The following is a 54,449-nucleotide window of genomic DNA, read 5'->3' as shown; positions in this document are numbered from 1 at the left end:
CGAAAACCTGGGCGCGGCCGCACTGCAACTGGCGCCGGAGGAACTGCAGCGCATCGCACAGGCGCTGGATGAAGTGTCGATCGTCGGCGAGCGCTACAACGCGCAGCGCGCCGCCCAGGCCAAGGGCTGATCACCCAGTGGGCGCGGACCATTGGTGATGGGTGCGGACCGTTGGTCCGCACTCCTCAACTCCCCATCGGCCCACGCAATGCATCAAGCACCGTGCGCATCGCCACGGTGACGTGGCGGCGAGACGGGTAATACGCGTAGTAGCCATCGAAATGCGGGCACCAGTCGTCCAGCACGGATTGCAGGCGGCCATCGTCCAGCATCGGCTGCACCTGGTCTTCCGGCAGCCAGGCCAGGCCGCTGCCGGCCAGCGCGGCGGCGCGCGTCATGCCCATGCTGTTGAAGATCCACTGACCACTCACGCGCACGCTCAGTTCGTTGCCGTCCTGGCCAAAGTCCCACGGCATCAGCCCGCCATGGGTGGGCAGGCGCAGGGTGATGCAGTTGTGCACGGCCAGGTCGTGCGGATGCCGCGGTACCACGTGCTGGCGGAAGTAGGCGGGCGCACCGACCACGCGCATGCGCAGCGGCGGGCTGATCGGCACCGCGACCATGTCGCGGGCCAGGCGCTCACCCAGGCGGATGCCGATGTCGTAGCGCTCGGCAACGATGTCGGCCAGCCCGTAGTCGGCGGCCAGTTCCACCTTCAGCTCCGGATACTGCTGCAGCAACGGTGCCAGCCGCGGCCAGGCGATGTACTCGGCGGCATGGCCGGTGGCGTTGATGCGGATGGTGCCGGCCGGTCGTTCGCGGTACTCGGCCAGTGCGGCCAGCCCGTCCTCGATCTCGGCCAGGCGTGGGGCCAGGGTTTCCAGCAGGCGGGCGCCGGCCTCGGTGGTGGACACGCTGCGGGTGGTGCGGGTCAGCAGGCGCACGCCAAGCCGCTGTTCCAGGCCGCGCATGGCATGGCTGAGCGCGGACTGGGACACGCCGAGCTGGGCGGCGGCCTTGGTGAAGCTGCCCGCGCGGGCGACGTGGACGAAGGCCTGCAGGTCGTTGAGGTTTTCACGGGGCATGAGGGGATGATACGGCCGGGCTGCGCCCGGCACCTGCCGAAACAACGGCAACGTCAACTTCAAAAGCGGGCTTCCTGCGGGAGGCAGGGTGGCTCAGGTTGCGGGGGACGGCGCAAGTACGTCCATGTAGCCTCGGTCGCGCCATCCATGGCCGCAACCTGAGCCACCCCGTCTTCGACAGTTTCCCGCGAGCCGTTGGAACCTGCTGTTGATGGTGGGTGCCGACCGTTGGTCGACACGGGGTCGGATATGTGGGGATGTCGATTTCCACGTCTGTGGTTCGTCGAATGAATGACTTTCAACAGGAGCAGCACATGAGCACTGACACCACGCCGAAAGGCCCGGCCTCGTATTTCCCCTCCATCGAGAAGACCTACGGCCAGCCGGTAGCGCACTGGTTCGGGCTGCTGGCGGCCAGGCAGGGCCTGAAGCACATGGAACTGGTCAGCTTCCTGAAGAGCGAGCACGGCCTCGGCCATGGCCACGCCAACGCGCTGGTGGCGCACCATCTGGCCGGCAAGGGCTGACCCGCCGCGGGTCGGGGGCAGGGTGGAGCGCCTTCAGCTGAACGATTTCATCTGCAACTGTCATGCAGATCGTGTCTAATACCGCTCCCCACCCGTTGTTCCCCCACCCGCATGTCCCTTGAATCCCATGGCCCCGCGCCGTGCGACGACGCTGACGGCCACCTGGTCACCGCCGGTCCGCTGACCCCACCGCCCGACAGTGCCGGTACCACCGCCGACGAAACTGCACTGCGGCACTCGATCGCCGAAGACGTGCAGGGCATGGTGCTGGCCACGATGGTGGCCTCGCTGGGCCTGGCCATCTTCGCCAAGAGTGGGCTGATGATCGGCGGCATGGCCGGCATGGCCTTCCTGCTGCACTACGCCCTGGACTGGAACTTCGGCGTGGTGTTCGTACTGGTCAATCTGCCCTTCTACTGGGTGGCGCTGCGACGCATGGGCTGGGAATTCACCCTGAAGACCTTTGCCGCGGTCACCGCCTGCGGCGTGCTGACCGACCTGCTGCCGCGCTGGATCGATTTCTCGCATATCCACCCGCTGTACTCGGCCATCGTCGGCGGCGCCTTGTCCGGCCTGGGCATCCTGTTCTTCATCCGCCACCGTGCCAGCCTCGGCGGCATCGGCATCCTGGCGGTGTACCTGCAGCGCACCCGCGGCTGGAGCGCAGGCAAGGTGCAGATGTCCTACGACGCCTGCCTGATGGTGGCCGCGTTCTTCGTGCTGTCGCCGTCGAAGGTGCTGTACTCGGCCATCGGCGCGGTGGTGCTCAGCCTGGTGCTGATGTTCAACCACCGTCCCGGCCGTTACATGGGCGTGTGACGATTCGACGGTAGTGCCGGCCGCTGGCCGGCAACACCTGTGGCCTCGCGAGGCTGCCGGCCAGCGGCCGGCACTACCGGGAGGCCTGCAACCACGGTGGCGACAGTTTCAGCAGCCGCGCATGCACCGGGCAGTCCGTGGCGTGCGCACCGGGCAGGTAGCCCAGGCTCATCAGGAACTCGCCGGTGATCTCGCCGCCGGTGAAGCGGAAGGTCTTCTTGAACAGCTTCACCCAGTCAGCCTTGCTGCGCGGGTGGTGAGCATCGAGCCAGGCTGCGAAGCTGCCATGGCTGGCGCGCAGCTGCTGGATCACCTGCGCGTTGTGGATCACCGCCAGTACCTTCAGCCGATTGCGGATGATGCCCGCATCCGACAGCAGCCGCTCGATGTCCTGCTCGGCATAGGCCGCCACGCGGTCCACGTCGAAGCCGTCATAGGCCGCGCGGAAGCCTTCGCGCTTCTTCAGGATGGTCTCCCAGCTCAGGCCGGCCTGGTTGATTTCCAGCACCAGCCGTTCGAACAGCTCGCGCTCGTCGCGCTGCGGGAAGCCGTACTCGTTGGCGTGGTAGTAGTCGTGCACCGGATGGCCCGGGGCGATGAGGCAGTAGCCGGACACGTTGAATTCCTGCGGTACGGGCTGGCCATTATGCGCGCCGTGACCGCCGGGTGGAGGCGCCCGGCGCGCCCAGCCGCTAGAATGGCGCCATGCCAGTAACGCCGACCTCCCTTGCCGATCACCTGCTCGTCGCGCTGCCGTCGCTGCTCGACGCGACCTTCGCCCGCAGCGTTGCGCTGATCTGCCAGCACGACGAGAACGGCGCGATGGGCGTGCTGGTCAACCAGCCGTCCGAATACACCCTGGGCGAGGTGCTCGCACAGATGGACATCACCACCGGCGATGGCGACCTGCAGGCGCGCATGGTGCTCAATGGCGGCCCGGTGCACCCCGAACGCGGCTTCGTCATCCACGATGACGCACGGGCGTGGGATTCCAGCCTGACCGTGGGCGAGGGCCTGTACCTGACCACCTCGCGCGACATCCTTGAAGCGATGGCGCGCGGTGAAGGCCCGGCCAACGCCGTGGTCACCCTCGGCTGCGCCGGCTGGGGCGCAGGGCAGCTGGAAAGCGAGCTGGCCGAGAACAGCTGGTTGACCGTGCCGGCCGATGCCGAGCTGGTGTTCCAGCTGCCGCTGGAGCAGCGCTGGCAAGGCGCGGCCTCGCGCATCGGCGTGGATCTGTACCGATTGACCGACTACAGCGGCCATGTCTGATCCAGCGGCCCCCGCACCGGTGTCTGCTGCCCCGGCCATCCGCCGCGACGGCACGGTTCTGGGTTTCGATGTCGGCTCGCGGCGTATCGGCGTGGCCATCGGCAGTGCCTTCGCCGCCCATGCACGCGCGGTGGCCGTGGTCGATGTGCACGGCAACGGGCCGGACTGGGCGGCAATCGAACGCCTGCTCAAGGAATGGAAGCCCGATGGCCTGGTGGTCGGCGACCCGCTGACCCTGGACGGCCAGGACCAGCCGAATCGCAAGCGCGCGCAGGGCTTTGCCCGCCAGCTGCGCGAACGCTTCAAGCTGCCGGTGGTGATGATCGACGAGCGTTCCAGCTCGGTCGAGGCCGCGCGCCGCTTCGCCGTCGAGCGCGCCGAAGGGCGCAAGCGCCGCCGCGATGCGGCCGCCCTCGACGCCGTGGCCGCGGCGGTGATCATCGATCGCTGGCTGTCGTCTCCCGACGACGCCACCCCCATTCCCTGACTGCACGACTCCCGCCATGACCGCCCAGCAAATCGATGCCTCCGGACGCCTGCGCCACCTGTTGACCCTTGAGGGGCTGCCGCGCGAAACCCTGCTGCAGCTGCTCGATCGCGCCGGGCAGATCCGCGACGCCGCGGTCGGCCGCGTCGGCAACAAGCGCCACGTGCTGGCCGGCTCGGCGGTGTGCACGCTGTTCTTCGAACCGTCCACCCGCACCCGCAGCTCGTTCCAGCTGGCCGCCCAGCGCCTGGGTGCCGACGTGCTGAATTTCGATGCCTCGACCTCTTCCACGCGCAAGGGCGAAACCGCCTGCGACACGCTGCGCAACCTGGAAGCGATGGGTGTGCGCGGCTTCGTCGTGCGCCACCCCGATGATGGCGCCGTCGCCGCACTGGCTGAAGCGGCGGGCGAGGGCACCGCGCTGATCAATGCCGGTGACGGCCGCAGCTCGCACCCGACCCAGGGCCTGCTGGACATGCTGACCCTGCGCCAGGCCAAGGGCCCGGACTTCTCGAAGCTGAAGGTGGTGATTGTCGGCGACGTGAAGCATTCGCGCGTGGCCCGCACCGACCTGCATGCGCTGCGTACGCTGGGCGTGGGCGAGATCCGCGTGTGCGGCCCGCAGTCGCTGCTGCCGGACGACGAGACCCTGAAGGGCTGCGTGGTGGGCGATGATTTCGATGCCATGCTGGAAGGCGTCGACGCGCTGATGATGCTGCGCCTGCAGCGCGAGCGCATGGAAGAAGGCCTGGTGCCGTCGCTGGAGCAGTACCACGCCGAGTACGGGCTGACCAACGAACGCCTGGCGCGCGCCGGCAAGGATGCTGCCGTGCTGCACCCGGGCCCGATCAACCGCGGCGTGGAAGTGACCGACGAGGTGGCCGACGGCCCGCAGTCGTGGGTACTGCGCCAGGTCGCCAACGGCGTCGCCGTGCGCATGGCCGTGCTGGAAACCCTGCTGGGCTGACCGCTCTGGTGGGTGCCAACCTTGGTTGGCACTCATTGTTCTGGTAGGTGCCAACCCTGGTTGGCACTGCTGGTGTGGTGGGTGCCAACCCTGGTTGGCACTGGCCTACCCGGGCGAAGGTGATTTCCCGATGTTCAGGGAACATGCGCCCGCCCATGCTCTTGTGCATGAACAGCACCCGCCTCCTGCTAGGCCGTCATTCCAGTCTCGGCCGGAGCTACATCCTGACGACGAACGTGCATGGCCGAGCGGCTCTGTTCGCCAATGACGCCGTTGCGATTACCGCCATGCAGCAGTTCCAGCGTCTGGATCTGGAAGGTCTGACCCATTCCATCGCCTACGTGGTCATGCCGGATCACGTCCATTGGTTGATGCAGCTGCGCGCGGCATCACTCGACGTAGTCATGAGGCGCTTCAAGTCGCGTACGGCGGTGTACGCAAACAGGGTACTGGGCAGGGTGGGGCGCTTCTGGCAGTCCTGCTATCACGATCACGCGATCCGCTCTGATGAATCGCTGTTCCGGCACGCAATGTATGTGATGGCGAATCCGATCAGGGCGGGGCTGGCCACGCAGCTCGGTGAGTACCCGCATGCGTGGTGTGAGTGGGAACTCGAAGGTTCCTGTGCCAAGGCGGAGTTCATGGGTGCGGACAGATAGTGCCAACCAAGGTTGGCACCCACCGAAAGCAGGTTCCGGCCTTGGTGGGTACCTACCCAAACCAGGCTCCAACCTTGGTCGGCAACCACCGGACGCTTCGGGTCAGCGCTTCTGCGCGAACAGCCAGGCCCACATCGCCGGGTCGGCGTAGGTGGCGTCCCAGGCGTTATGGTTGCCTTCCGGGTACTCGGTGTAGCGCACGTCGCGCGCGTTGGCGCCCTGGAAGGCACTGTGCAGCCTGCGGTCGTCGTCCGGTGGCACCACATCATCCAGTGCGCCGTGGAAGATCCAGATTGGTGCGTGCTGCAGGCGCTGGGCGATCACCGCGTAAGGATCGGCCTCATGCGCGACGTGTTCGACGAACAGGGTCGGGCGCTTCGCGCGCGGTGCCAGCACAGCGCCGCATACCGGCACGATCGCGGCAAAGCGGCGTGGATCGTCCAGGGCGATGTTCCAGCTGCCGTAGCCGCCCATCGACATGCCGGTCAGGTACTGGCGCGCAGGGTCGGCGCCAAACTCGGCGATTGTCGCGTCCAGCGCGGCCAGGGCCATGCGGTTGTTGTGGCCGCTCCATTCCGAGTGCTTTGCTGCCTGGGGGAAGACAACCAGGGCCGGGAAGTCGGGATGCTCGCGCAGATAGGGGCCAAGCCCCGCGCGCGTCTGCCTGATGCCGTCGCTGCCGCGCTCGCCCGAGCCATGCAGGAACAGGATGACCGGAACACTGGCGGACGCCGGGGCCTGCAGCCCGGCCGGAATGAACACCTGGTAGTAGGCGGTCTCGCCGTCCACTTTGACCGCGCGGGCTTCGAAGCGTCCACGCGCGCTGTCCGGCAGCGAGGCACATCCGGTCATCATCAGAAGGGCCAGCAGGGGCAGCCAGCGCGACATGGAACGGACCATGGGAATTCCTGGGGCGGCGGGAACGCCTCCATCGTAGTCCGCCGCCGTCCATGCGGCATCATGCGCCGCGTCACTGCGGGCGCGGGAAACTGGCGATGATCTCCAGTTGTTCCTGGGCCTCGGCATTGCCTTCGGCGGCGGCGGCCTGCACCTGCGCCATGTCCGGATGCAGCACCACCAGCAACGGGTTCTCGCAGACCGGGCAGTCGTACTCGGTTGCGTCCTCGTCCAGTTCCATCTCCATGCCGCGCGAGCTGCCCTTCCATTCGCAGGCCGGGCACGTGTGCTGCTGGTCGCGCCAGCCGGGCTGGAAGTAGTTTTCGATCGTCGTTGCCATCGGTGTTCCAGTGGGAAGGGGGGCAGAGCCCCGCATGGCGGGGCTCCATCCCTTGATACGGTCAGTGCAGCAGCACCAGGGTGGCCAGGCCGAGGAAGGTGAAGAAGCCCATCGAGTCGGTCACCGCGGTCAGGAAGATGCCGCTGGCCAGCGCCGGGTCGAAGCCGAAGCGTTTGAGCGTCAGTGGCACCAGTACGCCGGCCAGTGCGGCGAACAGCAGGTTGCAGGTCAGCGCGATGGCGATCACCGCCGACAGCCCGGGCGAGTGGAACCAGGCCAGCACGATCAGCCCCAGCACCGAACCCAGCATCACGCCATTCAACAAGGCGACCCGCACTTCCTTCCACAGCAGCGTGCGCGCATTGGATGCGCCCACCTGGCCCAGCGCCAGGCCGCGCACCATCAGCGCCAGCACCTGGGTACCGGCATTGCCACCCAGGCCGGCCACGATCGGCATCAGCACCGCCAACGCCACCAGCTTGTCGATGGTGCCTTCGAAGTGGCCGACCACGCTGGAAGCCAGGAAAGCGGTGCACAGGTTTACCGACAGCCACATCAGGCGCCGGCGCATGGCGCGCCAGACCGGGCTGAACAGATCCTCGTCCTCGTCCAGGCCGGCGGCGCCCAGCGCCTGGTGCTCGGCCTGGCCGCGGATGATGTCGACCACGTCATCGATGGTGATGCGGCCGATCAGGATGTTGTTGTCGTCCACCACCGGCGCCGAGATCCAGTCATGGTCGGAGAACTGCCGTGCCACTTCCTGGTCGCTCTCGCCGACGTCGATGGCCGGCTGCTCGTCGTCGATCAGGCGGTTGATCGGCGTGGTGTCCTCGTGGGTCACCAGCGCGGCCAGCGAGACCCGCCCGAGGTACTGGTGCCGCCGGCTGACCACGAACAGGTGGTCGGTGTGATCGGGCAGTTCGCCGCGCAGGCGCAGGTAGCGCAGCACCACGTCGACGTTGACGTCGGCGCGCACGGTCACCACGTCCGGGTTCATCAGGCGGCCGGCGCTGTCCTCGGGGTAGGACAGAACCTGTTCCAGGCGCTCGCGGTTTTCGCGGTCCATCGACTTGAGGACTTCGTCGATGACCGTGTCCGGCAGGTCTTCGACCAAGTCGGCCAGGTCGTCGATGTCCAGGTCTTCGACCGCGGCGATGATCTCGTCCGGGTCCATGTCCGCGAGCAGGCTTTCGCGCACGTCGTCGCCGACGTGGACCAGCACCTCGCCGTCATCTTCCGGGTCGACCAGGCCCCACACCACCTCGCGCTTGCCCGGCGGCAGCGATTCGAGCAGGTTGCCGATCTCGGCCGGGGCCAGGGTGTTGACCAGCCGACGCACCGGACCCAGCCGGCCGCTGTCCAGTGCATCGGACAGCATCCGCAGTTGGCGCGCAGTCTTGTCGTGGCGTACAGCTTCAGCCATCGCAGCTCCCGCGGGATAAGAAAAGCCGCGATCCCGGCAAGGATGCGGCAACAGGGGTGTTCAGCGCGTCATTATCGCAAGGGGATGTTTCAACGCATAGCCGCTGGGTGAGGGTAGTGCCGGCCGCTGGCCGGCAATCGTCCCCATCGAAGTCCATGAGGTTGCCGGCCAGCGGCCGGCACTACCGCCTGCGGTCAGGGCGTGTCCGCCACCAGTGCCAGCCAGCGCTCGATGCCGCGGCGGTCGCGCGCCGCCAGCAGCTTCGGCGCGCGGGCGCGCAAGGCGCCCAGGTCGGCCTCGCGGATCGCCCGGCGCACCTCCAGCAACGTACCGGGATGCAGGCTGAACTCGCTCAGGCCCAGCGCCAGCAGCAGTGGAGTCATCCGGGCATCGCCGGCCATCTCGCCGCAGACCGCCACCGGGATGCGATGGCGCGCACCAGTGTCGATCACCATCTGCAGCAGCCGCAGCACGGCCGGATGCAACGGCGAGTAGAGCTCGCCCAGCGCTTCGTTGTTGCGGTCGGCGGCGAGCAGGTACTGCACCAGGTCGTTGGTACCGATCGACAGGAAATCGACCAGATCGATGAAGCTCTCCAGCGCCAGTGCGGCCGCGGGTACTTCGATCATCGCGCCCAGCGGCACATGGTCGGACACCATGTGGCCCTCGCCGCGCAGCTGTTCGGTCAGCTTGAGCATGCGCCGGCGCACCGCAAGCAGCTCCTCGCGGGTACTGACCATCGGAACCAGCACGCGCAGCTTGCCGTAAGCCGAGGCACGCAGGATCGCGCGCAGCTGGGTGTCGGCCACCTTCGGCCGCGCCAGCGACAGGCGCACGCCGCGCAGGCCCAGTGCCGGATTCTCTTCGTTGCTCAGGGTCAGGCCGGTGCGATCGGCCTTGTCCGCGCCCAGGTCGAGCGTGCGGATGGTGACCGGACGCCCGCTCATGCCCAGCGCGGCATCGCGGTAGGTCTGGAACTGCTCTTCCTCGTCCGGCAGCTCGTTGCGCTGCAGGAACAGGAATTCGGTGCGGTACAGGCCCAGCCCCTGCGCGCCCAGCGCATGCGCCTGGGTCACGTCCTCCAGCGATTCGGCGTTGGCCAGCAGGGCGATGTCGACCTGGTCGCGGGTACGGCTGGGCTTGCTGCGCAGGCGGCCCAGCTCGCGCTGTTCACGCGCATGCTCTTTCAGTCGCGCGCGGTAGTCACGCAGGTTGTCGGCCTGCGGGTTGACCGTGATGCTGCCGTCGGCGCCGTCGATGATCAGCACGTCGCCGTCGGCGATGCGGCTGAGCAGCTGCGGTACGTTGACGATCAGCGGCAGGTGCAGGCTGCGTGCCAGGATCGCACTGTGCGACAGCGCGCTGCCGGCGGCGGTGACGATGCCGACCACCCCTTGCGCCTGCAGCTGCGCCAGCTCGGACGGGGCAATGTTGTCGCAGACCAGGATCTCGCCGGCCAGGCCCTTCATCACCGGCGGCCGGTCCGGTTGCAGGAAGGCGTGGATGCGGCCGATCACATGGTCCAGATCGTCCATGCGGCTCTTCAGGTAGGCATCGTCCATGCCATCGAAGACCTTGGCCAGGCGGTCGCGTTGCAGGCGCAGCGCATAGCCGGCGCTGTACGGGCCGCTGCGGATCAGTTCGTCCAGGCCATACAGCAGCTCGGGGTCGTCCAGCAGCAGCGCGTGCAGGTCGAGGAACTCGCCCACTTCCTGGTTCAGTGCCCCATGCAGGCGCTGGCGCAGCTCGTGCATTTCCGTGCGCGCCGCATCCACCGCATGGTGCAGGCGCGCGAGCTCGGCCTCGACCTGGTGGGCGGCGACACGCTGTTCGGCCACCTCCAGGGCATGCGGCAGGCGCACGCGGGCGCGGCCCATGGCTGTGCCGCGCGCTGCGCCATGGCCGGCCAGCAGCTGCACCGGCCGCTGGCCGGAGGGGAGCTGGCCGGCGCGTGCGCGTGGCACGCTCAGCTGTCCTCGTCGAAACGGCGTTCGAACAGGCCCACCACCGCCTCCATCGCGGCGGCTTCGTCCTCGCCGTTGATGCGCACGGTGACCGGGGTGCCCTGGCCGGCAGCCAGCAGCATCACGCCCATGATGCTCTTGGCGTTGATCTCACGGCCCTTGGCGGCCATGGTCACGTTGCAGCGGAACGGCGCCAGGGTCTGCACCAGCTTGGCGGTGGCCCGGGCATGCAGGCCCAGGCGGTTGCTGACGGTGAGTTCTCGTTCAAGCATCGTCGACTATCGCTCCATTACGGGTACCCGCCGCGGCTGTGGCGGGCAGTTGATCCAGTCCCTGTTCCGGATAATTCATCACCCGCAGCAACATCGGCAGGCTCAGCGCCGACACCCGGCGAACCGGGGTCCCCAGCCGGGCCAGCTGCCCGGCAAGGTTGGCGGGGCTGGCGCCGTACAGGTCGGTCAGGATCAGCACGCCTTCCCCACCGTCAACCCGCCGCAGGGCGGCCGAGGCGAGCGGGAGCAGGGCGTCCAGGTCTGCGTCGAACGGTACTTCGAAAGCTTCGGTCTTCAGCGGCAATTGCCGCAGGAGCCGGGTCGCCACCTCAAGCAGGGCGGTCCCGACCCCGGGATGTGTTACGAGGAGAATGCCACAGGTCATTACTGCACGTTAACAGGTCAAGGTGAATCGGCGATAGCAGCAGGAGAGGGGCACTGTGTCCCGTATTCAGCGTTGCCCGGCTGGTATGCCCGTTTCGCCGAAAAAGCGATCCGACCCTGTCCGTCTTTCCGATGCCTGACAGAGGTTCATCCACGCATGGCGTGGATCCATCGTGTCGACCAAGGTCGACACCCACCAACAGCACACGGAATCTGTCAGAGGCGGGGTGGGTCCGGTTGCGGGGGTGTCCGCGGCATGGATGCCGCGGCCAAGCCCCCATGGATGGGTTTACGGCGTCCCCCGCAACCGGACCCGCACCGCCATCCCTCGGAATGCTGCATTAGCTGTTGAGGTTGCCGGCCAGCGGCCGGCACTACCGCGGGTGCCGGGTGCAGCCCGGCCGCCCCCTCAATCCTGTTCGCGGTGGTAGGTCGCCACGTCTTCCCAGCCCATCTCGCGTGCGTGGCGGGCCATGCGCTCGGCCAGGAACACCGATCGATGCTTGCCACCGGTACAGCCGAACGCCACGGTCACGTAGCTGCGGGTGCCGTCGCCCAGCTTCGGCAGCCAGGTATCGAGAAAGTCCGTCAGCTGGGCCAGGTAGCGCTGCACGTCGGGCTGCGCTTCCAGGTAGTCGCGCACGCCCGGCTCGCGGCCGCTCAGCGCGCGCAGCTCCGGGTCCCAGTGCGGGTTGGGCAGCACGCGCGCGTCGAACACGAAGTCCGCCTCGGCCGGCACGCCGCGCTTGTAGGCGAACGATTCGAACAGCAGCGACAGCCGGGTGGCGTGGTCCAGGGTGAACTCGGTGATGATCCGTCGCCGCAACTGGTGCACGTTGAGCGCGCTGGTGTCGATCACCGCATCGGCCTCGCGGCGCAGCGGGGCGGTCAGCACGCGCTCGCGCGCGATCGCTTCGGGCAGTGACAGGCCCAACTGGCTCAGCGGATGCCGGCGACGGGTGTCGGCATAGCGCTTGAGCACCGTTTCGTCGCTGGCCTCGAAGAACAGTACCTTCACCTCCACGCCGGCGTCGGTGGCCAGTCGCCGCCAGTCGCCCAGCTGGCCAAGATCGGCCTGGCCGCGCACGTCGATGCCCACCGCCAGCCGGCGCGGCGCGTGGCCATCGTGGTTGGCCAGCAGGCTGCGTACGAAATCCGGGAGCAGATTGATCGGCAGGTTGTCCGAGCAGTAGTAGTCCTGGTCCTCGAAGGTCTTCAGGGCCACGGATTTACCCGAGCCGGACAGGCCGCTGACGATGATCAGGGTCGGGGCGGTGGGGGCGGCGGTGCTCATGGACGGGCTCTTCGAAAGACAGGGGTCAGGGCGTTCGCCGTTCCAGCAGATTGCTGTGGCGGGCGATGAACATCGCCGCCGGATCGATGCCCTTGGTGCGCAGGATATGCAGGCGGGTGGCCGCCTCGGTCAGCACGGCCAGGTTGCGGCCAGGCATCACCGGCAGGGTGATCAGCGGGACGTCCAGGTCCAGCACATGGCGGGTACCCGAATCGCCGGTCAGGCGCTCGTAGCCATGTGGCGTGGGTTCGGTCATCGGTTTGGTCAGATGGACGATCAGCCGAAGGTACTTGTTCTTCTTTACAGCCGTGTCGCCGAACATCTCGCGCACGTTCAGCACGCCCAGCCCACGCACTTCCAGCAGGTCCTGCAGCAGTTCGGGGCAGGTACCGTCGAGCACGTCGGGGGCGATCTGGGTGAATTCGGGTGCATCGTCGGCCACCAGGCGATGGCCGCGGCTGAGCAGCTCCAGCGCCAGTTCGCTCTTGCCCGACCCGGCTTCACCGGTGATCAGCACGCCGATGGAGTAGATCTCCATGAACACGCCATGCAGGATCACGCGTGGTGCCAGCGTGCGCGCCAGATGGTAGGACAGGTGGTTGAGCAGTTCGTGGCCGCGCTTGGGGGACAGCCACAGCGGCGTACCGGACTCGTCCGCGGCCGCGCGCAGGTCTTCCGGGCAGGGCTGGTTGCGGGTCAGCACCAGCGCCAGCGGGTGCGACTGCATGATCTTCTCGATGGTCTCCCAGCGCTGGCGCGGTTCCAGCGCGTCCAGCCAGGACAGCTCCTCGGTGCCGAGAATCTGCACCTTGTTGGGGTAGATCGCATTGAGGTAGCCGGCCAGCGAGGGGCGCCGCGAGACCGTGTTGCCGGCTTCGAGTTCGCGTTTCTCGCCGGACTTGCCTGCAGCCCAGCGCAACCCCAGCCGCTCGCGCTGCTGTTCGAACAGTTCACGGGCGGTGATGCTGGTATTCATGCGGCGCTCGCAGGTGGCGTCAGCTCAAGGGCCTGGCGCAGGGCCCGGGCATCGCCGGCCGCGCGCAGCGCCTGGCGGATGTCGGGCGCGGAGAACAACTCGGCCAGCTCGGACAGCAGCATCAGGTGCTGGTGGGTGTAGTGGGCGGGGACGGCCATCGCGAACACCAGGTCCACCGGCTCGTCGCCACCGAAGTCGACCGGGGTGGCCAGCCTCAGCAGGGCGCCACGGGGGCGGTCCAGGGTCGGCGCGCGGCCGTGGGGAATGGCGATGCCATGGCCGATTGCGGTACTGCCCAGCGCTTCGCGCTGGCACAGGTTCAGGTAGATCTGTTCGGCATTGGCCTGGCGGCAGGCCAGCAGCCCGGCCGCGGCCTGCAGGACGCTGTCGCGGTCGGTGGCCGTGCAGAGCTGGGTCTGCACGGCCGCCAGGAGGTCAGTCAGGGGCATGTCTGCGGGGAACAGTGGCGATCAGCCACCATTGTCGCCCACCGGCAGCGGCGCGTGCTGCTGTTTTTTCTCCTTGTGCTTGATCACAAGGCGGTCAAGCTTGTCCGCAAGCAGGTCGATTGCGGCATACATGGTCTGGCCGCCGGCCTCGGCGTGCAGGGTCTGCCCCGGGATGTTGAGGCTGGCGTCGACGTGATGCTCGGTCTTCTGCAGCTTGAGGGTCACCCGCGCTTCGCAGTGCTGGTCGAAGTGTTTTCCGATCCGGGCCAGCTTTTCCTCTACATAGGACTGCAGGGCCGGGGTGACTTCGACATCTTTGCCAAACGTTTCGATGCGCATCGGGTTTCTCCTGTGTTCGGATGTGCCAATGAACCTCTCCGCCGGGCGCGGCGGCGCGTCAAGCGATTCTGACCCTTTCGTGCGAGGCGGAAATGTTCATGGCTTCACGATACTTCGCCACGGTGCGTCGCGCTACTGGAATTCCCGACGATTTGAGCAGGTCAGCCAGCTTGGCGTCAGAAAGCGGCTTGCGCGGGTTCTCGTCGTCGATCAGTCGCCGGATCATGGCCTGGATGGCCGTGCTGGACGCCTCGCCGCCGCCCTCGGTATCGATGCCCGACGCGAAGAAGGCGCGCAGCGGCAGGGTGCCGCGCGGCGTGCGCACATGCTTGCGCGCGATCGCGCGCGATACCGTGGATTCGTGCAGGCCGAGCTCGGTGGCGATCTCGCGCAGGGTCAGCGGGCGCAGCGCCTGTTCGCCGAATTCGAGGAATCCGGCCTGTTGCAGGATCAGGCTGCGCACCACCCGCAGCAGGGTCTCGCCGCGCTGCTGCAGCCCTTTCAGCAGCCAGCGCGCCTCCTGCAGCTGCGCGCGCAGATAGCCGGCATCGGCCTCGCCACAGCGGCGGATGAGCTGTTCGTAGCCGCGGTGGATCACCACCTTCGGCCCGGCATGGCCGGCCAGTGATGCGCGCCAGACGCCGTTCTGCCGCCACACCACCACGTCGGGCACCACGTAGGTGTCCTGCGAAAGCGGCGCAATCTGCGTGCCCGGGCGCGGGTCCAACGAGCGCAGCAGGGCGACGGCGGTCTCGACATCGGCAAGCGGTCGTTTCAGTTCGTGGGCGAGGCCGGCCACGCCACTGCGCGGCAAGCGTTCCAGCGGTCCTGCGGCAATCTGTCGCGCCAGGGCCAGTCCGGGCGTGTCCTCGCCCAGCACGTCCAGCTGCAGCTGCAGGCATTCACCGAGTGTGCGAGCGGCCACGCCGACCGGATCGAAACGCTGGATGCGATGCAGTACGGCGAGGATCTCGTCCTCGTCGGCATGGATCGTTGGCAGCAGTGTTTCAGCGATGGTCGCCAGCGGTTCCCGAAGGTAGCCATCGTCGTCCAGTGCATCGATCAGCGCGGCACCGATGCTGCGATCGGGTGCGGACAGATGTGACAGGTGCAGCTGCCACAGCAGGTGATCGGCCAGCGTCTCGCTTTCGGCCACGCGCTCGGCGGCGCTGCCGGTGTCGTCGTCATCGTCGAAGCTGCCACCGCTGCCGGCAGCGCTCCAGTCCAGTTCGGCAGGCGCCCAATCGTCGCCATCGTCGGCGCGTTCGCTGGGGGCTTCGCTGTCGTTGCCGTCACTGGCCTCGTTGGCGGCAGGGCCGTCGTTGCTGTCGGCCCAGTCCAGCAGGGGATTGCTTTCCACGGCCTGGGCGATTTCCAGCTCCAGCTCGGTGGTGGACATCTGCAGCAGCTTGATCGCCTGCTGCAGCTGGGGCGTGAGCACCAGCTGCTGTCCCAACGATGTCTGCAGCCGAGTCTTCATACCTGTGCCGAAAGGATGGAAAGTGCCCGGGTGCCCGCCGTCACAGCTTGAACGAATCCCCAAGGTAGACGCGGCGTACGTCGGCGTTGTCCAGGATCGCTTCCGGCGAGCCCTGGGCCAATACGGCGCCCTCGGCGAGAATATACGCGCGGTCGCAGATTCCCAAGGTCTCACGCACGTTGTGATCGGTGATCAGCACGCCGATGCCACGCTGCTTGAGGTGGGTGACGATGCGCTGGATCTCGCCGACCGAAATCGGATCGACGCCGGCGAATGGCTCGTCGAGCAGGATCAGGCGCGGCTGCGCGGCCAGCGCTCGGGCGATCTCGCACCGACGGCGTTCGCCACCGGACAGGCTGGCGCCGAGCTGGTCGGCAACGTGGCCCAGCTGCAGTTCGTCGAGCAGGCTGTTCAATTCGCGTTCGCGGCCGGCCGAATCCAGGTCCTCGCGCAGTTCCAGCACCAGGCGGATGTTGTCGGCCACGGTCAGCTTGCGGAACACAGAGGGTTCCTGCGGCAGATAGCCCACGCCCTGCTTGGCGCGGGTGTACATCGGGTCGCCGGTGATGTCGCGTCCGTCGAGCACGATGCTGCCCGCATCGGCTGCGACCAGGCCGACGATCATGTAGAAGCAGGTGGTCTTGCCGGCACCATTGGGGCCCAGCAGGCCGACCACTTCACCGGCATCGAGGGTCAGCCCGAAGTCCTTGACGACTTCACGCTGCTTGTAGCGTTTGCGCAGGCCCTTGGCGACAAGCATTACTTCTTGCTCCCGGCAGGCTTGGCCGGCTGTGCGGCCGGGTTCTTGTTCTTCGGCGGAATGACGGTGCGCACGCGGCTGCCGTCGCCACCGGAGTTCATCTCACCGCTGCGGGTGTTGTAGACCATGCGCTGGCCGGCGTTGGTGCCGCGCGCGCTGGTGACCTTGTAGTTGCCGGTCAGGGTGATGATCTCGCTCTTGATGTCATAGTCGATGCGATCGGCCACCGCGTCCATCCAGGTGCCATCGTCGAGCTGCTGCTTCATGGTGGCCTGCTTGCCGGTGAACACCGCACGCACGGCCTCGCCATCCTTCAGGTAGATCTCGGCTTCCGACGAGCGGATGTCCAGGGTTCCCTGGGTGATGTTCACGCCCTGCGAGAGCACGGTCTTGCCATCGCCGGTGAGCACGCCGGACTGGGCGCCGGAATCGATGTTCATGTTCTCGTTGCGGTCGGTGGACTTGGCGAAGGCGGCGCTGGGCACAACAAGTGCGAGCGCGAGTACGGCTGCAAAGGGAATCTTCATCGGGGTCCGTTCTACCGGTGGAGGGCTCCCGGAAACCGGGGGCGGGGAGGGGCTGCCGGCCGTGCGCCTGTCCGGGGACGTCGCAGGCTGGCGGCGGGATCAGTGCCGGGGCGTGTAGCGGCCCTTGGACTGGCTGAGGAAATGATACGTGTTGTTCTTCGAATCCACCTCGAAGCCGACGCCGGACTGTTCCATTCCGGGCCGGGTCATGGTCACCAGCGCATCGGTGCGGGCACGGCTTTCCTTCGGAAACACGTCCAGATGGTCGGTGCGGAAGGTGGTGGGCGGTACGCCCGGGTCGGCGGGACTGTCGCCTGCGACGTTGCCGCGCAGCTTCATTTCGTCGCCCTTGGCGCTGAGCCAGCCGGTCTCCGAACGCAGCGTCCAGTGCTTGCCGTCCTTGTCGGGCATTTCGAACAGCGGGGTCGCGATGCTGATGGTCTGGTCACCGCGCTGACGCTCCAGCAGCGGTGCGCGCAGGGTGGTCGATTCCTTGCCCTGTTCGTCGAGGGCCACGATGGTGAAGTCGTGCAGGATGTAGTCCACGCCAATCTCGTTGCCGCCGTTGGCCGGTCCCTTGTCACGGTTGCGCAGCGCGGCCCAGCTGCTGAGCAGCGCGGCCAGCAGCAGGCCGATGCCGAGTGCGGTGCGCCAGTTCAGGGTCGGCCGGTTCATGCGCCGAACCTCGCCAGGACCGCATCCACATGGCCCTGGGCGGCCAGCAGGACATCGCACAGCTCACGTGCAGCGCCACGCCCGCCGTCGGTGCGGGTCTGCCAGTGCACGCGCTCGGCGATCCACGGGTGCGCGTTGGCAGGCGCCACGGCCAGGCCCACCGCGCCCAGCGGCGCCAGGTCCGGCAGGTCGTCGCCCATGAAGGCCACCTGTTCCAGGCCGATGCCGTGCTGCGCGCACAGCGCCTGCACGCTGGCCAGCTTGTCGCCCACGGCGATCTGGGTGTCGATGCCGAGATCGGCGCCACGCCGGAGCGCGGACTGGCTGTTGCGCGCAGTGATCAGCACGGGATGGATGCCGTGCTGCTGCAGCAGTTTCAGGCCCAGGCCATCCTGCACGAAGTACGCCTTGCTCTCATTGCCGTCCTTGTCGTAGTACAGCCGACCGTCGGTGAGGGTGCCGTCCACGTCGAAGCACGCCAGGCGGACGCGGGCCGCAGCGGCATGCAGGTGGGCGGGGAAGGCGGGCAGGGGGGACCAGGGCATCAGGGCGGCAGGCTCGGTGTGGGCGGATGGACGATACAGACTGAATGGGGTCTACGGACTGTCGGTTAAACCACCCGCGCCCGCAACAGGTCATGAATGTTCAGGGCACCCACCGCGCGTCCCTGGCCATCGACCACGATCAGGCCGGTGATCTTGTGGGTCTCCATCAACCGCGCGGCTTCGACGGCCAGCTGGTCGGCGCCGATGGTACGTGGGTTGCGGGTCATCACATCGGCGATCTTCGCGGTACGCACGTCCAGCGCGCTGTCGAGCGCGCGGCGCAGGTCGCCGTCGGTGAACAGGCCGATCAGGACGCCATCGGCATCGACCACGGCGGTCATGCCCAGCCGCTTGCGGCTCATTTCCATCAGCGCTTCGCTGAGGCTGGCGCCGGCCTCGACCCGGGGCAGGTCGTCGCCGCTGTGCATGACATCGGTGATGTGCAGCAGCAGGCGGCGGCCGAGGCTGCCGGCCGGGTGTGAACGGGCGAAATCATCGGCGGTGAAACCGCGCGCATCCAGCAGGGCTACGGCCAGCGCATCGCCCATCGCCAGCGACGCGGTGGTGCTGGAGGTCGGGGCCAGGTCCAGCGGGCAGGCTTCGGCCGGCACGCTGACATCCAGATGAATGTCGGCGGCGGAGGCCAGGCTGGACTGCGGGCGTCCGGTCATGGAAATCAGCAGGTTGCCCTGGCGCTTGAGCACCGGCAGCAGCATCAGGACTTCGTCCGACTCGCCCGAATAGGACAGGGCCAGCACCACGTCGTCCTCGGTGATCATGCCCAGGTCACCATGGCCGGCCTCGCCCGGGTGCACGTAGAACGCCGGGGTGCCGGTCGATGCCAGGGTGGCGGCGATCTTGCGGGCGATGTGGCCGGACTTGCCCATGCCGGTGGCAACCACCCGCCCGCGGCTGGACAGGATCGCCTGGCAAGCCTGCTGGAAGGCATCGCCGAGGCGGGCAGCGACCGCATTCAGGGCTTGCTGCTCGATGTCGAAGACACGGCGGCCGCTGGCGACCAGGCTGGCCGGGTCGACGGAACGGGAGGGCAGGAGAGGCTCGGCCATGCGGACGCCACGCAGCGGAAGTAGAATGAGCGCTCATTTTATTAGGAAAGCCCGTTGGACGCCGACACCATCCGCAATCTGATCGAAACCGGCCTGCCCGGCGCCCGCGCCGACGTGCGTGGCGACGATGGCGTGCATTTCGAAGCGACCGTGGTCTGCGAGGCCTTTGCCGGCAGGATGCCGCTGGCCCGCCACCGGATGGTCTATGCCACCCTGGGCGACCTGATGGGCGGTGCGATCCACGCACTGGCGCTGAAAACCGTGACCCCGGCCGAAGCCGGCTGAACCGCAGAAGATCCCGAATACATGGCCAAGATCGTTGTGACCGGCGGCGCTGCGCTGCACGGTGAAGTAAGCATCTCCGGCGCCAAGAACGCCGTCCTCCCCATTCTCTGCGCGACCCTGCTGGCCGATGCGCCGGTCGAGATCACCAACGTGCCGCACCTGCACGACGTGGTCACCACGGTGAAGCTGCTGGGCGAGCTGGGCGCCAAGGTCACCATCGACCAGGGCACGCTGTCGCGCGGCAGCGCGATCGTGGTCGACCCGCGTCCGGTCAACCAGCACGTTGCGCCATACGAGCTGGTCAAGACCATGCGCGCCTCGATCCTGGTGCTGGGCCCGCTGTTGGCCCGCTTCGGCGCGGCCGAAGTGTCGCTGCCCGGCGGCTGCGCGATCGGTTCGCGCCCGGTCGACCAGCACATCAAGGGCCTGCAGGCGCTGGGCGCCGAGATCGTGGTCGAGAACGGCTTCATCAAGGCCTCGGCCAAGCGCCTGAAGGGTGGTCATTTCACCTTCGACATGGTCAGCGTCACCGGCACCGAGAATGTGCTGATGGGCGCGGTGCTGGCCGAAGGCACCACCATCCTCGACAACTGCGCGATGGAACCGGAAGTGACCGATCTGGCGCACTGCCTGATCGCGCTGGGCGCGAAGATCGAAGGCCTGGGCACCGCGCGCCTGGTCATCGAAGGCGTCGAGCGCCTGTCCGGTGGCCGCCACGAAGTGCTGCCCGACCGCATCGAGACCGGTACCTTCCTGGTGGCCGCGGCGATGACCGGTGGCAAGGTCACCGTGAACCGCGCGCGCCCGAACACCATGGACGCGGTGCTGTCCAAGCTGGTCGAGGCCGGTGCGAAGATCGAGACCACCGATGACAGCATCACCCTGGACATGCAGGGCAAGCGGCCGAAGGCGGTCAACCTGACCACCGCGCCGTACCCGGCGTTCCCGACCGACATGCAGGCGCAGTTCATGGCGCTCAACTGCGTGGCCGACGGCGTGGGCGTGATCAATGAAACGATCTTCGAGAACCGTTTCATGCACGTCAACGAACTGCTGCGGCTGGGCGCGGACATCCAGGTCGAAGGCCACACGGCCATTGCCCGTGGCCACGAACGCCTGAGCGGTGCGCCGGTGATGGCCACCGACCTGCGCGCGTCGGCATCGTTGATCCTGGCCGGCCTGATGGCCGACGGTGACACCACCATCGACCGCATCTACCACCTTGATCGTGGCTACGAGAACATCGAAGAGAAGCTGTCTTCGCTCGGTGCCACCATCCGGCGCGTGCCATGATCCTGCGCGGCAAGTTCAGCCCGCGTCGCAAGGCGCTGCTGGCGCTGGTGCTGATCGTGCTGGCGTGGCTGGGCTACGCCTGGTACGCCGACATCGCCATCACCCAGGGCATCGAGCAGAAGGACATGGACTGGAACGGCGATGGCACCGTCTCGCGTGACGAGATCATCGAGTCGTTCTACGCGGTTGCGGTGAACGACAGCCAGGACGGCAACCGCCATTGCCGCACCTTCGTCTGGCGCAGCACGGGCGAGCAGATCCGCGTGGACTGCCGCACCGAGTTCGCGCCAGCGGAAGCGAAGCCGGCTGAAGCGAAGAAGTAAGAAAACGCCCGCGAAAGCGGGCGTTTTCCTTTCGGTAGCACCGGCCGCTGGCCGGCAACCCCATGAACCTCGTGGAGCATCGCGAAAATGCCGGCCAGCGGCCGGCACTACCGGTTCGCGCGTCAGTTCATCGCCTTGATGGTCAGGTCCAGCGCATCGCGATCGTTTTCACGCTGCAGCATGCGCGCCGGGACCGGGAATTCGGGCACGATCCACGCGATCAGTTCCTTGTTGCCGTCGGCACGCGAGACCTTGGTGGCTTCGTAGCTCTTGCCACCCACGGTGATCGACTCCTTGCCGATCACGCGGTAGGTCATGTTCTTGATGCGCCCTTCGTCGACCATGCGATAGGTCAGCGGCTTGCCGGCGGCCAGGTCGCGGGCGATCGCCAGGTTGATCAGCAGCGCATCCATGTCACCGGACTTCAGTGCGATCGGGCCGGCGCGGTCCGGCTTGATGTCGCCGGTCCAGGTCGCCTGGTTGCTGGTCCAGTTGTAGTTGGCCTGCACGTTGCGCTTCTTCACCAGCAGGGCCGAACGGTCCTGGCTGCTGAGCGGGCGCAGCTGGCCACGCACTTCCTCGAACACGGTGCTCTGGCTCAGGTCGGCCAGCTGGTTCTTCACCTGCAGCGTGTAGCGCCACTTGTTGGCTCCCTCGCTGCTCAGGGTCATGCTGCCATTGGCCTGCATGCCCATGTAGCTGGCCAGGTAATCGGCCTTGAACGGCTGCAGGGCCATGGCCGGCAGGCTGGCCATCGACAGCGCGGCCGCGGCGATCCAGGTGAGGGGGCGGGTCAGGGTGCTCATGCTCAGACTCCTTGGTATTCGATCAGGCGGAGGTCGACGCGGTCTTCGCCGTCTTCGCGTTGCAGGATGCGCACCGGGGTGGGGACACCGTTGGCGATCCAGAGGATGGTTTCGTTGTTGCCGCCGTTGGTCCGGTAGACCCGCAGCGCGTTGTAGGACAGGTCGCCGACTTCGACGTTCTCGGTCTGCGGCGCGGCCTGGTAGTCATGCTGGCGGACCTTGCCCATGTCCACGTAGCGGTAGTGCATGGTGGCACCTGGGCGCGCATCTCGCATGATCGCCAGGTTGATCAGCAGCGCGCTCTGGTCGCCGGGCTGCAGCGGGATCGGCTGCGCACGTTCCTTCTTCACGTCACCGGTCCACTGCGCGGTACCGGCCTGCCAGTTGTAGGTGCCCACGGCCTTCTTGCCGAGGAACAGGCCCTTGCGCACCGTGCTCTGGCTCAGTGGCGCGTAGACACCGCCGCGTTCCTCGAACACCGTGCTCTGCTCGATGTTCAGGCCGAGCACGCTGGCAAAGCCGCGGCGGCCGACCACCTGCATGTCGACCCGCCACTGGCTGCCGCCGGTGTGGGTGACCTGCATGCTGGCGTCGCCGGCCTCCTTGCTCTTGTAGAACGCCTGGTAGGTGGCGCTGAACGGCTGCAGCGGCGGCGGTTCCCATGCCAGCGCAGGCAACACCGGCGCCGCCGGCTCGGCAGGTGGCTGCACGGCAGGCACCGGCGCCGGGGAGGGCGAGGCGGCAGGCGCTTGCGCCTGGCCCCAGCCCGCAGCGGGCAATACGGCCAGCGACAGCAGCAGCGACGTGGACAGCAGGGTCGTGGTCTTCATGAAGGACAGGGACCGCAGGGAGGGGCAGGATGCCAGCCCCGCAGTCAGCGGGACGTGTGCACGGGCGTTACCGGTTCAGGTTCCCGGCGGAATCTAGGGCCAACGGGCTAAACAGGGGGTGACCGTCCAGTTGGGGCTGTCCTTCCCGTTCAGCCAGGCGGCCTGCGCACAGCAGCTGCAGGGTGGCGATCAGCAACGGGTGCTCCACCGCCAGCACGCGCTCGGCCAGCGCCTGCGCATCGTCGCCGGGCTCCACCGGCACCCGTACCTGCGCCAGCACCGCCCCGGCATCCAGTTCCGGTACCACCAGGTGAACGCTGGCCCCGTGCTCGGCATCGCCGGCCTCCAAGGCCCGCGCATGGGTGTCCAGGCCCTTGTGCAGCGGCAGCAGCGAGGGGTGGATGTTGACCAGGCGGCCCTCGAAGCGCTGCACGAAGGCGGCCCCCAGGATGCGCATGTAGCCGGCACAGACGATCCAGTCCGGTGCCGATGCCTGCACGGCATCGCCCAGCGCCTGCTCATAGGCGGCGCGGTCGCCGAACTCCTTCGGCGCGTGTGCCCAGCGCAGGCCAGGCGCCACCCGCTGCAGCGCCGCGGCGCCTGGACGGTCGGAGAACACGCCGACCACGTCGGCCGGCAGGCGGCCACCACCGATCGCGTCGAGGATGGCCTGCAGATTGCTGCCACGGCCGGAGGCCAGTACCGCAATGCGAGCGGTCATGCGACTACCGCGCCGCCTGGTTCGGTGAAGCTGGCGGCGACATCCGCACGCAGCAGCACGATCAGGGCGTATACGCCCAGCGCGATGCCCAGCGCGCCGCCCAGGCAGGCGGCACCGCCTGCGACCAGGCACAACGTACGCTGGCGGCGCTGCCCCAGCCGGTTCGCAGCGGTCAGGCTGAGCATGCCCAGTGCACCGATGGCCAGCGCCGCGACGGCGAGGATCGCCGCCAGCAGCACGGGCGGCATGCCCGCCGTGGGGTTCCGGCTTTCGCTGATGTAGCCACCCAGCGCGGCCATCAGCAGGACAACGGACAGCGCCAGCTGGATGCCGCCGTAGACGCAGAACAGGATCCTGAGCGTGTGCAGGTGGCCGCCGATCTGGAGCGCGGTCCAGCCAGGCGGCACATTCAACGGGGGCGGGAGGGAAGCCATGGAAATCTCAGCTGCGGGAAGGAACGTTGGCTTCGAAGGCCGCCTTCACCTGCGGACGCAGCAGGATGATCAGGCTGAACACCCCCAGCACCGTGCCGAGCGGCGCGAACAGGCAGGCCAGGCCGGCCACGATCAGGCACAACAGGTAGCGGCGGCGGCCGGCCAGGCAGCGCCCGGCATAGGCGACGAACGCGCCGAGCGTCACGCCACCGAACACGATGACGCAGCCGATGATGGTGAACATCCAGCCGAACAGGCGCTGCTCGGCCGGCGACGTGGGCTGGCCACCGGAGTTCATCGGCAGGTGGCCGGTCAGTGCGCTGATGCCCAGCACGATGTGGAGGATGAAGATCAGCGAGAACAGCGCGATCAGGCCGCCAACCACGTAGTGCGCGATGGACAGCATGCGCAGGTGGTCGGCATCCTGCGCGCTGAACACCGGCGCCATCGCCAGAGGCGGCGGCAGCGGGGTGGGGGACAAGGGGGGCGTTGCGTCCATGCGGGCTCCTGGGCGTGCGATCAGCCGATGTGGACGCGCTCGGCGCCTTCGGCGGTGACCACCTGGCCGATGGTCCAGTGCTCCAGGCCCTGCGCCTTGACCGCCTCGGACACGGCAGCGACCTGGTCCGGTGCGACGATCAGCACGAAGCCGATGCCGCAGTTGAAGGTGCGCCACATCTCGCTGTCGGCTACCGCGCCTTCCTTCTGCAGCCACTGGAACACCGGCGGCAGGGTCCAGGACGACGCCTGGATGTCCAGGCCGAGGCCTTCGGGCACCACGCGGATGATGTTCTCGGTCAGGCCGCCACCGGTGATGTGGGCCATGCCGTGGATGGCGGCGCCGTGCGACTTCAGCAGCGACAGGATCGGCTTCACGTACAGGCGGGTCGGCGCCATCAGCGCATCGACCAGCTTCACGCCGCCTTCCAGCTCCAGATCGGCCGGCTGGCCGGCCCGGTCGTAGATGCGGCGCACCAGCGAATAGCCGTTGGAGTGCGGGCCGGACGAAGCGATGCCGATCAGCACGTCACCGGCGGCGACGCTGGCGCCATCCTTCAGTTCGCTCTTCTCGACCGCGGCGACGGTGAATCCGGCCAGGTCGTACTCGCCCGGGGCATACATGTCGGGCATTTCAGCGGTTTCGCCGCCGATCAGCGCGCAGCCGGCCTCGGTGCAGCCGTTGGCGATGCCGCCCACGACCGCCGCGGCGGTGTCGATGTCCAGCTTGCCGGTGGCGAAGTAGTCCAGGAAGAACAGCGGCTCGGCGCCCTGCACCAGCACGTCGTTCACGCACATGGCGACCAGGTCGATGCCGATCGTATCGTGGCGGTTCAGCTGGTGGGCCAGCTTCAGCTTGGTGCCCACGCCGTCGGTACCCGACACCAGCACCGGCTCGCGGTACTTGTTGGACAGGTCGAACAGGGCGCCGAAGCCACCCAGGCCGCCCATCACTTCCGGGCGGAAGCTGCGCTTGACCAGGGGCTTGATCCGCTCGACCAGCTCGTTGCCGGCGTCGATGTCGACACCCGCATCACGGTAGGTGAGGGGGGAGGGGGCGGAAGACGGGCTGTTGGTCACGGGCGTCGGCGCTGGCAGGGGTTGAACGGGCGATTTTAACAGGCCGCATTGGCGCAAAGTCCGTATTCGGGCAACAATTCCCCCCGGATACGTCGAGCCAATGGATGTCCTGATGCGCCGCAGCCTGATTCTGACCCTGCTCATTGCACTGAGCCTGCCGGTGGCCACGATGGCCCAGAGCGGCCTGCGCACCGAGGGCGATGTCGCCACCGCCACTGGCGCGTACGAGGCCGAAGTGCCCGTCAACAGCCAGGCCGAAGCCGATCGCAACGGCGCCCTGGCCCGCGCGCTGAGCGTGGTTCTGGGCAAGTTGTCCGGCGATCGCAGCGTGATGTCCCGCCCCGGCGTGGTGCAGGCACTACGCAATGCCAAGGATTACGTGGCCAGCTACGACTACAAGCAGGACCAGAGCGTGAGCGCCAGCGGCGCCCCCAGCTTCCGTACCCTGCTGGTGGCGCGCTTCCGCGAGGATGATGTGGATTCGCTGGTGTCGGCGCTGGGCCTGCCGTTGTGGCCGCAGCCGCGGCCGAAGCCGGTGTTGTGGCTGGCCGTCGATGACGGCAGCGGCCCGCGCCTGGTCAGCGTGCAGCAGGCCAATGCCGCCCGCCCGCTGCTGAACCGCGCCATCGAGCGTGGCTACAAGCTGGGCCTGCCCAGCGGGGGCGCCGCCGAACAGGCGCTGGCCGGGGCCATCTGGCGCCAGGACAGTGCCGCCGTGGCCCGCGCCTCCTCGCGCTATTCGCCGCCGATGCAGCTGATCGGCAAGCTGTACCGCGCCAATGGCGGCTGGCAGGCGGACTGGGTCTTCGTCGACAACGGCCGTGAACTGAACAAGTGGACCAGCAAGGACGCCAACGCCATGCGCGCGATGGCCGCCGGCGCCGACGGTGCCGCCGATGCGCTGGTCAAGCGCTACGCCAAGGCCGGCGTGGCGGTCGGCCAGGCCGGGACCTACCGCGTGGTGGTGACCGGCATCAACAGCGCCGACGACTACCTGCGCCTGGCCGCTGGCCTGCGCGAGGTGCCGGTGGTGCGCAACGTCACTCCGCTGCACGCCTCGGCAAGCCAGCTGGAGCTGAGCCTGGAGATGACCACCGGCCTGGCCGGCTTCAACCGCATGCTGGGTGACAACGGCGTGCTGGTGCCGAGCGCGCCGCTGCCGGCACTGCCGACCCCGATCGATGACACCACCGGTACTCCGGTCGCCGCGCCGGTCAGCAACGAGTACCGCCTGCGATGACTCTGACCCCTGAAGCGGAAATCGCGCAGTTCCTGCGCCGGCTGAAGTACATCCTGTTCGCCGGCCTGGTCGGCTGGGTGGTGTGGCTGCTGGCGCCGATCCTGACCCCGTTCGTGCTGGCGCTGGCGCTGGCCTGGCTGGGCGACCCGCTGGTCGACCGCATCGAGGCCACCGGCCGCTCGCGCATGACCGGCGTGGTGCTGGTGTTCGCGGCGATGGTGCTGGTGATCGTGGCCCTGCTGCTGGTGCTGGTGCCGATGATCGAGCGCCAGATCACCACCCTGATCGCGGTCGCTCCGCAGGCACAGGCGTGGCTGATGGAGAAGGGGATTCCCTGGTTCGAGCAGAAGACCGGCCTGGAAGTGATGCAGTGGCTGGATCCTGACCGCCTGATCGAATGGGTGCGCAGCCACTGGCAGCAGGCCGGAGGCTTCGCCACCACCTTCATGGGCTACGTCTCGCGCTCGGGTTTCGCGATGGTGACCTGGGTGGTCAACATCCTGCTGCTGCCGATCCTGGCGTTCTACTTCCTGCGCGACTGGGACAAGCTGGTCGAGCGCGTGGCGTCGGTGATCCCGCGCAACCACATCGGCACCATCAGCGCGCTGGCGCGTGAATCCAACGAGGTGCTGGGCGCGTTCATCCGCGGCCAGTTCCTGGTGATGCTGGCGCTGGGCGTCATCTACGCCGGTGGCCTGTCGCTGGTCGGCCTCAAGCTGGGCCTGCTGATCGGCCTGATTGCCGGGCTGATCAGCTTCATCCCGTACCTGGGCGCGACCACCGGCATCCTGATGGCGGTGGTGGCCGCGCTGGTGCAGGCACAGGGCTTCGACCTGAAGCTGCTGATCCTGGTCGGCGTGGTGTTCACCGTCGGCCAGCTGCTGGAAAGCTACGTGCTGACTCCGCGCATCGTTGGCGACAAGATCGGCCTGCACCCGGTGGCGGTGATCTTCGCGGTGATGGCCGGTGGCCAGCTGTTCGGCTTCCTCGGCATGCTGCTGGCGCTGCCGGTGGCGGCGGTGACCAACGTGCTGCTGCGCTATGCCCACCAGCGCTACCGCCAGAGCGAGCTGTACGTGGGTGAGAAACCGGCGATCGTGCTTGATGGCGTGGTCGACCAGCCTCATATCATTCTTCCGGATGACAAGGGCCCCGACCTGAAGTGATGGGTGTGCCGCAACTGCCGCTGGCCCTGCATTACCCGCGGGACCAGCGCCTGGAGACCTTCATCGGCGCGCCGGATGGCGCGCTGGCGCAGCTGCGTGCGATCGCGGTCGGCGCCAGCCACGATTGGGTCTACCTGGAAGGCGCGGCGGGTACGGGCAAGACCCATCAGGCGCTGGCGATGTGTTCCAGTGCCGAGCAGGCCGGCCGCCTGCCGACCTACGTACCGCTGGCCAGCGCTGCCGGCCGTGTGCGCGCGGCGCTGGATGGGCTGGAGTCGCGCGAGCTGGTGGCGCTGGATGGTCTGGATGAAGTGTCCGGCAACCGCGAGGACGAGATCGCGCTGTTTGATTTCCACAACCGCGCACGCGCTGCCGGTGTGACCGTGCTGTACACGGCGCAGAAGGCGCCGGGCGAACTGGGCCTGCTGCTGCCGGACCTGCGTTCGCGTCTGGGCCAGTGCGTGCGCGTGCTGCTGCAGCCACTGGATGAGGAAGGCCGCGCGGCGGTGCTGCGCGAGCGCGCGCTGCGCCGGGGCCTGGCGATTGACGAGGCGGCCATCGAGTGGCTGCTGTCGCACACCGGGCGCGAGCTGGGTGGGTTGATCACGCTGCTGGATTGGCTGGACCGCGAGTCGCTGGCGGCGAAGCGGCGGATCACCGTGCCGTTCCTGCGCCAGGTGCTGGAAGAAGGCCGGCCGCGCTACTGAGGGTGGGGTTTGTTTGCAGGGCTGCCGCCCTGCACCCGCCGAAGCAGCGTCAACGTCAACGTCAACGTCAACGTCAAAAGCTGGCTATCCGCGGGATGGCGGGGTGGGTCCGGTTGCGGGGGACGCTGCAAGTACGTCCATGTAAGCTCGGTCGCCGCATCCATGCGGCTCACGCCCCCGCAACCGGACCCACCCCGCCTTCGACAGGTTTCCGCGGCTGTTGGTGGGTGCCGACCTTGGTCGACACATGCGAGCGAGCGCAGCGATGCGACCCGCTTTTGCTTTTCTTTTTCTTTTCCGTGGCTGGACGCCCACGGAAACTGTCAGGGGCCGGGCGGGGTGGGGTCGCGGGGGTGTCCGCGGCATGGATGCCGCGGCCAAGCCCCCATGGATGGGTTCACGGCGTCCCCCGCGACCCCACCCCGCCCGGCCAAGCAAGGCTTCTGCTCTGAAAGCGACCAGCCACGAGGGGCTCAGCCGTTCGCCGCCAACTCAACATCCAGCGCGCGCAGGCGATCCACGGTGCCGACATCGGTCCAGCGCCCACGATGGTGCTGCCCGGTCATCAACCCCTGCGCCATGAAATGCTTCTGCAGCGGCACCACCGAGAACTTCGGCGGCAGCCGCTCGCTGCCCGGGGCATCACCGATCACCGCGCGCCAATCGGCCACGATGGAAGGGCGGTATACACCGATACCGGCATAGGTCAGGCACGGGCCTTCGCGGTCGTGATGCAACACGCCCTGCGCATCGAGCCGGTAGTCACCGTGCGGATGCTGCGCCGGATTGTCGACCAGCACCAGATGCGCCTGGCCCTGCGGCTCGCGGGGCAGCGTGGCGAAATCGAAATCGGTCCAGATATCGCCGTTCACCACCAGGAACGGCGCATCACCCAAGACCGGCAGTGCGTTGAGGATGCCGCCGCCGGTTTCCAGCGGGGTCTGTCCTTCGTACATGAAATGCAGGTGCAGGCCCCACTGGCTGCCATCACCCAGTGCTGCCGGAAACTGCTCGGCCAGCCATGAAGTGTTGACCACCACCTCGCGCACCCCGAGTGCGGCCAGGCGCTCAAGATGCCAGACGATCAGCGGCTTGCCGGCCACGTCCAGCAGTGGCTTGGGCGTATGCAGGGTCAGCGGACGCATGCGCTCGCCAAGGCCAGCGGCAAAGATCAGCGCCTTCATCGGGCCACGCGCATCGGTGCGGCCAGCTCGGCCAGCGCCGGCTTGATGCGGTCTTCCAGCAGCTGCTGCAGCGGCGCCAGCTCGCGGTAGCGTGGCAGCACTTCATCCAGGTAGCCGATGAAGCGCGGCGCGTCGTCCAGGTAGTGGCCCTTGTTGTCGCGATAGCGCAGGCGGCAGAACAGGCCGAGGATCTTCACGTGGCGCTGGATGCCCATCCAGTCGGCATCGCGCAGGAAGGTGGCGCGGTCGGGCACCGGCAGGCCGGCAGTGCGTGCGCGCGCGTGGTACTGCGCCAGCCATTCATCCACGCGCTGCAGCGGCCAGCTCAGGAACGCATCCTTGAACAGGCTCACCGCGTCGTAGGCGATCGGGCCGCGCACCAGGTCCTGGAAATCCAGCACGGCCGGGCCGTTGTCGACCGGCATCAGGTTGCGTGGCATGTAGTCACGGTGAGTCATCAGCTGGGCCTGGCCGAGCGCGTTGTCCATCAGCCGGCGGTGCACCAGCTGCAGGCCTTCGATCTCACCGCAGTCCAGTTCCAGGTGCAGGTGGCGCTGCAGGAACCATTCGTCGAACAGGCCGGCATCGCGCTGCAGCAGCGCTTCGCCGAACTGGCCGAAGTCGGCCGGCACCGGGATCGCCTGCAGGCGCAGCAGCTGTTCGATGGAGCGGCCGAACCACTCATCGGCATTGCGCTCGTCGAGGATCTTCGCCAGGGTCGGGCCGCCAAGGTCTTCCAGCAGCAGGAAACCGGCGTCCAGGTCCTGCGCCAGCAGTGCAGGCACGCGCAGGCCGTGGTCGTGCAGCAGGCCGCGCATGCGCAGCCATGGCCGCGGATCTTCCAGCCCCGGCGGTGCGTCCATCACGATGTGGCTGCCGCGCGCGCTGGTGGTGCGCCAATAGCTGCGCATGCCGGCATCGACCGAGGCGCGTTCGACCACGGCGTTGGCATCATCCAGCTGGATACGGGCCCACTGCAGGCGCTGCGCGCTGCGCTGGGGATCGGAGGCGGGTTCGGTCATGCAGGCATATCCGGGCGCGCCGGGCGCGCCAACGTCGGGAACAGAAGGGAAGGGGGAATCAGCGTCAGCGACGACCGCTGAACAGGCGCAGGATCGCCAGCACCACGATTGCGCCGAGCACGGCACCGAGGAAACCGGCCGGTTCACCGGGGGCGTACCAGCCCATGTACTGGCCGAACCAGCCGGCCAGCAGCGCGCCGAGAATGCCCAGCACGATGGTCAGCAGGCAGCCCATGCGGTTGTTGCCGGGCATGAAGAAGCGCCCCAGCAGGCCGACGAAGAAGCCGACCAGGATGATGTAGAGCCAGCTGCTGCTGCCGAACAGACCATTCATGTGCATGCGTTCCGCTAGGGGTGGACGCAGCCTAGCAAGGCCAGGCTGCGTCCGTCACGGGTGCTGGATCAGCAGCAGCCGTGGTCGCCGTGGCGGGTGCCGCTGTCGGCGGCCACCGGCGAACCGCTGGTCTCACCGCGCAGGCTGGCGGCGTAGTGCTCGCTGATCACCTTGGACACGCAGGCGGTGACCTTCTTGCCCATCGGGATGTGCAGGAACTCGTTCGGGCCATGCGCGTTGGAGTGCGGGCCGAGCACGCCGGTGATCATGAACTGGGCGCCCGGGAACTTCTCGCCCAGCATGCCCATGAACGGGATCGAGCCGCCTTCGCCCATGTACATGGCCGGCTTGCCGAAGAAGGCCTGGCTGGCGTCGTCGATGGCCTGGGTCAGCCACGGTGCCATGGCCGGAGCGTTCCAACCGGTGGAGGCCTTTTCCAGGTCCAGGGTGACCTGGGCGCCGTTCGGCGGATCGCGCAGCAGCGCTTCCTTCAGCAGTTCGCCGCAGGTCTTGCCGTCGGCGGTCGGCGGCAGGCGCAGCGACAGCTTCACCGAGGTCTGCGGGCGCAGCACGTTGCCGGCCGATTCCAGCGCCGGCATGCCGCCCACGCCGGTGACCGACAGGGCCGGGCGCCAGGTGCGGTTGAGCACCAGCTCGGTCAGGTCCTCGTTCATCGGGCGCAGGCCGTCGACCATCGGGAACTTCTCGAAGATCTCGGTATCGACCACTTCGGCGGCGCGCTTGGCCTGGGCCTGGCGCTCGGCCGGGATCTCCACGTTCATGCCGTCAATCAGGATGCGGCCGGTGTCCTGGTCCTCGATGCGCGACAGCAGCTGGCGCAGCAGGCGGAAGCTGGACGGGATCACGCCGGAGGCATCGCCGGAATGCACGCCCTCGTTGAGCACCTTCACGGTGAAGTTGCCGCCGGTCAGGCCGCGCAGCGAGGTGGTGCACCACAGCTGGTCGTAGTTGGCGCAGCCCGAATCCAGGCAGACCACCAGCGACGGCTTGCCGATGCGGTCGGCCAGGTGGTCGACGTAGGCCGGCAGGTCGTAGCTGCCGGACTCTTCACAGGCTTCGATCAGCACCACGCAGCGGGCGTGCGGCAGGCCCTGGGCCTGCAGCGCCAGCACCGCGGCCAGCGAGCCGAAGATGGCGTAGCCGTCGTCGGCGCCGCCACGGCCGTACAGCTTGTCGCCGCGCAGGACCGGGGTCCACGGGCCGAGGTCGTCGTCCCAGCCGGTCATTTCCGGCTGCTTGTCCAGATGGCCGTAGAGCAGAATGGTGTCGTCGCCGGTTTCGGCGCCGGTGGCCGGAATTTCCAGGAAGATCAGCGGGGTACGGCCTTCCAGGCGAACCACTTCAACCTTCAGGCCGGGCAGCTGCTGGGCCTTGGCCCAGTTCTCCATCAGGGTGACCGCCTGTTCCATGTAGCCGTTCTGCACCCAATTGGCGTCGAACATCGGCGACTTGTTGGGAATGCGGATGTAGTCGACCAATTGCGGGACGATCTCGCTGTCCCACTTGTCATTGACGAATTGGCCGAGCTTGGCGCTGTCCATCTGAAACTCCGGTTGCATGGGCTGATCCGCGCATTCTACGCCTGTGCCGGGGTAGGGTTTTTCCTACATCACGTCGGGTATTTGGCTGGCTTACGGAAATGCGGGAAACCGATAGGCTGTGCACATGTGGTGACGGACACTGTTTCGACCGACGGGAATGCCGGTCGGGGCAGCCAGAACCACAAGGAGATACACGTCGTGCCTTGGTTTGTCGTGTTGAGGGCACTGGTGCTGATGATGGGGATCGCGGGGGCACATGCCGCCGAACTGATCGATATCAACCGTGCCGATGCACAGGCGCTGCAGCAGGGATTGACGATGGTCGGAGCCACCAAGGCCGAGGCGATCGTCGAGCACCGGCGCAGACACGGCCCGTTTCACCGCGTCGAGGACCTGACGCAGGTGAAGGGGATAGGGAAAGCAATCGTCGAACGGAATCGACAGCGGATCACCGTAGGCAACAGGCTGTTGCCAGCGGATCCGGTACCCGGATCGGTACCGGTGCGGACCGTACCCAGGCGCTGACAGCAGGAATCGTCGGAACCGGCAGGAGGCTGGTTCACCGGACACGGACAGGATGGCCGTGACCACCGACCGCCGCAGGACGCGGCACCAATCACCAGGATGGTGGCATCACAGACCTGTGGAAGGGGCTGAGATACAAGCAGGACAGACGCGGCCGCGTGCAGGACGCAACGCTACCCCCACAGCGCAGGATGCGAGGGGGCGGCAGCAGGCCGACAAGGACGTAACGATTGCCCGGTACGACACATGGCTGTGTCGCCGGGCAGTTTCATTTCCGGCGCCTGGTTTTGCCGCGGCCACCACGGGCCGATGGTGTACGGTGGCCGCTTCGGATGGAAAGGACACCGCTGGATGCTTCCGCGCCGCCCCACGACCCTGATGCTCGCCCTTGCGCTGGCCCTGCCGCTGCTGGCCCACGCCGCTGCGCCGACGGCGGCTGCCAAAACGACCGCTGCTGCCGCCAGCACCACGGACGTGCGCGGGCCGACCGACCTCAAGCCGGGCGAGTTCCTGTGGCATCCGGAAATCTCGCCGACCGGCCCGATCGTGCTGGTGGTCAGCCTGGATGAGCAGCGGGCCTACGTGTACCGCAACGGCATCGCCATCGGCCTGACCACGATCAGTTCGGGCAAGGCCGGGCACGAGACGCCGACCGGTGTGTTCACCATCCTGCAGAAAGACAAGGACCACAGGTCCAACCTCTACAACAGCGCGCCGATGCCGTACATGCAGCGGCTGACCTGGGATGGCATCGCCCTGCATGGCGGCAGCCTGCCTGGCCACCCGGCCTCGCACGGCTGCGTGCGCCTGCCGCAGGCCTTTGCGCAGAAGCTGTTCAGCGAAACCCAGCGCGGCGATACCGTGGTCGTGGCCGATGCCAAGAGCTCGCCGATGACCCTGGCCTATCCCTCGGTGCTGGCGCCGGTGAATGCGCGCGGGCAGGCGCTGCCGGAAACCGAGGGCGGCAGTGCCGCACAGGCCTGGTGGAACGACAGCGCGGCCCCGGCCGGCCAGGTCGGCATCCTGGTCAGCCTGCACGACCAGCGCCTGTACGTGCTGCGCGATGGCGTGATGATCGGCGAGTCGCCGTTGAAGGCCGACGCCCTGCCGGCGTTCCAGGGCACCACCCTGTTCGTGATGGGGCAGGGCTACAGCGATACCCCCAGCCCGCTGGATGTGAACCAGCGCCTGCACCAGTGGACGGCCTACCCGCTGCTGGGCCAGGACCGCGCCCAGGCCACCCCGGACCTGCTGGCCACGCCCTCCCTGCCGATGGCGCTGCCGGCCGATTTCGCCCGCCAGCTGTACCAGGTGCTGGTGCCGGGCACGACCCTGCTGGTTACCTCGCTGCCGGCGGTCCGCCCAAGCCCGGCTGAATCCGGAATGCAGCCGGTCTTGGAATCCGAGCCGCCAGGGTCCACCCTGAAGGGTAATTGAGCCTCCCCGTTGTGCCCATGACTGCATCCCGCCTGTGCCGGCTGGCCGCGTTCGGCCTGCTGGCGACCTCCGCCAGCGCCCCGGCGCTGGCACAGACGCCCGCCCTTGCCACCAGTGCCGATGACCTGGCCGCCTTGCTGTCGCGCAGTGCGCCCAAGGCCGACCGCCACGTGTTGCAGCTGGCGGCGCACGCAATGCGCTGTGCGTTGCAGCGGCCCGAGCTGGGCATCAATGGTGATCGCCTCAGCGTGATCGACTACTCGCGGCCGTCCACCGAGCCGCGCCTGTGGGTGTTCGACCTCGCTCACCAGCGCCTGCTGTTCGAGGAATGGGTGGCGCACGGACGCAACAGCGGCGACAACCGTACCGAGCATTTCTCCAACCGCGATGGCAGTTTCATGTCCAGCCTCGGCGCGTTCACCGCGCAGGAGACCTACATGGGCGGCAACGGCTACTCGCTGCGCCTGGCCGGGTTGGAACCGGGCTTCAACGACCGTGCGCGCGAACGCGCGATCGTCATCCACGGTGCGCCCTACGTGAACCCGGCCACCGCGCAGCTGCAGGGGCGGCTTGGCCGCAGCCTGGGCTGCCCGGCGGTGCGCCTGTCGGTGGCCAGGCCGCTGATCGATGCGTTGCGTGGGGGCACGATGGTGTTCGCCTACTACCCCGACCAGGACTGGCTGAAGCATTCGCAGCTGCTGAGCGGCGAGTGTGGTGGCCAGGGCACGCTCGCCATGCGGTGATGCACGACGGCGCGCGGCGTGATGCAATGCCCCGATGAACATCGACTCCCTGCTGCACACTCCGAGCCAGGTGATTTCCAGCCTGGACTATCGCCGCGAACGCTGGCGGAATGGACTTGGCTGGACCCGCGAGATCCTGCGCCTGCCGGCACAAGGCGATGACTGGGCATTGCGCCTGTCGGTGGCCGAGATCGAACAGGATGCGGCGTTCTCTGCCTTCCCCGGTGTGGAGCGCGAACTGGTGTTGCTGCAGGGCCATGGCGTGCGCCTGCGTTTCGAAGATGGCCGCGTGGCCGAAGTGCTGCCACCGCATGGCCGCGTGCGGTTTGCCGGTGAGGAAGCGCTGCATGGCGAACTGGTCGATGGCACCACCCACGACTTCAACCTGATGTGGAAGCGCGACCTGCTGCAGGCCGAGCTGTTGCACCGGCCGCTGGTGGGGTCGATGTTCTTCTTCTGCGAACCGGGCGTGGCCTGGGCGCTGCACCTGTTGGCCGGTCAGGCGGAGTTTGGTGCCGACAGTGGCTTGCCGCCGTTGCAGGCCGGAGATACGGCGTGGTTGTCGGCCGGAGAGCGCCAGCGGCATGCGCTGCAGGGCGGTGGCGAACTGCTGGCGATACGGGTGAGTCCGGCGATGATGGAATGACCGGGTAGAGCCACGCCATGCGTGGACGCGGCCGCCGATACTGCGTCACCGTGCGAACCAAGGTTCGCACCCACCAGGAGGCGGTTCGCACCCACCAGGAGGCGGTTCGCACCCACCAGAAGGCGGTTCGCACCCACCAGGATGCGGCGGCCTCAATACACGTCGCGCCGGTAGCGGCCGGCCAGCAGCAGCGCTTCCTTGCCGGCAACACCCAGCACCTGCTCGATCACCGCATCCACTGCCGGTGCCATGCCCTGCAGGCTGCCGCAGACCAGGATCGTCGCGCCTTCGTTGATCCACTGCCGCAGTGTTGCCGCTTCGGCCAGCAGCCGATCCTGTACATAACGGTGCGTGCCGCCGTCACGGCTGAACACCGTATCCAGCCGCGCCAGCGTGCCATCGGCCTGCATCGCATGCAGCTCTTCCCTGAAGTGGAAGTCGTGCGCGGCGCTGCGCTCGCCGAACAGCAGCCAGGTGCGACGTGCGCCGCTGCGCGCGCGTTCGTGAAGATGCGCGCGCAGGCCGGCGATGCCGGTGCCGTTGCCGATCAGCAGCAGCGGCACATCGGCGGCGACACCATGGAAATTGTCGTTCCGGCGCAGACGCAGCTGCACCGGTTCGCCGATGGCCGCGTGGTCGCACAGCCAGCCGCTGCCGATGCCTGGTGTGCCATCGGCGCGCAGCTGGCGACGCAGCAGTAGTTCCACCGCGCCATCGGACATGACCGAGGCGATCGAGTACTCGCGATGTGGCAGTGGCTGCAGGGTTGCCAGCAACGCAGGCAGATCCCCGGCAGGGACCAGCGAGGGCAGGTGCGAGCGTTCGACGCGGGCCAGCAGGGTCTGACCGTCATCCAGCACGGTGTCCGCATTGAAGCCCTGTGCCCCCAGCCAGGCGCGCGCGCTGTGGCGAGCGTGCTGCGGACCGATCTCGGCGATGTCGCCGGCCTGCCACTGCACAGCGACGCCAGCGGGTGGCTGCAGGCGCAGCCAGTACACCGGACCACCGGGGCTGCCCGGATTCAGATGCTCGCGCTGCAGCAGCGCCCACGGCTGGTACTCGGCCGGGCTCCAGTCAGGCAGTTCACTGGCGCCTCCACCGAGCTGCCCGAGCAGTTGCTGCCAATGACGCAGCGCCGCCGGATCGGCGTTGTCGACTTCGATCGCATCGAACAGCGGATGCGCACCGTGCTGGCGCAGCCACTGGTCCAGTTGATGGCCGAATCCACAGAAGTGGCCATAGCTGCGATCGCCCAACGCGAGCACGCCGTAGTGCAGGTGCTGCATCGGCGGTGGCGTGGTCATTACCCCGCGCAGGAACGGCAACGCATGGTCGGGCGGGTCGCCCTCACCGGTGGTGCTGGCGATGAACAACGCGCGCTGGCTGGCCGTCAGCAGTGCGGCGTCCACCTCATGCAGTCCGCGCACACGCACCGGCACGCCGCCACTACGCAGGGCCTCGGCACTGCGTTCGGCCAGTTCGCGGGCGAAACCGGTCTGGCTGGCCCAGACCAGCAGGATCGGCGCGGTATCGCCCGATGGGGCGTCGTCACGCGGGCGGCCACGCCACCACAACGCGGCACAGGCCAGCGCATACAGCGCCGTAGCGATCAGCGCGGCCTGCGATTGCCGTGCCGGCGGCGCACCCTGCCACCAGGCCTCGCCCAGGTGCAGGCGCAGCAGCGCCCATCCGACCAGCGCCAGCAGAAGCAGGACCAGAGCGTTGCCGAGCCACGCGCGCGACGGACGTGCGCTCATGCATCCTGCTCGTCGAGCAGGCGCTGGAAGGCGCTGCTGAGGAATTCGCGGGGGCCTTCTGCTGTGCGTTGCAGGTAGCGTGCGGCCAGCCCTTCGCGTTCGGCCAGTGCCATGCCGTGCTCGCGGCCGAGCACGGTCAGCGCGGTGGCCCAGGCATCGGCATGCATCGCGTCGTCGGCAACCACGGTCACTGCCGCTGCAACCTGGCGCACCGGCATGCCGGTACGCGGGTCGAGGCTGTGGCTGTAGGCCTGGCCATCGGCCTGGTACTGGTGCCAGCGATCACCTGAAGTGGCCACCGCAAGCCCGTCCAGCGCGAGTACCCGTGGCGGGGTCCCGGTGTGCGCGTCTTCTTCCGGTGCCGATTCCACCAGCACGCGCCATGGCTGGCCGTCGGGCTTGCGGCCATAGCCGGCCAGCTCGCCGCCGACTTCGATCAGCGCCGCCGCGATGCCTTGCGCGCGCAGCCAGGCGGCGACGTGATCGACGCCGAAGCCCTTGGCGATCGCAGAGAGATCCAGTTCCAGCCCACCCGGCTGCAGCAGCGCATCGTCCTGCCACTGCAGGCGCTGCCAACCACAGCGTGCGCGCGTGGCCTGCAGGGTGGCGGCATCGGGTTGTCGGCGTTCACCGGCATGCGCACCGAAACCCCACAGTGCAACCAACGGGCCAAGGGTGGGGTCGAAGGCGCCGTCACTGGCAGCCGCGATGGCCTGTGCGCAGGCCAGCACCTGGCGCGTTTCGGCCGGCAGCGTGCACCACTGGCCGGCCTCGGCGCGGTTGTAGCGGCTGAGGTCCGAGCCGGATTCCCAGGTGCTCATCTGCGCGACCACCTCGTCCAGCCGCGCCTGGATGCCGGCATGCAGTGGGTGCAGGTCGCGCTGGCGCGACGCGACCAGCGACACACTCCAGGTGGTGCCCATGGTGGTGCCACCGAGGCGGGCGATATCGAGCGGGGTATCGGTCATGGTGGTGCGCAGGCGCGATGCCGGGGCTGGCCCGGCATCGCGATCTGCATCATTACTGCGGCAGCACTTCCAGCGTGGCGACGTAGCTCAGGCGGCGCTTGGCGGCCTGCTTTACCGAGGTCTTCTTGTCTTCGGTGCCGGTTTCCAGCCAGTACATGCCGGCTTCCGGCCAGGTCACCTTGATCTCGCCCTTGGCGTCGCTGGTCAGCTTCAGCTCGTCCTGCGCATTGCGGTAGCGGGTGGCACCGCGCACGATCTCGAACTCCAGGCCGGCGGTCGGCTGGCCATCGACCAGCACGCGGAAGGTGGCTTCCTCACCGGCGAACAGGTCGTTCGGGTGGCCGACGGCAACCAGCTCGATGCCACGGTTGGTCGGCTTCAGCGCGGTGTCGTTCGGCGCGCCGTTGGTGACGAAGGTTTCCACGCGGCCGATCGACTGGCTCACTTCCAGCTTCTTCGCGTCCTTCGGCAGTTCGCCGAAGGTGGCCACGCTGCCGCGCCAGCGCTTGCGCTCGCCGTTCTGCTCGTAGGTGGCGAACAGGCCGTCATTGACCGAGGCGATGCGGTAGGTGCCCGGCTGCTTCAGTTCGATGTCGAACACGCTGCGGTACTTGCCGGTGGAGGCGTTCTGCGGTTGCACGGTGCTGCCATCCGGGGCGGTGATCACCAGCGATTCCAGGCGCAGCGGCACGTGGTTGAAGTAGAACAGGTCGTTGGAGACCGCACCGTCGACGGTGATCCAGGGCGCGTTGCCGGCGATCACGGTCTGCGAGGGCAGCAGCCAGGCCTTGTGGGCCAGGGCGGAGAAGGGAAGGGCAGCGGCCAGGGCGGCGGCGAGGACGAGCGTGCGCTTCATGCGGAAGACTCCAGTGGATGCGGGGTGGTGCGACAAGGGCGAGGGGATTACGACTTAATCCCCTCCGTCCCCTTTTCAGGGTTTGACGGCGAGGGTGACCTGGCCCAGTTCGGTGGCGCCCTGCGCCTTGCCGTTCTGCGCGGCGGTGGCCGGCCAGGTGAAGGGGATCTTCAGCAGTTCACGACCGCCGACTTCACGCACCGCTTCGACCACCAGGGTGTAGTTGCCCGGTGCCAGCTGCTTCAGCGCCGGCTGCTTGTCGGTGAACGACAGCGCGTGCTTGCCGGCCGGGCGGGTCGGGCCGGTCACACCGTCCACCGGCACCTGCAGGGTGCGGCCGCTCTTGCGCCACCACTGGCGCAGGTCGGGCAGCCACTTGGTGCCATGGCCCTCGCTGTTGCTGGTCTGCTGGTACCAGACCGACAGGTTGGCCGCGACCTTCTGGTCGGCGCCTTCCAGCCACACCGCCACGTACGGGCGGTGGTATTCGGCCACGTTGAGCTTGGGCACTTCGACGTTGATGTCGAGGGTGGCGGCGTAGGCCGGCGAGGTGGCCAGCAGGCCGCTGAGGGCGATGGTCAGGGTGACGCGCATGGAGCGGCTCCGGGAACGAGGGAAAAGTCAGTGGATCAGCAGCAGGGCGATCAGCAGCGGAATCATCAGGCCCAGGCCGACCAGCGGCCAGGTCATGCGACGCTGCCGCGCATGCAGGTGCAGCAGGAACAGGCCGGTGATGCAGAACACCAGGCAGGCCACGGCGAACAGGTCCAGGAACCAGCCCCATGCCGGGCCCGCGTTGCGGCCCTTGTGCAGGTCGTTGAGGTAGGACACCACGCCGCGCGAGGTTGATTCGTACTCCACCGCGCCGGTTTCGCGATCGATGCTCAGCCAGGCGTCGCCACCGGGGCGCGGCAGCGACAGGTAGATCTCCTCGGCCGACCACTCGGCCGGGCGCCCGCCAATGGCGATGCCCAGCTGGGTGTCCAGCCATTGTCGGGCCGGGCGCGGGATCGGCGCGTTGCCGTCCTCGCGCGTGCCCAGCTGGCCCAGCAGCTCGGCCGGCAGTTCCAGGTGCTGGTTCTGCACCTGGGGCTTGGCCTCGATCTTCGCCGCGTGGTTGAGGGTCAGCCCGGTCACCGCGAACAGAAGCATGCCGATCAGGCACACCGCCGAGCTGATCCAGTGCCACTGGTGCAGCGTGCGCAGCCAGAAGCCACGGCTCTGTTGCTGCTGCACGGTGGAAGAAGCAGGACGGCTCACGGCACGGTTCGGGGCGGATGGGGACTGCTCATTACATCATTGATGAGAATAGCTCGCAATTGCGTGTCGTTCTGTATCCCTGGCCGGCACTACCGCAGATTGGTAGATCCACGCCATGCGTGGATGAAGCGGTGCCGACCAAGGTCGGCACCCACCGGGCCAAGGCGATGCCGGCCCGCGGCCGGCACTACCCAGGGCGCGGTCAGAACTTCGCGTTCAACGAGATCCAGTAACTGCGGCGCTGGTCCTTGGTCGCGTAGTCGTCCACGCAGTTGAACTCGCTCTGGCTGATCAGCAGGCACGACTGCGAGACGAAGTTCTTGTCGAACAGGTTGTTGACCCGTGCGTTCACCGTCAGCCACGGCGTGGCCTGCCAGCTGCCACCGAGGTGGAAGATGGTGTAGTCCTCGTAGTAGCGGGTTTGGCTGACGCCATTGGCGTCGAGCAGGGTGTCGCGGTAGCGGTCGTAGCGGCCCTCGCCGATCAACGACAGGCTGATGGCCTCGTTGATCTGCCAGTTGAGGCTGGCGTTGGCCATGTGCTTTGCCGGGGTGGTGCCGGTGATCGGCAGCCCCTTCTGCGGGCCACTGGTCTGCTCGCTCTTGGTCCAGGTGTAGTTGCCGCGCAGCTGCAGGGTGTCGAGCAGGTCGATGTGACCGGCCAGTTCCGCGCCGCGGGTTTCGGCCTTGTCGATGTTCACGCTCTGGGTGAACGCGCTGTAGCCCAGTGACGCCCAGCCCGGGCCGATGTCCACGCAGTAGCCGCTGCCGGCCAGCGCCACTTCGCAGTTCGGGAAGGTGCCGCCGCTGGCGATCTTGTCCTCGAACTTGTTGATGAAGCCGGTGACGTTGAAGCCCCAGCGCTGGCCTTCGTAGTACGCGGCCAGCTCGTAGTTGGTGCTGGTTTCCGGCTTCAGGTTGGGCGAGCCCACCAGCGGCAGCACGCCTTGGCCACCAAACCCGGTGATGCCCGGGAACAGCTGGTCCGGACGCGGGGTCTTGTAGCCGGTGCTGACGCCACCCTTGAAGGTCCAGGCATCGCTGGCATTCCATACCAGGTAACCGCGCGGGCTGACATGGCTGCCGAACACGTTGTGGTCGTCGTAGCGCAGGCCGAAGGTGGCGGTCAGGGTGTCGGTCAGCGCCCAGTTGTCCTCGGCGAACAGCGCCCACATGCGGTGCTTCTGCTTCGTGTTGCTACGGTAGCCGGCACCGTCCATGCCGAACACGCCGTCGATCATGTCGGTGTCGTTGTACTGGCCGCCGACGGTCAGCTTGTGCGCGCCGAAGTCGAGGTCGAGCATGGTGTCGAGCACGTAGCCTTCCAGTTCCATGGTGCGCAGCGGACGCGGCAGGAACGCCTGCAGGCGTGCCATTTCGCTCGGGTTGAGGGCGGTCAGTGCGTTGCCACGCCCGGCCGCGCAGTTGTTGGCCGCGCCGGTGCGACGGCAGACGTCATTCCACAGCGTCTGCAGGTTGGCGCGTTCGTCCAGGGTCAGCGGCAGCGAGCGGCCCAGGTTGCTGCTCTTGCTGTGGGTCAGCGAGGTCTGCCAGGTGCCGAAGCTGTAACGGCCCTGGTGGGTCAGCGACAGCTGGTCGCGCTCGTAGCGCTGGTAGGCGGTGTAGCCCACGCGCGGCTGCACCACGCGGCGGGTGACCGTGCCGCTGCCGTTCGGGTTGGGAATGACCGCGTTGCCGACGCGCCACAGGCTGGCCAGGCTGTCCAGCGTGCCGGTCTGGCCTTCGCTGTTGTCGTACTTCTGCCGCGAGACGTCGTAGTCCAGCCACAGTTCGTGGTCATCGTTGACACGGAAGTCCAGGCGAACGCCGGTGTTCCAGTTGGTGTTGGCCACCGACTTGCCACCGCCACCGAAGCCGATGCTGCGCTCCCACAGCGTGCCATCGGGCAGGGTCAGCGCCTCCCACTCCGGGCTCGATGCCTTGGCGTCGTAGTAGCTGCCACGTACCGCCAGGCTGAGGCGATCCTTGATCAGCGGGCCGCTGAGGTAAACGTCGGTGGTGCGTGCATCGCCGAACTGGTCGTCCTGCTGCACGGTGAAGCCCTGGGTGATGGCGCCGTGCCAGCTGTCCTGGTTGCGGCGGGTGATGATGTTGATGACGCCGCCCATCGCATCCGAGCCGTACAGCGTGGACATCGGGCCGCGCACCACTTCAATACGCTCGATGGCATCCAGCGGGGGCAGGTAGGCGAACTGGCCGCCGCCGAAGTTGTTCGGGTACAGCTGGCCGACGTTGCTCTGGCGGCGGCCGTCGATCAGCACCAGGGTGTACTCGGAGGGCAGGCCGCGCATCGAGATGGTGGCGCGGCCGTTCTTGTCGGTCGCTTCCAGGCCGACGTCGATGCCTTCGACGTCGCGCAATGCATCGACCAGGTTGGTGTACGGGCGCTTGCTCAGCTCCTCGCGGCTGACCACGCTGATGCTGGCCGGTGCATCGATCACCTTCTGTTCGAAGCCGGACGCGGTGACCACCACCTTGTCCAGCGTCTGCGGTGCACCGGAGGCGTCACCGTGGGCGAAGGCGGGGGCGGAAAGGGCCACCAGCACGGCGCTGGTCAGCAGGGGGCGGGACAGGGACGAACGGACACGATGGCGCTGGGCCATGGCAGTTACCTCGAAGGATGCAGGGTGGTGCATTGCCATGCGCGAAGGGCGCGGCAGGCACGGAAGGCCCGGTCAGGGGCAGCAGGGATGGAGCAGACGGGAATGAAGCAGGCAGCGGCGCGCGCAGGCGACCGCGCACGCGGTCACCCCGGGCCGTGGATCAGGCGAGCGGCGGCGCCTGGCCGCGTTGCTGGCGGCGCCCGGGCGCATCGGCCCAGGGCGTATCCGGAGCGGCCAGTGGCCAGTCCGGGCGCACGCCGGGCATGGCCGGCGTGGCGGGAACGAGTTCGAGTTCAGTGCGCAGCCACTGGCTGGCCAGCAGCAACGGCGGCGGTGACTTCTCGGCCGCTTTCACCGGGGCAGCGGCACAGCGGCGCAGCTTGGCCGGTGCTTCTTCCTGCAGCGGGCCTTCGCCGCCGCGCTCTTCCAGCGGCACCTGCACGGTCATCGGCGCCGGCGCATGCGGCAGCAGCGGCAGCGTGCCCAGCAGCAACGCCAGCATCGCCACCCACGCCAACAGGCTGGCCAGCGCAGGACGCTGGCCGCGCATGGCGGTGCCCATCTTGCGATGGATGAGTGGGCGAGGGCGAAGCGGGCGCAGCAAGCAGGAATCCCCGGACGTCTGCCGGCAGGGGCCGGCATCAACGGGGCGAGATTGTAATGAGAGCGGTTAGCGGTTGCAAATGAGAATGATTGCCGAGATGTCGCAGGCCCGGCCGTGTGCGGCTCAGACTTCGCTCCAGCGCCGCAGCAGGTTGTGGTACACGCCGGTCAGCTGCAGCACCGCCTCGGCGTCGCCGCCGGTCTGCCGCAGGCGTTCGATCGAGCCGTCCATTTCCCACAGCAGGCGGCGCTGCACGTCGTCTCGGACCATGCTCTGCACCCAGAAGAACGAGGCCACGCGCGCACCGCGGGTGACCGGATTGACCTTGTGCAGGCTGCTGGACGGGTACACGATCAGGTCGCCGGCCGGCAGCTTCACCTCGTGCTCGCCGTAGGTATCGCTGATGATCAGCTCGCCGCCCTCGTACTCTTCGGGCGCGGACAGGAACAGGGTGCAGGAGATGTCCGAGCGCAGCTGCTCGCCGTTGGCCAGGTTCATCACCGCGCCATCGACGTGGAAGCCATAGGTGCCACCACCGCTGTAGCGGTTGAAGCGGGGTGGCAGGACCTTCAGCGGCAGAGCGGCAGCGAAGAACAACGGGCTGCGACCCAGTGCGGCGAGTATGCGCTGTCCGAGTTCTGCCTTCAGCGGCGAGGCATCGGGCAGTTGCTGGTTGTGCTTGACCTGCGCACCCTGCGCGCCGACGGTCTCGCGACCGTCGGCCCAATCGGCCGGATCCAGCCGCTGGCGCATCTGTGCCACCTCTTCCGGGGCGAGCACGTTGGGTATGTGCAGCAGCATGGTGGTTCCTCTGTGATGCGCGGGGGAGACGGGCTCCCCCGCGTCTTGCCATCAGAAGCGGATGTCCGCGCTGAGCAGGAAAGTGCGCGGTGCGCCCGGGGTGTAACGGTAGCCGCTCTTGTTGATGCTGGCCACATACTGCTTGTCGAACAGGTTGTAGCCGTTCAAGCGCAGCGACACGTGATCGTTCACCGCCCACGAGACCATGGCGTCGTACACCGTGTAGGACTTGGTGAATGCCGGCGTGCCGACGGCGCCGTCGGTACCGCGGTGCATGCCGGCGGCATAGCGCACGCCGCCGCCCAGGGTAATGCCATGCGGCAGCACGTAGCTGGTCCAGCCGGTGAAGGTATCGTCCGGGGTATAGACCAGGTTGTTGGTGCCATCGGCGGCCACCTTGGCACCATCCTTCACATCGGTGTTCAAGTGGCTGTAGCCTGCGCTGATCGACCAGTTCTCGGACACGCGGCCCACGGCAGACAGCTCAACACCCTTCACCCGTTTGCTGCCGGTCTGGGTGGGGTTGCCGGCGTCGTCCAGCACGGTGGTATTGATTTCGTTTTCCACATCGGTCTGGAACAGCGCCAGGTTCACCGCCAGCGCATCCTCCATGAAGGCCCACTTGCTGCCCACCTCGAAGGTCTTGGCCTTCTGCGGGTCCAGCTTGGGGTTGTCGGCGCTGCTGGCCGAGCTGCTCAGCTGGAAGTTGGCACCGCCTGGCGGTTGCTGGGAAAGCGCGTAGTTCGCGTACACGCTGACCGTTTCACCCACCTTGTACAGCGCGCCCAGCTTCCAGTTCAGCAGGGTATCGGACGCGTCCAGCGTCGGGTTGCGCAGCACGGTGCCGGTGGGGTTGCTGCCACACACTGGGCCGCCGCGGCCGCCACAGACCGAGGCGCTGGCGTACTCGGTCTTGTAATGATCGGCACGCACGCCTGCGGTCAGCAGGAAGCTCTCGCCGAAGGACAGCGTGTCGAACAGGTAGATCGCCGAGGTGGTGGTCTTGCCGTGGGCATCGGCGCCGTTGTGCGCCCAGTTCAGGCCAGTGACGTTCCAGTTGGGGTCGTACAGGTTGGCAGCCGGCCAGCTGCTGCCACCGGTGGCGGCCTGGCCGTAGCTGTCCAGTTCTTCGCGGGTGAATTCCAGGCCGGCACTCAGTGCATGGCCTACCGCGCCGGTGGAGAAGTCCGCGCGCAGGTTCAACTGATCGGTGAGGATGGTGTTGCGCTGATCCTTGAAGGTCGGCAGGCTGCGCGCAATGGTGTAGGTTGCAAGGTCTGCCGGGTTGATATAAGTGATGTTGCCGGTCGGACGCCCATTCGCACCACGCACACCGGTGCCCATGAAGGCGGTGAGCAGATAGTCCTGTTCGGTGCGGCCCCAGCGTGCGGTATTGGTCAGGCGCACGCTGTCGTTGAAGTCGTGCTCGAAGCGGAACGTGGCCATCTGCGCGGTCACATCATCGTGGTCGGCATGGGTGCCGTAGAAGTTTTCCGGGTCTACCGGACGGCCGGCCAGCGCTTCCAGCGTCGGCTGCGGGGTCCAGCCAGGCAGGCCCAGGGTCGGCACACCGCCGTCGGGCACGTTGTCCTGCTTCACATAGAGCAGGTTGAGGTAGTAGCGGGTGGCGGTGCCCAGGCCGAAGGCCAGCGACGGCGCGATGCCCCAGCGCTTGTTCTGCACGTGGTCGCGACCGGGCTGGCCGCTGTCCTGCCACATGCCGTTGATGCGCAGCGCGCTGGTCGCACCCAGCGACTGGTTCCAGTCGGCGGTGGTACGGCGTTGCTGGTCGCTGCCCAGCGAAACGCTGGCCGAGGTAGCGTCCTGCAGGTTGGCCTGCTTGCTGACCAGGTTGATGGCACCGGTCGGTGCCGAGCGGCCGTTGTCGGTACCGGCCGGGCCCTTGGTCACCTCCACCTGTTCGATGTTGAACACATCGCGCGAGATCGAGCCCAGGTCGCGCACACCGTCCACATACAGACTGTTGGAGGTGTCAAAGCCACGCATGAACAGCGCGTCGCCGGTGGTGGTGTTGCCGTTCTCACCAGCATAGAAGGTGCCCACGCCGGGGCTGTTGCGCAGCGCTTCGGTCAGCGTGGTGGCGCCCTGCTGGTTGAACAGGTCGCTGGTGATCACCTGGATGGTCTGCGGGGTGTCCTGCAGACGCTGGGTGAACTTCGGCGAGGCCACCTTGTCGGCCTTGTAGCCGCGGGTGGCGTGCACATCGATCTTGTCCAGGGTGCGCGCGTTGTCGCCGGCCTCGGCGTGGGCCAGCGCGGGAAGGGCCGCCAGGCCGAGGCCGGCGGCAAGACTGGCGGTGGCCAACGGCAGGGTACGAAGCGGAGAAGCGTGCTTGCGGCTCTTGATCGGTTTCATGGGCGTCTGCAGAGAGGGAACAGGAAGGGGCGGCCGACGCAGGCGGCGCGGCAGCAGGGCATGGAGCGAAAGGGGGACGTGCGGAAACGACTGCGCAGCGCGCAGCAGAGCGTCAGGCCAACAGCAGTGGCGGTGCCTGTGAGGGGGGCTGGCGTCGGTCCGGCGCGTGCACCGCAGAAGCCGGTGTCATCGTCGCCGGAGCGTCCGACGGGGCACGCTGTGGGTATTGCAGGCAGAGCCATCGCAGCACCGCTGGCTTGTCGCTGCGACTACCATCAGGTTCGGACTCAGCGCGGTGCATCGCCTGTTCGTGCGGCAGTGCATGTGGCGGAGACGCGGGCGCGGCACCCTGGGCGTGTACCGTGGGCATGGCGGCGGTTGCCGTACCACGCCCTTCGTGCAAGGCCGACCAACCCAGCACCAGCGTCAGCAGCGCGGCCACCAGCAGCGGCCACCCTTGGCGGGCGAGCTGGCACAGCATGGCGGCGGGCGCGGGCGAAGCCATGGCGCGGGGCGGAGTCGTTACGAAGATGTTACGTAGAATAACATCAACGATAATGATTCGCATGTGCGCGATGGGGCGGGCTGCCAGGATGGCCCTACGAGGCCCTGAACGGGCGCTCAGCCGCTTCCGGCAGCTTCACCCCTTGGGTTGGCTGCCCCGGGGGGGGGGGGGGGGGGGCGCCTCAGTCGCGGTCGTCGCGAGTCCAGATGGCGTCGTGTTCACGCTTCACCGGGAACTTGGGCACCGGGGTGTAGGCCGGGGCGCATAGGGCGCGGCCATCGCGCACGTCGAAGCGCGCGCCGTGCAGCACGCACTCCACGCTGCCCTCGGTGGTGTTGAACTCGCCGGAGGACAGCTCGAACTCTTCATGCGTGCACTGGTCCTCCAGCGCATACAGCTCGCCATCGAGGTTGAACACCACGATCGGGGTGCCGGTCACTTCGTCGAACACGCTCTTCATTTCACCCGGCAGCAGTTCGGCGCCGGCACAGACGAAGGTCCAGGCCTCGTTCACGCGGTGGCTCCGGCCAGCGGCTTTTCCAGGATCTCGAAGCGCAGGTCGTCGCGCTTGGGAATGCCGAAGCGTTCGTCGCCATACGGGAACGGCTTCTTGATGCCGGTGCGCTGGTAGCCACGACGCTCGTAGAAGGCGATCAGCTCGTCGCGAACGTCGATCACCGTCATCTGCATCACCGGCACGTTCCATTCGCGCGCGGCGTGCGCTTCGGCCGCATCCATCAGCTGCTTGCCGACGCCGCCGCCCTGCTGGGCCGGGTCGACCGAGAACATGCCGAAGTAGCCCTTGCCGTCGACATCGGCGACGTGGGCGCAGGCCACCAGCCGGCCCTCGCGTTCGGCCAGCAGGATGGTCGAGCGGGGGCGGTCGAGGTCGGCCTGGATGCCTTCGGCGTCGATGCGGGCGCCGTCCAGCAGGTCGGCTTCGGTGGTCCAGCCGGCACGGCTGGCGTCACCCCGGTAGGCCGAAGTGACGAGGGCGATCAGGGCGGGGATGTCGGCCGGCGTGGCGGCCCGGTAGGTCAGGGTGGTCATGCGGGCATTCTAGATGGGGCACGCCTTCTGCGGCGCAGGTCCTGAGGCTGGGCGCGGACCGGAGTGGAGGCTGTTCCCAGGCTGTTTGCCGATCCTGTCGTGAATGTCGCCTTGATGCGATCTTCATGTTTGATTCATAAATGGGTGTAGATCGCGCTGGCCAGGGGACAGGTCCTGCTGTCTGTGCGCGCATTCAAGGACGGACGATCCAAGGAGGATCCCCATGCGGTTCCGCATCACGCTCCGCTCGCGCCATGCCGGCCCGATCAGGTCTTCGCTGCTGCTGATGGTGACGGCCCTGTCGCTGGCGCCGGCACTGGCCTCTGCCCAGATCGTTCCCACCTGGCGCCAGGAATACGACAAGCGGCTGAAATACGGCGATCTGGTCGAGCCGCTGAAGGGGGACATCTTCGGCGAGAAGGTCAACCTGTATGACGGCTCTGTCAGTTTCAGTGCCACCGATATCTCCATTCCCGGCAACGGTGGCCTGGCGGTGTCGCTGGGCCGCAGCTATGGAGATATCGGCGGCAGCGCAAACGACAACGAGTACGGAAACTGGACGCTGGATATCCCGTCGCTTTCGGGCACCTACGGAGATCAGCCGGAAACGGCGGTGGCAGGTCATTGGACACCGAGCGCGCGCTGCTCGACCGTCTCCGCACCTCCGTCATTGGACGTCTGGAACTACAACCATACCCAGACGACCGTGTTCGCACCCCATACCTATTGGGAAGGAGTGCGGTTGTCACTGCCTGGCGGCAGCGGTGAAACGGTTCTTGCCGGCAGCGGAGATGCGCGCCAGCCCACCCCGCAACTCGGCATGCCCGCCCCGTGGAATACCAAGGGTGGATGGTTCTTCTCCTGCCTCAGTTCCCTCAAGAGCGGCCAGCCGGGCGAAGGCTTCCTGGGGCATGCGCCGGACGGAACCAAGTACTACTTCGACTGGATGGTGGCGCGCCACAACGACCCGGCTGTCATGCAGCCCTACGACACCATCACCCATTCGACGCTGCAGCGGAAGAAGGTCTTCCTCTATCCGTCGCAGGTCGTAGATCGATTCGGCAACTGGGTCCGCTATGAGTGGAGCGGCGGGCGCCTGGATCGCATCATCGCCAGCGACGGGCGCAGCATCAGCCTGACCTATGACTCGCAGGGGCGCATCGCAACGGCCCTGGCGGCGGGCCGTACCTGGACTTACGGCTATACGCCGGCGGGAACGCTGCAATCGGTCACGCTGCCCGATGGCACTGCCTGGAGTTATGACCTGCCTCCGGTCAATGTGACGAAGAAGTACCAGGAGTACACCGGGCAGGACGTCTGGGCCTACATGGAAGCGCCGGCGTTGTGCGCGAAGACGAACAAGATCGTGCAGACCGAAGTGGCGGCGTCCATCACCCATCCCTCTGGAGCCGTCGGAACCTTCGTGTTCCGACCCTTCCGGCATGGGCGCAAGAACGTGCCCTTCAATTGCCAGACGTCCGGCGACGACCAGCTGCTGGCCGATGGGTGGAACCTCACGCCCATCTACCGCGACGCGATGTCGCTGGTGGCAAAGCGGATCAGCGGTCCGGCGATGCCCACGGCGCAATGGAGTTATCAGTACACCAACCTGGGGTGGGAGTACGACAGGCGGGTTGACCAGGCCGGCTGGCCAGCGATCCCGGTCGGGCAGGCGGAACCGAAGATAACGATTGAAACCCTGCCCGATGGGGTCATCCGGACATACGAATTCGGCAAGGAAGTCGGCTACAACGACGGTCTGCTGCTGTCGACCAGTACCAGCGCTGGCGGCACTGTGGTCCGCACGGAGCGCAACAACTATTACCCGGATGCGCAGATTGCCAATGCACCGTTTCCGCGTGAGGCGGGACGGAATCTCAAGTACGGGGCGACCGAACTTGGGGAACATCTGAATCGGCCGGTCCAGAGCACGGTCGTGAACCAGGACGGCGTGCAGTTCACCCGCACCGTACAGGCCTTTGATGCCTTCGTCCGCGAGGTCACGGTGGACGAAGGGAATTCCGCCGGCCAGAGCCGGACCCGGACGACCGGCTATTACGACAATGCCGCCCTGTGGGTGAATGGCCAGGTGGCGCGCAGCCTGCTCAACGGCATCGAGGAGTCGCGCACCGAGTTCGACCCGGCCAATGCGCTGCCGCTGCGCGCCTATGCATTCGGCCGCCTGGCGCAGCAGGTGACCTATGCCGCCGACGGTACGGTGGCATCGGTGGCCGACGGCCGTGGCAATACCAGTCACCTGTCTGGATGGAAGCGCGGCATCCCGCAGCAGCTGCGCATGCCAGCCACACCCGAGGCGCCCAATGGCGCGGTGCGTACCGTTGCCGTCGATGACAATGGTTGGATCGCTTCACTGACCGATGAAGTCGGCGCAACCACCAGCTTCAGCTACGACAGCATGGGGCGGCTGCGCAGCCAGCAGTTCCCAGGTGGCGATGAAGTGAACTGGAACGGTGTGACCATGGACTTGCAGCGGCTGGGCGGCGCCCAGCTGGGTGTGCCGGCCGGCGCGTGGAAGCACTCCCGTACCCAGGGCGGACGCCGTACCGACACCTATCTGGACGCCATGTTCCGCCCGGTACTGGTCACCGAGAATGCCAACAACGCGCTCGACAGCGCGGTGGTGACCCGCTACGACAGCAGTGGCAAGACGGTGTTTGCGTCGTACCCCACGCGACAGCTCACCGACATCAATGCAGCAATGACGGGCACCACGACGCAGTACGACGCGTTGGGCCGGCCGGTGGTGGTCAGCCAATCGTCGGAACTGGGCGATCTGGTAACGCGCACCGAGTATGTGGGCAACGTGTCGGTGAAGGTGACCAACCCGCGCGGGCAGGCCACCACCACGCGGCATCTCGCCTACGATCAGCCCAGCTACGAGATGCCACTGACACTGCAGCATCCAGAAGGCGTGGTGACCGAGATCCAGCGTGACACGCTGGGCAAGCCGTTGGCGATCACCCGCCGCACGGCCGATGGCAGCCAGGCGTTGACCCGCCGCTACGTCTATGACGGTTACCAGCAGCTGTGCAAGACCATCGAGCCGGAAACCGGCGCGACGGTGCAGGACTATGATGCGGCCGGCAACGTGTTGTGGTCCGCAGCCGGGACCGGCCTGGGCAGCGCGGCCGACTGCAATCGCAGCGAGGCCTTTGCCAGCGGCCGTGTGGTGGCGCGCAGCTACGATGCCGCCAATCGACTGTCGACCCTGACGTTCCCGGATGGGCGCGGAAACCAGCGCTGGTCCTACACGCCGGATGCCTTGCCCGCGGAAATCAGTACGCAGAACGACCCGGCCCGGCCGATGGTCGTCAACCGCTATCAATACAATCGCCGGCGCCTGCTCAGCAGCGAGACGCTGCAGCATCCGGATCTGGGCAACCTGAGTCTGGCGTACGGCTACGATGCCAACGGCACGCTGGCCAGTAACACTTACCCGGGCGGGCGCGTCGTCAGCTATGCCCCGGATGCGCTGGGGCGGGCTACAGCGGTCGGCGGTTACGCAAACAGCGCCAGCTATTTTGCCAATGGTGCGCTGGCGCGATTCGTTTACGGCAACGGCATCGCACATACCCTGACCCAGAATGCCCGTGGCCTGCCGGAGCGCAGCCGCGACGCGACCGCTGCGGCCGCGGTGCTCGATGACAGCTACGATTACGATGCCGGTGGCAATGTGATGGCCATCTCCGACGGCCTGCCGGGCGCACCCGGCAACCGTGACATGACCTATGACGGCCTGGACCGATTGCGTACGGTGACCGCGCCGGGCTTCGGCAATGCACTGTACGAGTACGACGCACTGGACAACCTGCGCCGTGCCAGGGTCGGCAGTCGCGACCGTACGCACTACTTCGATCCGAGCAATCGCCTGGTCAACGTGATCGAAACCGGGACGGGGGCGACCGTGACGGGCCTGGGTTACGACGTGCAGGGCAACCTGTCGGTCCGCAACGGTCAGGCATTCTCGTTCGACTATGGCAATCGCCTGCGGGATGCGGGCGCGGCGGAGAGCTACGAGTACGACGCCCATGGTCGCCGGGTGAAGGCCAGCGCCAGTGGGAAGGGGGCGATCTACTCGTTCTACGACAACGGCGGCGTGCTGCGTTTCCAGCGCAATGAGCGCACCGGAAAGCAGACCGACTACCTGTACCTGTCCGGCAGCCTGGTGGCCCAGGTGCACGGCGCAGCAGCCCCCGCGGCGCCTGCGCTGAGCGCGCCCGGCTACATCACCGAAGGCAGCGTGAACCTGACCTGGAGCCCGGCCGGCGGGGCAAACCGCTATGAACTGCAGCGCGCGCTGGCCGGTGCCTGGAGCACCGTCTTCGACGGCGCGGCGCAATCGTTCACCAGCACCGGCCTGGCGACAGGTACCTACCAGTTCCGCGTGCGCGGTTGCCGCGCGGTATGTGGTGAGTGGAGCAACGTCGCTTCGGTTGCGGTGGCGCTGGCGCCGTCCACGGTGCCGGCCCTGAGCGTGCCGGCGACGGCCTTCAACGGAAGTTACGGCGTGAGCTGGTCTGTGGCGTCCGGTGCCGAGCGTTATGAGCTGGAGGAGAGCGCCAATGGTGGCGCCTGGGCCCAGGTGCACAATGCGGCGGGTCAATCCAGGGACTTCAGCGGCAAGGGCGCGGGCAGCTACGGCTATCGTGTCCGCGCCTGCAATCCGGTGGGATGCACCGCCTACAGCGCCAGTGCGGCGGTGACCGTGGTGTATCCGCCTGCAGGCGCGCCGGGCATTTCGGCGCCGGCACGTTCCGCACCGGGCAACATCGGCATTGGCTGGAACGGGGTGGCCGGCGCCACGCGCTACACGCTGCAGGAAAGCAGCAATGGTGGCGGATGGGTGACGCTGTTCGACGGTGATGCCGGCTCCTACGCCACTGCGGCACGCGGTGTCGGCAACTACGGCTACCGCGTTGCCGCCTGCAATGGCGCCGGCTGCGGTCCGTGGTCGGGCACGGCATCGGTGGCGGTGATCGGGCCGCCGGCCATCGAGCCGGTGATCAGTGCGCCGGGCCTGGTCAATGTGCCGCAGTACAGCCTGAGCTGGTCGGTGCCCGCCAACAGCGAGAGCTTCGTGTTGGAAGAGAGTGCTAACGGCGCTGGCTGGACGGTGGTGCACAACGGCGCTGCGAACAGCTTTGGCGCCAGCCGTGGCAAGGGCAGCTATGCGTATCGGGTGAGAGCCTGCAATTTCGTCGGGTGCAGCCCGTATTCGGGAGTCGTGACGGTGGCGGTGGTGCTGCCGCCGGCGGCGACGAGCCTTTACCTGGCGGAGTGGCTGACGACACGCAGGCCGCCTTATCAGGTCCAGTGCTCCGCAGGATGGAGTCCGGTGGCAGACGCAACGGAGTATCAGCTTGAAAGCGGCGGTGGTGGCCAGCGTCTGTACACGGGCCCCTCAACCTACGTGAATGACAGCGGCGGGACGTACTGCGCGCATGAGTATCGCGTGCGTGCCTGCAATGCAGGTGGGTGTTCCCCCTGGTCGGCCGAACGGCCGGTCACCCGCGGTGTACTGAGCTGGGACTAAGCCATGAACGGACTCTCTTTGCTGTTGATTCGAGTGGTACTCGCGCTGGTG

Annotated in this window: 57 protein-coding genes (1 of these 57 running past the window's edge); 18 read left to right on the top strand and 39 right to left on the bottom strand. The window is 67.5% G+C overall.

The annotated features are described in order from the left end of the window. On the top strand, positions 1 to 130 hold the 3' portion of the coding sequence (locus AC5P7U_RS13490) for an aldo/keto reductase (RefSeq protein ID WP_006422553.1). It extends 854 nt beyond the left edge of the window; the window shows 130 of its 984 coding nt (coding positions 855–984); its start codon lies off the left edge, out of view; the stop codon is at positions 128 to 130. Positions 131 to 185: 55 nt separating this feature from the next. Here AC5P7U_RS13490 and AC5P7U_RS13485 read toward each other — a convergent pair whose 3' ends face one another. Further along, positions 186 to 1,085: a LysR family transcriptional regulator gene (locus AC5P7U_RS13485; RefSeq protein WP_495221196.1), complete on the bottom strand. Its 900-nt coding sequence runs from the start codon at positions 1,083 to 1,085 to the stop codon at positions 186 to 188. A gap of 314 nt (positions 1,086 to 1,399) precedes the next feature. Here AC5P7U_RS13485 and AC5P7U_RS13480 point away from each other — a divergent pair, with 314 nt between their 5' ends. After that, entirely contained in the window at positions 1,400 to 1,612 is a 213-nt protein-coding gene (locus AC5P7U_RS13480) for a DUF4287 domain-containing protein (protein ID WP_197564901.1), read from the top strand. 111 nt (positions 1,613 to 1,723) lie between these two features. Then, entirely contained in the window at positions 1,724 to 2,431 is a 708-nt protein-coding gene (locus AC5P7U_RS13475) for a YitT family protein (protein WP_008266805.1), read from the top strand. Between the two features lie 73 nt (positions 2,432 to 2,504). On the opposite strand, the gene AC5P7U_RS13470 is transcribed toward AC5P7U_RS13475, so the two are convergent. Beyond that, complete coding sequence (locus AC5P7U_RS13470; protein ID WP_495221195.1) at positions 2,505 to 3,047, bottom strand: DNA-3-methyladenine glycosylase I; 543 nt, start codon at positions 3,045 to 3,047, stop codon at positions 2,505 to 2,507. An 89-nt stretch (positions 3,048 to 3,136) separates the two neighbouring features. Here AC5P7U_RS13470 and AC5P7U_RS13465 point away from each other — a divergent pair, with 89 nt between their 5' ends. From AC5P7U_RS13465 to AC5P7U_RS13450, 4 genes are all read left to right on the top strand, one after another. After that, on the top strand, positions 3,137 to 3,703 hold the full coding sequence (locus tag AC5P7U_RS13465; RefSeq protein ID WP_495221193.1) for a YqgE/AlgH family protein: 567 nt from the start codon (positions 3,137 to 3,139) through the stop codon (positions 3,701 to 3,703). Between the two features lie 19 nt (positions 3,704 to 3,722). Further along, entirely contained in the window at positions 3,723 to 4,190 is a 468-nt protein-coding gene (ruvX, locus tag AC5P7U_RS13460) for a Holliday junction resolvase RuvX (protein ID WP_180879650.1), read from the top strand. A 16-nt stretch (positions 4,191 to 4,206) separates the two neighbouring features. Further along, positions 4,207 to 5,157, top strand: a complete 951-nt coding sequence (locus AC5P7U_RS13455) for an aspartate carbamoyltransferase catalytic subunit (RefSeq protein WP_049456205.1) — start codon at positions 4,207 to 4,209, stop codon at positions 5,155 to 5,157. Between the two features lie 167 nt (positions 5,158 to 5,324). Further along, entirely contained in the window at positions 5,325 to 5,816 is a 492-nt protein-coding gene (locus AC5P7U_RS13450) for an REP-associated tyrosine transposase (protein WP_414555244.1), read from the top strand. A 102-nt stretch (positions 5,817 to 5,918) separates the two neighbouring features. Here the strand turns inward: AC5P7U_RS13450 and AC5P7U_RS13445 are convergent, their stop codons facing one another. From AC5P7U_RS13445 to AC5P7U_RS13370, 16 genes are all read right to left on the bottom strand, one after another. After that, complete coding sequence (locus tag AC5P7U_RS13445; protein ID WP_006422683.1) at positions 5,919 to 6,716, bottom strand: carboxylesterase family protein; 798 nt, start codon at positions 6,714 to 6,716, stop codon at positions 5,919 to 5,921. A gap of 70 nt (positions 6,717 to 6,786) precedes the next feature. After that, positions 6,787 to 7,053 carry a hypothetical protein gene (locus AC5P7U_RS13440; RefSeq protein ID WP_006422684.1) on the bottom strand — a complete coding sequence of 89 codons (267 nt, stop codon included), beginning with the start codon at positions 7,051 to 7,053 and terminating at the stop codon, positions 6,787 to 6,789. A gap of 61 nt (positions 7,054 to 7,114) precedes the next feature. After that, on the bottom strand, positions 7,115 to 8,476 hold the full coding sequence (mgtE, locus tag AC5P7U_RS13435; RefSeq protein ID WP_005408383.1) for a magnesium transporter: 1,362 nt from the start codon (positions 8,474 to 8,476) through the stop codon (positions 7,115 to 7,117). Positions 8,477 to 8,670: 194 nt separating this feature from the next. Continuing rightward, positions 8,671 to 10,440 carry a phosphoenolpyruvate--protein phosphotransferase gene (gene ptsP / locus AC5P7U_RS13430; protein WP_008267984.1) on the bottom strand — a complete coding sequence of 590 codons (1,770 nt, stop codon included), beginning with the start codon at positions 10,438 to 10,440 and terminating at the stop codon, positions 8,671 to 8,673. A 2-nt stretch (positions 10,441 to 10,442) separates the two neighbouring features. Then, a complete protein-coding gene (locus AC5P7U_RS13425; RefSeq protein WP_005408385.1) occupies positions 10,443 to 10,712 on the bottom strand; it encodes an HPr family phosphocarrier protein in 270 nt (89 codons plus the stop codon). Further along, positions 10,705 to 11,097: a PTS sugar transporter subunit IIA gene (locus AC5P7U_RS13420; RefSeq protein WP_006422749.1), complete on the bottom strand. Its 393-nt coding sequence runs from the start codon at positions 11,095 to 11,097 to the stop codon at positions 10,705 to 10,707. The genes AC5P7U_RS13425 and AC5P7U_RS13420 overlap by 8 nt, the downstream gene beginning before the upstream one ends. A 408-nt stretch (positions 11,098 to 11,505) precedes the next feature. Beyond that, the gene (gene rapZ, locus AC5P7U_RS13415; RefSeq protein ID WP_197564707.1) at positions 11,506 to 12,390 is read right to left on the bottom strand and encodes an RNase adapter RapZ; all 885 of its coding nucleotides are present in this window, start codon (positions 12,388 to 12,390) and stop codon (positions 11,506 to 11,508) included. A 25-nt stretch (positions 12,391 to 12,415) separates the two neighbouring features. Further along, the gene (gene hprK / locus AC5P7U_RS13410; protein ID WP_004147299.1) at positions 12,416 to 13,366 is read right to left on the bottom strand and encodes an HPr(Ser) kinase/phosphatase; all 951 of its coding nucleotides are present in this window, start codon (positions 13,364 to 13,366) and stop codon (positions 12,416 to 12,418) included. Beyond that, a complete protein-coding gene (locus AC5P7U_RS13405) occupies positions 13,363 to 13,815 on the bottom strand; it encodes a PTS sugar transporter subunit IIA (RefSeq protein WP_006422799.1) in 453 nt (150 codons plus the stop codon). The genes hprK and AC5P7U_RS13405 overlap by 4 nt, the downstream gene beginning before the upstream one ends. A gap of 21 nt (positions 13,816 to 13,836) precedes the next feature. Further along, a complete protein-coding gene (gene hpf, locus AC5P7U_RS13400) occupies positions 13,837 to 14,154 on the bottom strand; it encodes a ribosome hibernation-promoting factor, HPF/YfiA family (RefSeq protein WP_005415556.1) in 318 nt (105 codons plus the stop codon). A 58-nt stretch (positions 14,155 to 14,212) separates the two neighbouring features. Continuing rightward, positions 14,213 to 15,634: an RNA polymerase factor sigma-54 gene (locus AC5P7U_RS13395; protein WP_006422805.1), complete on the bottom strand. Its 1,422-nt coding sequence runs from the start codon at positions 15,632 to 15,634 to the stop codon at positions 14,213 to 14,215. 40 nt (positions 15,635 to 15,674) lie between these two features. Further along, a complete protein-coding gene (lptB, locus tag AC5P7U_RS13390) occupies positions 15,675 to 16,394 on the bottom strand; it encodes an LPS export ABC transporter ATP-binding protein (protein ID WP_006422807.1) in 720 nt (239 codons plus the stop codon). After that, positions 16,394 to 16,921 carry a lipopolysaccharide transport periplasmic protein LptA gene (gene lptA / locus AC5P7U_RS13385; protein WP_006422810.1) on the bottom strand — a complete coding sequence of 176 codons (528 nt, stop codon included), beginning with the start codon at positions 16,919 to 16,921 and terminating at the stop codon, positions 16,394 to 16,396. The genes lptB and lptA overlap by 1 nt, the downstream gene beginning before the upstream one ends. Positions 16,922 to 17,020: 99 nt before the next feature. Next, entirely contained in the window at positions 17,021 to 17,596 is a 576-nt protein-coding gene (gene lptC / locus AC5P7U_RS13380; RefSeq protein ID WP_006422843.1) for an LPS export ABC transporter periplasmic protein LptC, read from the bottom strand. After that, positions 17,593 to 18,141, bottom strand: coding sequence for a KdsC family phosphatase (locus AC5P7U_RS13375; RefSeq protein ID WP_006422845.1), 549 nt, complete (start codon positions 18,139 to 18,141; stop codon positions 17,593 to 17,595). Before AC5P7U_RS13375 ends, lptC begins: the two co-directional genes overlap by 4 nt. Before the next feature lie 65 nt (positions 18,142 to 18,206). Further along, on the bottom strand, positions 18,207 to 19,208 hold the full coding sequence (locus AC5P7U_RS13370; RefSeq protein WP_197564706.1) for a KpsF/GutQ family sugar-phosphate isomerase: 1,002 nt from the start codon (positions 19,206 to 19,208) through the stop codon (positions 18,207 to 18,209). Between the two features lie 54 nt (positions 19,209 to 19,262). On the opposite strand from AC5P7U_RS13370, the gene AC5P7U_RS13365 reads away from it, so the two are divergent. The 3 genes from AC5P7U_RS13365 to AC5P7U_RS13355 are packed head-to-tail and all read left to right on the top strand — an operon-like array spanning position 19,263 to position 21,109. Then, positions 19,263 to 19,493: a BolA family protein gene (locus tag AC5P7U_RS13365; RefSeq protein ID WP_006422849.1), complete on the top strand. Its 231-nt coding sequence runs from the start codon at positions 19,263 to 19,265 to the stop codon at positions 19,491 to 19,493. 21 nt (positions 19,494 to 19,514) lie between these two features. Next, entirely contained in the window at positions 19,515 to 20,786 is a 1,272-nt protein-coding gene (gene murA, locus AC5P7U_RS13360; protein ID WP_006422851.1) for a UDP-N-acetylglucosamine 1-carboxyvinyltransferase, read from the top strand. Then, positions 20,783 to 21,109 carry an EF-hand domain-containing protein gene (locus AC5P7U_RS13355; RefSeq protein WP_197564705.1) on the top strand — a complete coding sequence of 109 codons (327 nt, stop codon included), beginning with the start codon at positions 20,783 to 20,785 and terminating at the stop codon, positions 21,107 to 21,109. The genes murA and AC5P7U_RS13355 overlap by 4 nt, the downstream gene beginning before the upstream one ends. A 122-nt stretch (positions 21,110 to 21,231) precedes the next feature. Here AC5P7U_RS13355 and AC5P7U_RS13350 read toward each other — a convergent pair whose 3' ends face one another. The 6 genes from AC5P7U_RS13350 to purM form a co-directional block, all read right to left on the bottom strand. Continuing rightward, a complete protein-coding gene (locus AC5P7U_RS13350) occupies positions 21,232 to 21,915 on the bottom strand; it encodes a DUF3108 domain-containing protein (protein WP_006422886.1) in 684 nt (227 codons plus the stop codon). A gap of 2 nt (positions 21,916 to 21,917) precedes the next feature. Continuing rightward, entirely contained in the window at positions 21,918 to 22,745 is an 828-nt protein-coding gene (locus AC5P7U_RS13345; protein WP_049455803.1) for a DUF3108 domain-containing protein, read from the bottom strand. A 67-nt stretch (positions 22,746 to 22,812) separates the two neighbouring features. Next, on the bottom strand, positions 22,813 to 23,466 hold the full coding sequence (gene purN / locus AC5P7U_RS13340) for a phosphoribosylglycinamide formyltransferase (protein ID WP_006422916.1): 654 nt from the start codon (positions 23,464 to 23,466) through the stop codon (positions 22,813 to 22,815). Then, a complete protein-coding gene (locus tag AC5P7U_RS13335; RefSeq protein WP_006422918.1) occupies positions 23,463 to 23,900 on the bottom strand; it encodes a hypothetical protein in 438 nt (145 codons plus the stop codon). Before AC5P7U_RS13335 ends, purN begins: the two co-directional genes overlap by 4 nt. Positions 23,901 to 23,907: 7 nt before the next feature. Beyond that, on the bottom strand, positions 23,908 to 24,399 hold the full coding sequence (locus AC5P7U_RS13330) for a hypothetical protein (protein ID WP_197564704.1): 492 nt from the start codon (positions 24,397 to 24,399) through the stop codon (positions 23,908 to 23,910). Between the two features lie 20 nt (positions 24,400 to 24,419). Then, positions 24,420 to 25,478, bottom strand: a complete 1,059-nt coding sequence (gene purM / locus AC5P7U_RS13325) for a phosphoribosylformylglycinamidine cyclo-ligase (RefSeq protein WP_197564703.1) — start codon at positions 25,476 to 25,478, stop codon at positions 24,420 to 24,422. Between the two features lie 112 nt (positions 25,479 to 25,590). Between purM and AC5P7U_RS13320 the strand changes: the two genes are divergently transcribed. The 3 genes from AC5P7U_RS13320 to hda are packed head-to-tail and all read left to right on the top strand — an operon-like array spanning position 25,591 to position 28,591. Next, positions 25,591 to 26,718, top strand: coding sequence for a DUF2066 domain-containing protein (locus AC5P7U_RS13320; RefSeq protein ID WP_008266979.1), 1,128 nt, complete (start codon positions 25,591 to 25,593; stop codon positions 26,716 to 26,718). After that, a complete protein-coding gene (locus AC5P7U_RS13315; RefSeq protein WP_006423004.1) occupies positions 26,715 to 27,884 on the top strand; it encodes an AI-2E family transporter in 1,170 nt (389 codons plus the stop codon). Before AC5P7U_RS13320 ends, AC5P7U_RS13315 begins: the two co-directional genes overlap by 4 nt. After that, positions 27,884 to 28,591 carry a DnaA regulatory inactivator Hda gene (gene hda / locus AC5P7U_RS13310; protein ID WP_197564702.1) on the top strand — a complete coding sequence of 236 codons (708 nt, stop codon included), beginning with the start codon at positions 27,884 to 27,886 and terminating at the stop codon, positions 28,589 to 28,591. Before AC5P7U_RS13315 ends, hda begins: the two co-directional genes overlap by 1 nt. Positions 28,592 to 29,064: 473 nt before the next feature. Here hda and murU read toward each other — a convergent pair whose 3' ends face one another. The 4 genes from murU to AC5P7U_RS13290 form a co-directional block, all read right to left on the bottom strand. After that, the gene (gene murU / locus AC5P7U_RS13305; protein ID WP_006423035.1) at positions 29,065 to 29,775 is read right to left on the bottom strand and encodes an N-acetylmuramate alpha-1-phosphate uridylyltransferase MurU; all 711 of its coding nucleotides are present in this window, start codon (positions 29,773 to 29,775) and stop codon (positions 29,065 to 29,067) included. Then, positions 29,772 to 30,797 carry an aminoglycoside phosphotransferase family protein gene (locus AC5P7U_RS13300; protein ID WP_006423037.1) on the bottom strand — a complete coding sequence of 342 codons (1,026 nt, stop codon included), beginning with the start codon at positions 30,795 to 30,797 and terminating at the stop codon, positions 29,772 to 29,774. The genes murU and AC5P7U_RS13300 overlap by 4 nt, the downstream gene beginning before the upstream one ends. 64 nt (positions 30,798 to 30,861) lie before the next feature. Further along, positions 30,862 to 31,131 carry a GlsB/YeaQ/YmgE family stress response membrane protein gene (locus AC5P7U_RS13295; RefSeq protein ID WP_053449023.1) on the bottom strand — a complete coding sequence of 90 codons (270 nt, stop codon included), beginning with the start codon at positions 31,129 to 31,131 and terminating at the stop codon, positions 30,862 to 30,864. 68 nt (positions 31,132 to 31,199) lie between these two features. Further along, positions 31,200 to 32,693, bottom strand: coding sequence for a M20 family metallopeptidase (locus AC5P7U_RS13290; RefSeq protein WP_006423045.1), 1,494 nt, complete (start codon positions 32,691 to 32,693; stop codon positions 31,200 to 31,202). Between the two features lie 198 nt (positions 32,694 to 32,891). On the opposite strand from AC5P7U_RS13290, the gene AC5P7U_RS13285 reads away from it, so the two are divergent. The 4 genes from AC5P7U_RS13285 to AC5P7U_RS13270 all read left to right on the top strand — a co-directional run bounded on the left by AC5P7U_RS13285 (position 32,892) and on the right by AC5P7U_RS13270 (position 36,044). Continuing rightward, positions 32,892 to 33,218, top strand: a complete 327-nt coding sequence (locus AC5P7U_RS13285; protein ID WP_230078884.1) for a ComEA family DNA-binding protein — start codon at positions 32,892 to 32,894, stop codon at positions 33,216 to 33,218. A 351-nt stretch (positions 33,219 to 33,569) separates the two neighbouring features. Further along, positions 33,570 to 34,655: a L,D-transpeptidase family protein gene (locus AC5P7U_RS13280; RefSeq protein ID WP_197564155.1), complete on the top strand. Its 1,086-nt coding sequence runs from the start codon at positions 33,570 to 33,572 to the stop codon at positions 34,653 to 34,655. A 17-nt stretch (positions 34,656 to 34,672) separates the two neighbouring features. Next, on the top strand, positions 34,673 to 35,398 hold the full coding sequence (locus tag AC5P7U_RS13275; protein WP_006423048.1) for a murein L,D-transpeptidase catalytic domain family protein: 726 nt from the start codon (positions 34,673 to 34,675) through the stop codon (positions 35,396 to 35,398). 34 nt (positions 35,399 to 35,432) lie between these two features. Next, positions 35,433 to 36,044: a HutD/Ves family protein gene (locus AC5P7U_RS13270; RefSeq protein ID WP_006423049.1), complete on the top strand. Its 612-nt coding sequence runs from the start codon at positions 35,433 to 35,435 to the stop codon at positions 36,042 to 36,044. 152 nt (positions 36,045 to 36,196) lie between these two features. Here the strand turns inward: AC5P7U_RS13270 and AC5P7U_RS13265 are convergent, their stop codons facing one another. The 11 genes from AC5P7U_RS13265 to AC5P7U_RS13215 all read right to left on the bottom strand — a co-directional run bounded on the left by AC5P7U_RS13265 (position 36,197) and on the right by AC5P7U_RS13215 (position 48,844). Then, entirely contained in the window at positions 36,197 to 37,801 is a 1,605-nt protein-coding gene (locus AC5P7U_RS13265) for a sulfite reductase subunit alpha (protein WP_197564154.1), read from the bottom strand. Further along, entirely contained in the window at positions 37,798 to 38,769 is a 972-nt protein-coding gene (locus tag AC5P7U_RS13260; protein ID WP_197564153.1) for an FAD:protein FMN transferase, read from the bottom strand. The genes AC5P7U_RS13265 and AC5P7U_RS13260 overlap by 4 nt, the downstream gene beginning before the upstream one ends. Positions 38,770 to 38,821: 52 nt before the next feature. Next, positions 38,822 to 39,625 (bottom strand): DUF4198 domain-containing protein, encoded by an 804-nt coding sequence (locus AC5P7U_RS13255; protein WP_006423067.1) that lies wholly within the window; start codon positions 39,623 to 39,625, stop codon positions 38,822 to 38,824. A gap of 75 nt (positions 39,626 to 39,700) precedes the next feature. Next, positions 39,701 to 40,219, bottom strand: coding sequence for a DUF2271 domain-containing protein (locus tag AC5P7U_RS13250; RefSeq protein ID WP_006423068.1), 519 nt, complete (start codon positions 40,217 to 40,219; stop codon positions 39,701 to 39,703). 27 nt (positions 40,220 to 40,246) lie between these two features. Further along, positions 40,247 to 40,885, bottom strand: a complete 639-nt coding sequence (locus AC5P7U_RS13245; RefSeq protein WP_049457002.1) for a PepSY-associated TM helix domain-containing protein — start codon at positions 40,883 to 40,885, stop codon at positions 40,247 to 40,249. A gap of 202 nt (positions 40,886 to 41,087) precedes the next feature. Next, positions 41,088 to 43,508 carry a TonB-dependent receptor domain-containing protein gene (locus tag AC5P7U_RS13240; protein ID WP_006423077.1) on the bottom strand — a complete coding sequence of 807 codons (2,421 nt, stop codon included), beginning with the start codon at positions 43,506 to 43,508 and terminating at the stop codon, positions 41,088 to 41,090. Between the two features lie 160 nt (positions 43,509 to 43,668). Next, on the bottom strand, positions 43,669 to 44,070 hold the full coding sequence (locus AC5P7U_RS13235) for a hypothetical protein (RefSeq protein ID WP_197565039.1): 402 nt from the start codon (positions 44,068 to 44,070) through the stop codon (positions 43,669 to 43,671). Between the two features lie 165 nt (positions 44,071 to 44,235). Further along, the gene (locus AC5P7U_RS13230) at positions 44,236 to 44,913 is read right to left on the bottom strand and encodes a Fe2+-dependent dioxygenase (protein WP_006423086.1); all 678 of its coding nucleotides are present in this window, start codon (positions 44,911 to 44,913) and stop codon (positions 44,236 to 44,238) included. A gap of 51 nt (positions 44,914 to 44,964) precedes the next feature. After that, positions 44,965 to 47,289 (bottom strand): catecholate siderophore receptor Fiu, encoded by a 2,325-nt coding sequence (locus AC5P7U_RS13225; protein WP_053449035.1) that lies wholly within the window; start codon positions 47,287 to 47,289, stop codon positions 44,965 to 44,967. Positions 47,290 to 47,975: 686 nt separating this feature from the next. After that, entirely contained in the window at positions 47,976 to 48,308 is a 333-nt protein-coding gene (locus tag AC5P7U_RS13220) for a non-heme iron oxygenase ferredoxin subunit (RefSeq protein ID WP_006423147.1), read from the bottom strand. Beyond that, positions 48,305 to 48,844 carry a GNAT family N-acetyltransferase gene (locus AC5P7U_RS13215; protein ID WP_006423155.1) on the bottom strand — a complete coding sequence of 180 codons (540 nt, stop codon included), beginning with the start codon at positions 48,842 to 48,844 and terminating at the stop codon, positions 48,305 to 48,307. The genes AC5P7U_RS13220 and AC5P7U_RS13215 overlap by 4 nt, the downstream gene beginning before the upstream one ends. Positions 48,845 to 49,067: 223 nt before the next feature. Between AC5P7U_RS13215 and AC5P7U_RS13210 the strand changes: the two genes are divergently transcribed. Beyond that, positions 49,068 to 54,398: a wall-associated protein gene (locus AC5P7U_RS13210; protein WP_197563990.1), complete on the top strand. Its 5,331-nt coding sequence runs from the start codon at positions 49,068 to 49,070 to the stop codon at positions 54,396 to 54,398. Positions 54,399 to 54,449: the final 51 nt, after the last annotated feature.

The sequence above is a fragment of the Stenotrophomonas sp. YJH_SMC_57 genome (assembly GCF_059369755.1).
This window is presented reverse-complemented; position numbering and strand designations above follow the sequence as displayed.

What these genes read in the sequence shown, in the direction of transcription:
- AC5P7U_RS13485 (WP_495221196.1), bottom strand. Translation starts at nt 1,085, where the DNA reads ATGCCCCGTGAAAACCTCAACGACCTGCAGGCCTTCGTCCACGTCGCC.
- AC5P7U_RS13480 (WP_197564901.1), top strand. Translation starts at nt 1,400, where the DNA reads ATGAGCACTGACACCACGCCGAAAGGCCCGGCCTCGTATTTCCCCTCC.
- AC5P7U_RS13475 (WP_008266805.1), top strand. Translation starts at nt 1,724, where the DNA reads ATGTCCCTTGAATCCCATGGCCCCGCGCCGTGCGACGACGCTGACGGC.
- AC5P7U_RS13465 (WP_495221193.1), top strand. Translation starts at nt 3,137, where the DNA reads ATGCCAGTAACGCCGACCTCCCTTGCCGATCACCTGCTCGTCGCGCTG.
- AC5P7U_RS13455 (WP_049456205.1), top strand. Translation starts at nt 4,207, where the DNA reads ATGACCGCCCAGCAAATCGATGCCTCCGGACGCCTGCGCCACCTGTTG.
- AC5P7U_RS13450 (WP_414555244.1), top strand. Translation starts at nt 5,325, where the DNA reads ATGAACAGCACCCGCCTCCTGCTAGGCCGTCATTCCAGTCTCGGCCGG.
- AC5P7U_RS13445 (WP_006422683.1), bottom strand. Translation starts at nt 6,716, where the DNA reads ATGGTCCGTTCCATGTCGCGCTGGCTGCCCCTGCTGGCCCTTCTGATG.
- AC5P7U_RS13440 (WP_006422684.1), bottom strand. Translation starts at nt 7,053, where the DNA reads ATGGCAACGACGATCGAAAACTACTTCCAGCCCGGCTGGCGCGACCAG.
- mgtE (WP_005408383.1), bottom strand. Translation starts at nt 8,476, where the DNA reads ATGGCTGAAGCTGTACGCCACGACAAGACTGCGCGCCAACTGCGGATG.
- AC5P7U_RS13425 (WP_005408385.1), bottom strand. Translation starts at nt 10,712, where the DNA reads ATGCTTGAACGAGAACTCACCGTCAGCAACCGCCTGGGCCTGCATGCC.
- AC5P7U_RS13420 (WP_006422749.1), bottom strand. Translation starts at nt 11,097, where the DNA reads ATGACCTGTGGCATTCTCCTCGTAACACATCCCGGGGTCGGGACCGCC.
- rapZ (WP_197564707.1), bottom strand. Translation starts at nt 12,390, where the DNA reads ATGAGCACCGCCGCCCCCACCGCCCCGACCCTGATCATCGTCAGCGGC.
- hprK (WP_004147299.1), bottom strand. Translation starts at nt 13,366, where the DNA reads ATGAATACCAGCATCACCGCCCGTGAACTGTTCGAACAGCAGCGCGAG.
- AC5P7U_RS13405 (WP_006422799.1), bottom strand. Translation starts at nt 13,815, where the DNA reads ATGCCCCTGACTGACCTCCTGGCGGCCGTGCAGACCCAGCTCTGCACG.
- hpf (WP_005415556.1), bottom strand. Translation starts at nt 14,154, where the DNA reads ATGCGCATCGAAACGTTTGGCAAAGATGTCGAAGTCACCCCGGCCCTG.
- AC5P7U_RS13395 (WP_006422805.1), bottom strand. Translation starts at nt 15,634, where the DNA reads ATGAAGACTCGGCTGCAGACATCGTTGGGACAGCAGCTGGTGCTCACG.
- lptB (WP_006422807.1), bottom strand. Translation starts at nt 16,394, where the DNA reads ATGCTTGTCGCCAAGGGCCTGCGCAAACGCTACAAGCAGCGTGAAGTC.
- lptA (WP_006422810.1), bottom strand. Translation starts at nt 16,921, where the DNA reads ATGAAGATTCCCTTTGCAGCCGTACTCGCGCTCGCACTTGTTGTGCCC.
- lptC (WP_006422843.1), bottom strand. Translation starts at nt 17,596, where the DNA reads ATGAACCGGCCGACCCTGAACTGGCGCACCGCACTCGGCATCGGCCTG.
- AC5P7U_RS13375 (WP_006422845.1), bottom strand. Translation starts at nt 18,141, where the DNA reads ATGCCCTGGTCCCCCCTGCCCGCCTTCCCCGCCCACCTGCATGCCGCT.
- AC5P7U_RS13370 (WP_197564706.1), bottom strand. Translation starts at nt 19,208, where the DNA reads ATGGCCGAGCCTCTCCTGCCCTCCCGTTCCGTCGACCCGGCCAGCCTG.
- murA (WP_006422851.1), top strand. Translation starts at nt 19,515, where the DNA reads ATGGCCAAGATCGTTGTGACCGGCGGCGCTGCGCTGCACGGTGAAGTA.
- AC5P7U_RS13355 (WP_197564705.1), top strand. Translation starts at nt 20,783, where the DNA reads ATGATCCTGCGCGGCAAGTTCAGCCCGCGTCGCAAGGCGCTGCTGGCG.
- AC5P7U_RS13350 (WP_006422886.1), bottom strand. Translation starts at nt 21,915, where the DNA reads ATGAGCACCCTGACCCGCCCCCTCACCTGGATCGCCGCGGCCGCGCTG.
- AC5P7U_RS13345 (WP_049455803.1), bottom strand. Translation starts at nt 22,745, where the DNA reads ATGAAGACCACGACCCTGCTGTCCACGTCGCTGCTGCTGTCGCTGGCC.
- purN (WP_006422916.1), bottom strand. Translation starts at nt 23,466, where the DNA reads ATGACCGCTCGCATTGCGGTACTGGCCTCCGGCCGTGGCAGCAATCTG.
- AC5P7U_RS13335 (WP_006422918.1), bottom strand. Translation starts at nt 23,900, where the DNA reads ATGGCTTCCCTCCCGCCCCCGTTGAATGTGCCGCCTGGCTGGACCGCG.
- AC5P7U_RS13330 (WP_197564704.1), bottom strand. Translation starts at nt 24,399, where the DNA reads ATGGACGCAACGCCCCCCTTGTCCCCCACCCCGCTGCCGCCGCCTCTG.
- AC5P7U_RS13320 (WP_008266979.1), top strand. Translation starts at nt 25,591, where the DNA reads ATGCGCCGCAGCCTGATTCTGACCCTGCTCATTGCACTGAGCCTGCCG.
- AC5P7U_RS13315 (WP_006423004.1), top strand. Translation starts at nt 26,715, where the DNA reads ATGACTCTGACCCCTGAAGCGGAAATCGCGCAGTTCCTGCGCCGGCTG.
- hda (WP_197564702.1), top strand. Translation starts at nt 27,884, where the DNA reads ATGGGTGTGCCGCAACTGCCGCTGGCCCTGCATTACCCGCGGGACCAG.
- murU (WP_006423035.1), bottom strand. Translation starts at nt 29,775, where the DNA reads ATGAAGGCGCTGATCTTTGCCGCTGGCCTTGGCGAGCGCATGCGTCCG.
- AC5P7U_RS13300 (WP_006423037.1), bottom strand. Translation starts at nt 30,797, where the DNA reads ATGACCGAACCCGCCTCCGATCCCCAGCGCAGCGCGCAGCGCCTGCAG.
- AC5P7U_RS13295 (WP_053449023.1), bottom strand. Translation starts at nt 31,131, where the DNA reads ATGAATGGTCTGTTCGGCAGCAGCAGCTGGCTCTACATCATCCTGGTC.
- AC5P7U_RS13290 (WP_006423045.1), bottom strand. Translation starts at nt 32,693, where the DNA reads ATGGACAGCGCCAAGCTCGGCCAATTCGTCAATGACAAGTGGGACAGC.
- AC5P7U_RS13280 (WP_197564155.1), top strand. Translation starts at nt 33,570, where the DNA reads ATGCTTCCGCGCCGCCCCACGACCCTGATGCTCGCCCTTGCGCTGGCC.
- AC5P7U_RS13275 (WP_006423048.1), top strand. Translation starts at nt 34,673, where the DNA reads ATGACTGCATCCCGCCTGTGCCGGCTGGCCGCGTTCGGCCTGCTGGCG.
- AC5P7U_RS13270 (WP_006423049.1), top strand. Translation starts at nt 35,433, where the DNA reads ATGAACATCGACTCCCTGCTGCACACTCCGAGCCAGGTGATTTCCAGC.
- AC5P7U_RS13265 (WP_197564154.1), bottom strand. Translation starts at nt 37,801, where the DNA reads ATGAGCGCACGTCCGTCGCGCGCGTGGCTCGGCAACGCTCTGGTCCTG.
- AC5P7U_RS13260 (WP_197564153.1), bottom strand. Translation starts at nt 38,769, where the DNA reads ATGACCGATACCCCGCTCGATATCGCCCGCCTCGGTGGCACCACCATG.
- AC5P7U_RS13255 (WP_006423067.1), bottom strand. Translation starts at nt 39,625, where the DNA reads ATGAAGCGCACGCTCGTCCTCGCCGCCGCCCTGGCCGCTGCCCTTCCC.
- AC5P7U_RS13250 (WP_006423068.1), bottom strand. Translation starts at nt 40,219, where the DNA reads ATGCGCGTCACCCTGACCATCGCCCTCAGCGGCCTGCTGGCCACCTCG.
- AC5P7U_RS13240 (WP_006423077.1), bottom strand. Translation starts at nt 43,508, where the DNA reads ATGGCCCAGCGCCATCGTGTCCGTTCGTCCCTGTCCCGCCCCCTGCTG.
- AC5P7U_RS13235 (WP_197565039.1), bottom strand. Translation starts at nt 44,070, where the DNA reads ATGGGCACCGCCATGCGCGGCCAGCGTCCTGCGCTGGCCAGCCTGTTG.
- AC5P7U_RS13230 (WP_006423086.1), bottom strand. Translation starts at nt 44,913, where the DNA reads ATGCTGCTGCACATACCCAACGTGCTCGCCCCGGAAGAGGTGGCACAG.
- AC5P7U_RS13225 (WP_053449035.1), bottom strand. Translation starts at nt 47,289, where the DNA reads ATGAAACCGATCAAGAGCCGCAAGCACGCTTCTCCGCTTCGTACCCTG.
- AC5P7U_RS13215 (WP_006423155.1), bottom strand. Translation starts at nt 48,844, where the DNA reads ATGACCACCCTGACCTACCGGGCCGCCACGCCGGCCGACATCCCCGCC.
- AC5P7U_RS13210 (WP_197563990.1), top strand. Translation starts at nt 49,068, where the DNA reads ATGCGGTTCCGCATCACGCTCCGCTCGCGCCATGCCGGCCCGATCAGG.